Raw genomic sequence first — 57,671 nt, 5'->3', positions numbered from 1 at the left:
AACGCAACTACACCCCGTGCGATGTGATCAACGACTACACCGCCGGCAAGCGCATCCTGCGTGAGGCTCGTCCGGGTCTGGACCGTTTCAACCTGACCGAGGCCGTGGCATGAATCCGCTGATCCGTACGGGCAATTACATCGATGGCCAATGGTCCGGCGGCGGCCCGACTTACCCCGTGTTCAACCCGGCCAATGGCGCGCTGATCGCCGATGTGCAGCGCGCTGCCGCCGAAGAAACCGACCTGGCCATCGCCGCCGCCAACCGTGCGTTGCCGGCCTGGCGCAAGCTCACGGCCAAGGAGCGCAGCCAGCGCCTCAAGCGCTGGAGCGAGCTGATGCTGAGCAACCAGAAGGACCTGGCCCACTTGCTCAGCCTGGAGCAGGGCAAACCGTTGGCCGAAGCCATGGGCGAAGTGGTCTACGCGGCAAGCTTCCTGGAGTGGTTCGGCGAAGAGGCCAAGCGTGCCTACGGTGACGTGATCCCCAGCCACAAGGCCGACGCGCGCATCATCGTGGTCAAGGAAGCCATCGGCGTGGTCGCGGCGATCACGCCGTGGAACTTCCCCCTGGCCATGGTCACCCGCAAGGTCGGCCCGGCGCTGGCGGCGGGCTGCACCATGATCCTCAAACCTTCGGAAGAGACGCCGCTGTCGGCTTTTGCCCTGGCGGTACTCGCCGAGCAGGCGGGCATCCCCGCGGGCGTGTTCAACATCGTCTCCGGCGACGCCGTGGCCATCGGTGGCGCGCTGCAAGCCTCCAGCGTGGTACGCAAGCTGTCGTTCACCGGCTCCACCCGCACCGGCAAGCTGCTGATGCGCCAGGCGGCAGACACCCTGAAAAAAGTCTCGCTGGAATTGGGCGGCAACGCGCCGTTCATTGTGTTCGACGACGCTGACCTGGATGCCGCCGTCAAAGGCGCCATGGCCTCCAAGTTCCGCAACACCGGGCAGACCTGTGTGTGCGTCAACCGCTTCTTTATTCAGGACGGCGTGTACGACGCGTTCACCCGCAAACTGGCCGAAGCGGTCAGCGCGATGCGTGTCGGCAGCGCCCTGGACGGCGACACCGAGCAAGGCCCGCTGATCAATGCCGCCGCGTTGGCCAAGGTCGAAGCCCATGTCGGCGATGCCTTGGAGAAGGGCGCCACGCTGTTGTGCGGTGGCCGTCGCCATGCGCTGGGCGGTACGTTCTTCGAACCGACCATCCTCACCGAAGCCCACGGCGACATGCTGATCGCCCAGGAAGAAACCTTCGGTCCGGTGGCTGCATGCTTCCGTTTCAAGGATGAAGCCGAAGTGCTGGCCCGCGCCAACGACACGCCGTTCGGGTTGTCCGCTTACTTCTACAGCCGTGATATCGGCCGCGTGTGGCGCATGGCCGAAGGCCTGGAAGCCGGCATGGTCGGCATCAACGAAGGCATCATCTCCACCGAAGTCGCGCCGTTTGGCGGCATCAAGGAATCGGGCCTGGGCCGCGAAGGCTCCAAGTACGGCCTGGAGGATTACCTGGAGATCAAATACCTGTTGATGGGCGGTCTCTAAGCCACCCGCGCCCAAACGACACTAAACCCCTGTGGGAGCTGGCTTGCCTGCGATAGCGGTCAGCCACCACCTCCATAACTGATGTACCGCTATCGCGGGCAAGCCCGCTCCCACATTTGGAGTGGGGCTTGTCTGTTGTTACTCCGTCAAGAAAAACAATATGGAGAACACCCATGACTGCTCAACCCGTCAAAATCGACGACCTGCCCATCGGCCGTTTTCACCTGAAAATCGCCGGCCTCACGTTTGGCGCGCATTTCACCGACGGCTATATCCTCGGCCTGATCGGTATCGCCTTCACCTTGCTCAGCCCACAGATGCAACTGGACGCGTTCTGGCAAGGCTTGATCGGTGCTTCGGCGCTGATCGGTCTGTTTCTGGGCAGCCTGTTTTTCGGCTGGATCTCCGACAGTCTCGGTCGGCAGAAAATCTTCCTGGTCAGCTTCGTGCTGATCACCCTGGCGTCGGTGATGCAGTTCTTTGTCGAGACCGCCACTGGCCTGTTGCTGTGTCGCATCCTGATCGGCATCGGTCTGGGCGGGGACTTCAGTGTCGGCCACGCCATGCTCGCCGAGTTTTCGCCGAAGAAACACCGGGGCGTGCTGCTGGGTTCGTTCAGCGTGATCTGGACCTTCGGCTACGTGGCGGCCACCTTCGTCGGTACCGCGATGCTCAGCCTGGGTGATGATGCCTGGCGCTGGATGCTGGCCTCGTCGGCGATTCCCGCCGGCCTGATCCTGCTGGCCCGTATCGGCACCCCGGAATCGCCGCGCTGGCTGGTCAACCGGGGGCGCGTTGCCGAAGCCCGGGCCATCGTCAGGAAGCACCTGGGGGAACACGTGGTGCTGGATGAAGAGCCCGCCGCACAAGTGCGTTCCGGCTACGGCGTGCTGTTCAGCCGTGAGTACCGCACGCGCACCGCGTTCAACTGCCTGTTCTTCGTGTGCATCGTGATGCCGTATTTCGCGATCTACACGTTCCTGCCGTCGATCCTGCAGAAAATGGGCTTGTCCCAAGGCTTCGGCACCGAGTTGCTGCTCAACCTGCTGCTGATCGTCGGTGCTCTGCTGGGTATCTGGTGCACAGTGAAGTTCTCGCGCCGGGGCTTTCTGATCAACTCGTTCATCATCCTTGCGGCGGCGCTGTTTCTGTTGGCGGTGTTGCCGGGCAGCCTGGCGTGGCTGATGGTGTTGACGTTCGGTGTGTTCACGTTGGTGTTGTCGGCGGTGAGCAACCTGGTGGGCGTGTTCCCGGCAGAAAGCTTTCCCACCGAAGTGCGCGCCAGCGGTATCGGCCTGGCCACGGCGGTGAGCCGGCTGGGGTCGGCGATCAGTACCTTCCTGTTGCCGGTAAGCGTGGCCGGGATCGGCTTGAGTCCGACCATGGGCATCCTCGCGGCGATCCTGGTATTTGGTGCGATCATCTCGTTTGCCTGGGCGCCGGAAACCAAGGCACTGACCTTGAGCCAGGCGTGCAAGGCCGAGGTGCCGCCGTTGTCAGGGGTTGCTGACCTGGCCCAACCACTGCGTAAACAACCGAACCTTGGATAACCCCTGTTTGTCCGTCGCCACATCCAGCCAATAGCCATACGGGCCGATCACTTCCACGGGGGTGATCGGCAGCAGGCTGCCATTGGCCAGTTCGCGCTCGATCATCTGGCGGTCGATCACCGCCAGTCCGCCGCCTGCCAGGGCGGTGTGGATCACCTGGTCCAGGGTGCTGAATTCCAAACCCTGGTCCGCATCGATATCGTCCCGGCCCATGGCCGCCAGCCAGTTCTCCCACACCTTCAAACGCTTGCCGTCGTGCAGGATATGCAGCAGCGGGTAACGTCGCAGGTCGGGCGGTTGGCCGTCGTGGAACAGCTCCGGGCTGGCCACGGCGATGTGGCGCTCCATCACCAGCAGCTCGCTGCGGCAATGCGGGTCCGGCTCCAGGCCGAAGCGAATCCGGCAGTCGATTTCCGCCAGGCTGTCGTGGCCGGCCTGGTGGGTGACGCTGAGGTTGATATCCGGGTAGCGCTCACAAAACCTGCGCAAGTGTGCCGACAACCAGCGCGTGGCCCAGGTCGGCGGCGCGACGATGCGCAGGCGCTGGCGCAGGTTGGGCACGCGTACGGCTTGCAGGGCGCGCTCGATATGGTCAAAGGCGTCGCTCAGGTGCGGGGACAGGGCAAAGCCGGCCTCGGTGAGCGACAGGCCCTGGGGCGTGCGGATGAAGAGGGCGACCCCCAGGTAGTCTTCCAATTGCTTGATCTGGCGACTGACCGCACCCTGGGTCACATTGAGGCCCACGGCGGCCTGGCTGAAACTGCGGTGGCGCGCGACTTCTTCGAAGACGCGGAGCATGTTGAGGGCGGGCAGGTGGCGCATCGATCGAATCCCTACGGTATTTTGTAGTGAGCGGGACAAGCCCGCTCACCACAAGGAGCAATGGCCTAGAAATAGTAACCGATGTTCATGTACAGCTGATTCTCCCACTGGTTACTGCCCCCAGCCCCCAAGCTCTGGGTATAGCTGCTGCCGCCGATGTACGGGTCGTTCTTGCCGATCAGCCATTCCGTGGCGATCCACAGTTTGCTGAACGAAAACGAGGTCCCCAGGATCACCCGCTGCGAGGTCTTGAAGTCGTTGTCGGACTTGTCGAAGGCGCTGTAGTTGGCATACAGCTTCACGCCGCTGATCTGGTCCCAGAGGTATTTGCCGCCCACGTCGTAGCTCAGGTCCGCCACGTACAGGTTGCCACGGCTGGCGACGTTGTAAGTGCCGTCGTAACCGCCCAGGGTCACCACGCCGTCGGTGCCTTCGTTGCGCGGTGACATCTGCTGGCGCGCCGCCTGCAATTGCAGGCCCCACGGGCCGTTCTTGCCCAGGTAGTGGATCGCCACGGCGTTGCGTCGGCCATCGTTGCCGGTGTCTTTGTTTTCCAGGGTGGAGGTCAGGCCCGACACGCCCACTTCGGACTTCCAGTCGCCCAGGTCCAGGGCCTTGGCCACGCGCAGGACCACGGTATTGCGTTCCTGGTTGTCACTGCCGTCGGCCACGTAGCTGTCGGCGCCGGAGACCACGCTGGAGTAGGTCACGCCTTTGCTGGTGCCCTTGCCTTGCCACGCGGGGCGCAGGTAGTAACCGGCCTGCACGTTCCAGTCACCGCTTTGCTGGATGTATTTGGCACCGACCTGTTGCACGTCTTCCAGGCCGATGACGTTGCCCAGGGTTTCGTAGAAGGTGCTGCCGAAGTAGGGCTGCAGGCCGAACGGCACGGTGTTCAAACCCACTTGCACCTGCTGGTCGGGGTTGAACTTGTAGCCGACCCAGGCGAACTTGGCGAACTGGATATCGCCGTAGTTCTTGGTGTACTGGTACGGGTAGGAGCGACCGTAGAAGCGGTACTGCGCCTCGCCGATCCAGCTGTCGGAGTTGTACTTGGCACTGAGGAACACCGTGTCCAGGCCGAACTTCTGGATGTCGCGGTCCGGGTCGTAGTCCCAGCGTGCACGGATGGCGCCGCCGAGGTCGAGGTTGTCGGTGACCTGCACCGCCATGGCCGGTGCCGCGAGGGCGCCGAGCACGGGAATGAGGGTGAAGTAACGCATCGTTGGTCGCATGGTTTTACTCTCGTTTTTAGTTTTTTTGGGCAACAGCAGCCCGTTGCCGCAGCGAACGCTGCGACGCGGGGAAAAGGGTTGGACTCAGTGAGCGGCGGGGCGTACCAGCTTCAAGGGCGGTCCGGCGGCGGGCAGTTCGGATGCGCCCGGAGCGGCCGCCAACAGCGCCTGGGTATAGGCATTTTGTGGGCGCAGCAGCACCTGTTCGGCGGTGCCGTACTCCACCACTTCGCCCTGGCGCATCACCGCGATGTGGTCGCTGATCTGCGCCGCCACACGCAGGTCGTGGGTGATGAACAGGATGCTCAGGTTCAGTTGCCGTTGCAGGTCGGCGAGCAGTTCCAGCACCTGTTTCTGCACCGACACATCCAGCGCCGACACGCTCTCATCGGCGATCAGCACTTCCGGGCGCATCGCCAGGGCACGGGCGATACCGATGCGCTGGCGCTGGCCGCCGGAGAACTGCCGGGGCTTGCGCTGCAAGGCATCACGCTTGAGCCCGACCTGCTCCAGCAAGTCGCCGGCCTCGGCCCAGGCATCCTTGGCCGACAAACCGCGCAACTGCGCGGCACGGGCGATGATGTCGCCGACGCGATGGCGCGGGTTGAGCGAGCCGTACGGGTCCTGAAAGATCATCTGGATGCGCCGCCGGTTGGCCGCCAGTGCCGAGCCTTGCAGCGCCAGGAAATCGGTATCGCCGACCCACACATGGCCGCTGTCGCTGTCCACCAGGCGAATGGCGGCCTTGACCAGGGTGCTCTTGCCTGAGCCCGACTCGCCGACAATCGCCAGCGTCTTGCCCCGTGGCAGGTTCAGCGACACATTGCGCAGTGCCGCCACCGCGCTGCCGCCGACGTTGTAGGTCTTGGTCAGGCGCTCGATACGCAGGGCCATTTCGCCATCGGCGCTCGGCGCGTGCAGTTCTGGGTGCAGCGCCGGTACCGCGGCGATCAGCTTGCGCGTGTAGGCATGGGCGGGAGCATTCAATACTTGATCACGTTCACCGATTTCCACCAGGCGGCCGCCTTCCATCACCGCGATACGGTCGGCAATCTGCGCGACCACGCCAAAGTCGTGGGTGATGAACAGAATGCCGTGCTGGCCACGCCCGCGCAGCTCGCGCACCAGCTTCAAGACCTGGGCCTGGGTGGTCACGTCGAGGGCAGTGGTGGGTTCGTCGGCGATCAGCAGGTCCGGGTTCATCGCCAGCGCCATGGCAATCACCACCCGTTGGCATTGGCCGCCGGACAGCTGGTGCGGGAAGCTATTGGCGATGCGCGGCGGGTCCGGCAGTTGGGTGGATTCGAGCAGCGCCAGCATGCGCTCGCGCCGTTCGACGGCGGGCATCTGCGGGGCATGGATATCGAAGATTTCTTCCACCTGTTTGCCAATGCGGATCGCCGGGTTCAGCGCCGCCATGGGTTCCTGGAAAATCATCGCGATGCGGTTGCCACGCAGCGCGCGCAGGCGGGTGTCGTCCAGCGTGCAGATGTCGTCACCGAGAAAGTCGATGACCCCGCTGGCATGCCGCAGGCCCTTGGCGTAATCGCCCATGATCGCGGCCGACAGCACGGACTTGCCCGAGCCGGACTCGCCGATCACGCAGAGAATTTCGCCCTTGCGCACGTCCAGGCTGATGCCGTGCACGGCATGGCTGCGGTCGGCACCCTTGGGCAGTTCGATGGACAGGTTGTCCACGCGCAATACGGTTTGATGGTTGCTCATGCTCAGCTCCTTGCGCCTTGCTGCGCGTGTTCATCCAGCCCGTCGGCGAGCAGGCTCAGGCCAAGCATGAGGGTGGAGATGGCGATGCACGGGAAGATCACCAGGTGCGGAAAGGTAATGGCCATGGCGCGACCATCGTTGATCATGCCGCCCCAGTCCGGGGTCGGCGGTGGCAGGCCCAGGCCCAGAAAGCCCAGGGCGCCGATCATGATCGCGGTGTAGCCGATGCGCAGGCAGAAGTCGACGATCAGCGGGCCGCCGCAGTTGGGCAGGATCTCCACCAGCATGATGCGCAGCGAACCTTCGCCCTGGGTGATGGCGCTGAGCACGTAGTCGCGTGAGCGGATGTCGATGGTCAGGGCGCGCATGATGCGAAAGATCGCCGGCGCGCTGGTGAAGGTCACCGCAATCAGGATGTTCAGCGCGGAGGCGCCGAGGGCGATGATGATCACGATGTACAGCACCAGCACCGGGAACGACAGCACCGTGTCGGCCACGTAGGACAGCAGCGCATCGACCCAGCCATTGAAGTAACCGGCGCACAGGCCCATGGCGATGCCCACGGCGAACGCGGTGAGGGTGGCCAGAATCGACCAGAACAGCACGGTGCGCGTGCCCCAGATCAGCCGCGAAAGGATGTCGCGGCCAATCATGTCGGTGCCCAGCAGGAAGCTGGCGCCGTCGTCGCCGGCGGTCAGTGGCGTGAGCAACGGCGTGAAGCTTTCCAGCGGGTCATGGGGTGCCAGCCACGGCGCGTAGAGGGCGATCAGCACCCAGCCGCCCACCAGCAGCAGGCCGAGCAGGGCCAGCGGGTGTTTGAAGGATTTGAGCAGGTTCATTGGCGGCCTCCGCCGAGACTGCGCAGGGTGATGCGCGGGTTGAGCCAGGTGTAGGCCAGGTCCGAGAAGATCTTGCTGATGCCCACCACCACACCGCTGATCATCGCGCAGGCTTCGATCAGGTAGACGTCATGGTTCAGCGACGCGGTGTAGAGCATCGAACCGAAGCCCTTGTAGGCGAAAAACACCTCGACCACGATCACGTTCGAGAGCAGCCACGGGATGTACAGCATGATCACCGTGACCGGCGCGATCAGCACGTTGCGCAGCGCATGGCGCAGCACGATACGAGTGGTGGACGCGCCCTTGAGCCGCGCGGTGCGGATGTACGGCGCCTGCATCACTTCCACCATGGAGGCGCGGGTAATCCGCGCCAGATAGCCGATGCCGAACAGGCACAGCACCATCAGCGGCAGCACCAGTTCCACCGCGTTGAAGCCGTCGCTCATGCTGCTCACGCCCGGCAGCCAGTTGAGCCAGAACACAAAGATCGCCGCGACGAACACCGCGCTGGCGAAGTCCGGAATCGACGTGGTGACGATCGACAGGAACGACACCAGCCGATCGATCGGCGAACCCTGGCGAATGCCCGCGAGTACACCCAGGGTCAAGGCCACCGGCACCATCACCAGCAGGGCCAGCCCGGCCAGGGTCAGGGTTTGCCACAGGTTGGGCAGCAGCAGCTTGAGCACCGGCTCACGGAAGTACACCGAGGTGCCCCAATCGCCGATCACGAAGTCTTTGAGCCACACCAGGTAGCGCCACACGAACGGTTGGTTGTAGCCGTGCTCCAGCAGCCAGGCGGCACGCTGGTCGGCGGCGGAATAGGGGCCGAGGACGTTGATTGCCACGTCTTCGATATTGAGTTCCAGGGCCAGGAACACAATCAGCGACACCGACAACAGAGTCGCCAGCAGCATCAGCACTTTGCGCAAGAGAAAATGAGCCATCAGGTACACACTCCGACGGAGGATGGAAAGTCTGCCCGCACGGGCGGGCAGGGTTGACTCAAACGCTCAACCAGACATTGCCCATCGGGTAGAAGTCGGAAGGGTGCACCTGGAACCCCTGCACCTTTTTGCTCACGGCGGTGAACTTGTCGCCCCAGAACGGCTGCACGATCACGCAGGCGTCTTGCAGGATTTGCTCGACGTTCTGCATGGCCACGGCGCGCTGCTTGGGATCGATAATGCCCATGGCCTTGTCCAGGGCGGCATCGAAGGCCGGGTCGCGGTAGTGGCTTTCGTTCCAGGCGCCGCCGCCGCGATAGGCCAGCTCCAGGGACATCACCCCGAGCGGACGGTGGGCCCAGTAAGTGAGGCTGAACGCGGCTTTGTCCCAGATCGGCCAGTACTGTGCCGCCGGCACCACTTTGAGGTTGATGCGAATGCCGGCTTCCAGGCAGTTCTGTTGCAGGATCTGCGCGCAGTCCTGTTCATAGCGGCCCTGGGTGTTGCCGACGATCAGGTCGATGTCCAGGCCATTGGGGAACCCGGCCTCGGCCAGCAGTTTTTTCGCTGCGGCCACGTCGCGCTCGCGTTTGGGCAACGGGAAGTATTCGGGGTGGGACGGCGCCACGTGGTGGTCCTCGCCCAGGGTGCCCATGCCGCGATAGGCCACCTTGAGCATCTGCGCGTTATCGGCGCACAGCACCACGGCCTTGCGGATGCGCAGGTCGGTGAACGGCTTCTGGTCGCAAGCCATGCGCATGACCACGGTCTGCGCGGATTTGCAGCTGAGCAGTTGCGCGCCGGGCAGGCGCTTGGCCAAGTCCAGTTCGGCCACGGTGACGCGGTACAGCACATCCACTTGCCCGGCTTGCAGGGCGGCGAGATGGGTGGATACGTCGGTGCCCATATCGATGTAGCGCAGCTCATCCAGATTGGCCGGTTTGCCCCAGTAATCGGCACGCTTGACGAAGGTCGCCTGCTTGTTCACCGCAAACGACACCAACTTGAACGGCCCGGTGGCCAGCGGGTTCTTGACCCAGTCATCCCCGGCCTTGAAGCTGCGGTGCACGATGGCGCAGGTGAAGGCGTTGAGCATTTCCGGGATCGCCAGAATCGGTCGCTTGAGGTGCAGGCGGAACTGGTAGTCGCTGACTTTTTCGAAGGCCTTGATGTCCTGGAACGCAGTGCGGTTGACCGACTTGGAGTCGGCAGCGATCCAGCGTTCGATGTTGTGTTGCACGTCGTCGACATTGAAGCTGTCGCCGTTGCTCCACTTCACGTCCTGGCGCAGGTTGAAGGTCCAGGTGGTGAGGTCGTCGGAAGGGCTCCAGCTCTCGGCCAGGTAGGGGTGGGTGATGTTGTCGGCGTCGACCCAGGTCAGGTATTCCAGGGAATTGCGCAGCAGGTTCGAGGCTTCGATCCAGGTGATCAGCATCGGGTCCTGGATTTCCTGGATCGCGCAGGCGAAACGCAGGCTGCCGCCTTGGCGGGCGGGCGTGCCGTCGGCGGCATGGGCGTCGCTGCCGAGCAAGGCTGCACCCATGAAGCTGGAGGCGCTGGCCACGGTGATGCCCAGCAGGGTGGCAGTGCGCAGGAACTGGCGGCGGTTGATCTGGCCCTGTTGCACCTGGGTGCACAGGTCGTTGACGGCGGGGTGCGGCACGGCGCCATCCAGGGTCGCCAAAACGTCGGAATCGGACATGGGGCTGCTCTCATGTTGTTTTTATTAGAGATGGCCGCAGTTTTGTCATCCGCGCAAAGATCGACAAACGATAAATTCAGCGGTGAAACGTTCCTTAAATGCATGTTAGTCGGCGTGAAGGGGCCAAGGGGTCGAAACAGACGGGTCGGTAGATACAAAAAATCATGTTGGCTAGGAAATTTCCTACAGATCGTGGGATGCTTGGCACCTCGTCAGTGGCCTTCGAGTGCTCTTCATGAAACGCAAAATGCCCGGTCTCAACGCCCTCAAAGCCTTCGAAGTGGCCGGCAGCACCGGCAGTTTTACCCGGGCAGCGGAACTGTTGAACGTCACCCAGAGCGCGGTCAGCCGCCAGGTTCGCCAATTGGAAGAACAACTGGGCGAGAACCTGCTGGAGCGGCGCCATCACCACCTCGAGCTGACCAGCGCGGGCCGGGTACTGTTACGGGCCTTGCATCAGTCGTTCGACAAGATCGAGCTGACGGTGCGCAGCATTCAGCAGAAAACCCATACCAACCGCCTGCACGTCAACGCGCCCCCGACGTTCACCAGCCGCTGGTTGATGCCGCGCCTGGGGCGTCTGCGCGAGGCGCATCCGGAGTTGGAGTTGAGCATCACCACCTGCCTGCAGGACAGCCTTGCGCAGACCAGCACCCTCGATTGTGCGATCCGGTTTGGCAACGGTGAGTGGGATGGGTTGGACAGTTCGCTGTTGGTGCAGGAGCGGCATATCGCGGTGTGCGCGCCGTCGTTGTATGCCCGTGAGTGCACTGACGAGGGCGTCGACCTTAACCGCATGACATTGCTGCATGTGCTGGCCAGCGAGGACCAGCGCTATCTCACCTGGAAGCACTGGCTGGATGCGGCGCGGATCCAGGGGGTGGACACGCAGGGCGGGTACGAATTCGACCTGTTGGACCTGGCTATCCGGGCTGCCACCGATGGGCTGGGAATCACGATTGCCGACTGGCATATGGTGGCGGCGGAGTTGGCGTCAGGGCAGTTGACCCAGGTGCTCAATGTGCATGTGGATGGGCATCAGTCCTACTGGCTGGTGACCCGGCCGGAGCAGACGGATACACCGCAATTGCAGGTGTTCAGTCAGTGGTTGCAGGAGGAAATCTGGTTGGCGCAGCGGCAGTTGGAGCCTTCTACAGCGGTCAACTGACTCCCACAGGGGAGTGGCAGTGGTGGGAAAAACGCCGTCAGCAGGGCCATCGCGCCGGGCATTTTCTCACCAACAATAGAGATTCAATGTGGGAGCGGGCTTGCTCGCGAAGACGTCGGCACAGTCGATAGAGATGTCGACTGCCCCAGCGCTTTCGCAGCCTCGCCGGGGCTCGACAGCTCCCACAGGGGTCTTGCAGTGGTTGGAAAAACGCCGTCAGCAGGGCCATCGCGCCGGATACTTTCTCTCCAACCATAGAGCTCCAATGTGGGAGCGGGCTTGTCGGGTCGCCGCATCGCCGCGAAGACGTCGGCACAGCCAATCAAGATGTCGCCTGACCCCCCGTCTTCGTAGCCTCGCTGGGGCTCGACAACTCCCACAGGGGAGTGGCAGTGGTGGGAAAAACGCCGTCAGCAGGGCCGTCGTGTCGGGCATTTTCTCACCAACAATAGAGAACCCCTGTGGGAGCTGGCTTGCCTGCGATAGCTGCGGCACTGCTAACACAGATGCCACCTGACCCTCCGCTTTCGCAGCCTCGCCGGGGCTCGACAGCTCCCACAGGGTCTTGCAGTGGTTGGAAAAACGCCGTCAGCAGGGCCATCGCGTCGGGCACGTTCTTGCCAACAAAAGAACTCCAATGTGGGAGCTGGCTTGCCTGCGATAGCTGCTGCACTGCTAACACAGATGCCACCTGACCCACCGCCTTCGCAGCCTCGCCGGGGCTCGACAGCTCCCACAGGGGTCTTGCAGCGACTGGAAAAACGCTGCCAACAAGGCCGTCGCGCCGGGCACTTTCTCGCTTACAACTGAATTTTGATCTGGGCACACAAGCCGCCCTCCGGGCGGTTGCTCAAGGTCAGCGAGCCGCCAATCGCCACGGCCAGTTGTTGGGCGATGGCCAGGCCCAGGCCGGTGCCGCCGGTGCCACGGTTGCGTGAGCTTTCGACGCGGTAGAAAGGTTGCAGCACTTGCTTGAGTTCGTCCTCGGCAATGCCGGGACCACGGTCGAGGACTTTGATCGAGAGTTCGCCATGGGCCGTGGAGCCGACTTCCAGTTGGGCGGAGCCGGCGAATTTCAAGGCGTTGTCCACCAGGTTGACCAGCACTCGCCGCAGGGCGTGGGGGCGGGTGTCGAGGATGACGGCGCTTCTGCCGGTGAGACTGACCTGTTTTTGCATGTCCTGGTAGTCGAATACCAGGCTGTCGAGGAAGGCGTCCAGGTCGATGCGGTGGCTCGCTTCGGTGGCGCCGTGCACGCTGCGCGCATAGGCCACGCCTTCACGCACCAGGTGTTCCATTTCGCCGAGGTCGCTCCAGAGCTTTTCCCGGTCGGCGGACTCTTCCATGAATTCGGCACGCAGTTTCATGCGGGTGATCGGCGTTTGCAGGTCGTGGGAAATGGCCGCCAGAATCTGCATGCGTTCCTTGAGGTATTCGGCGATGCGCTTTTGCATTTCGTTGAACGCGGCGGCGGCGTGGGCCACTTCGGTCGGGCCTTTTTCGTCCAGTGGCGTGGGGTGCGCGTTGGGGTCGAGGGTTTCCACGGCCCGCGCCAGACGCGTGAGCGGTCGGATCGCCAGGCGTACGGCCATCCAGGTGCAGCCGAGCAACAGCGCCAGTTGCAGCACCAGCACCACCGGTAGCCAGTAGGCCACGGGCAGCGGGGCAGGGCGTACATCGATGGTGAGCGGACTGCCGTCGCCCAGGGTCAGGTGAGCCTGAAAGTGCTTCTGCAAGCCCGGAATGTTGCGGAAAGTCAGGGTGTAGTGTTCGCCCAGGGCCTCGGCAATGGAGGTGGCCGCCATGGGTACGTCATCGCTGCTCAACGGTTCGCCGGGCTCGCCGACGTCAAGCAGGTAGCGGTAGTTCTGCCGGTCGATGCGCGTCAGCCAGTCGGCGCGTTCGTTGGCGGGCAGGCGGTCGAGGATCGCCACCGAGGTCGCCACGTCGCTTTCCAGATTGCCGAGCATCACCGTGCGGGCGGTGACGTAGCGCTCGTAGAACTGCGCACTGAAAGACAAACCATGGGCGCAGACCAGGCTGATCAGAAAGATCAGCGACAGCTGCGAGGCCAGGGTGCGCGGCCAGCCAAATCTTGGTTTCAAACGTGAGGTCATTGCTCGGCCCCGAGGATTTCCACCGCCAGGGAGAACACATAGCCTTCGCTGCGTACGGTCTTGATGTAGGCCGGTTCGCGGGCGTCGTCCAGCAGCCGTTGGCGCAGGCGGCTCACCAGCAGATCGATGGAGCGGTCGAACAGATCGGCGTCGCGGCCCTGGGTGAGGTTGAGCAACTGGTCACGGTTGAGCACACGCTGGGGATGGTCGAGGAACACCCGCAACAAGCGGTATTCGGCACCGCTCAGGGCGACGAGGGTGTCGTCTTCGTCGAGCAGGTGGCGGGCGGTGGTGTCCAGGCGCCAGCGGCCAAAGCGAATCAGGCGACCGGTCTCGCTGACCACCAGGTTGGGTGGCAGCATGCGGGTGCGGCGCAGCACGGCGTTGATGCGCGCGAGCAGTTCGCGGGCGGCGAAGGGTTTGACCAGGTAATCGTCGGCACCCATTTCCAGGCCGATGATGCGGTCGGTTTCATCGTTGCGTGCAGTCAGCATCAGCACCGGCGTGGCCTTGTGTTTGCCGACCCGCAATTCGCGGCACAGCTGCAGGCCATCGTCGCCGGGCATCATGATGTCGAGCACGATCAGGTCCACCGGGGTGGTCTCGAGAAAGCTGCGCATCTGCCGGCCATCAGCCACCACGGTGGTGCGCATGCCGTTCTTTTTCAGGTAGTTGCCGACCAGTTCGCGGATCTCTCGGTCGTCATCGACGATCAGGATGTGATCGACATGATCCATGTTGCGTTCCTCAATAAGTAGTCATTGCTGCGCAGTCTAGCCACTGCCCGAGGCGTTGCCTTGTGCCCTTTGTATTGCAGTGTATCTGGCTGTGAGGAGATACACGACGAATCAAAAAAGCCGCTGAGAGGCCGGTTTGAGGCGATTCCAGTGGTGAAGTGCTGTTATTAAACGAGTTATGTACTAATGAATTTTTAATATTTCTAGTTATATGTGCGGCTGGGTAAAGTCACCCTCACTTTCTTTATCCCGCCGCCGGAAACTCGTTCATGAACCGTCCCCTCGGGCAGCCCACGCCGGTCCTCACGTTGCCCCAGGGTGAAAAGGACCCGCTGTCGATCCGCGCCAAGGCCCTGGTGTTTTCCGACCCGCGCTCGTTGCAACTGCTCGATTACCTCAAGCGCGTCGGCCCCAGCGAGGCGCCGGTGCTGATCAATGGCGAGACCGGTACCGGCAAGGAACTGGTGGCGCGCTACATCCACAGCGCCAGCGGGCGTACCGGCGCATTCGTGCCGGTGAACTGCGGCGCCATCAGTGAAAACCTGGCGGAGAGCGAATTCTTCGGCCATGAAGCCGGTTCGTTTTCCGGTGCTTCAGGACGGCGAATCGGCTGGTTCGAAGAGGCTGACGGCGGTACGTTGTTCCTCGATGAAATCGGCGACCTGCCGCTGCCTTTGCAGGTGAAGTTGCTGCGGGTGTTGCAGGAGCAGGAAGTGGTGCGCGTGGGCTCGCGCAAGCCGATCAAGATCAATATCCGCCTGGTGACCGCCACCAACATCGACCTGGAACAGGCGGTAGAGGCCGGCAATTTTCGCCTCGATCTGTTCTACCGCATCAACGTGGCGCAGGTGCAGGTCCTGCCCTTGCGCGAGCGGCCGTTGGACATTCTGCCGCTGGTGGAGCACTTCCGTCGGCTGTACAGCGCCAGGCTGAAAATCGCCGAGCCGATGCTCTCCGAATCCGCCACCCAGGCGCTGCTCGACTACCCGTGGCCGGGCAATATCCGCGAGCTGGAAAACGTGGTGCACCTGGCATTGCTGGTGGCGGGCGACAAACCGATCATGCCCAATCACCTGAAGTTTTCCGCCGGGCTGAGTGCGTTGCACGCCAGCGCCAACAGTGCAGCGCCGCGCATCCCTCAGGAAGTGATCCGCGAGCAATTGCTGCGTTTGTTCGAGGTGCCGGGCGACACGCTGCTGCATGATATTGAAGACTTGATCGTGCGCGAGGCGTTTGCGTTCTGTGGTTTCAACCAGCTGCGCACGGCAGACCTTTTGGGGATCACCCGCAATGCCATGCGCACGCTGTTGGTCAACCACGGGATGCTCAAGGGCCGCGCGAAGCCTTGACCAGCAGCGCCTCGAACACCCGCTGCGCCCGGGGTTCATCGCTGTGGGCCACGTTGAACCGCATCGAGTCGCGATGGGCGGGGTCGTAGCCGAACAGGGCGCCCGGTGCCAGGACCATGCTGCGTTTCAAGGCTTCCTGCGCCAGCAGTTCACCGTTGACCCCCGGCGGCAGGCGCGCCCAGATAAACATCCCACCCTCATAGGCCATCGGCAATTCGCAGCCGCAGCGCTTGAGCCATTGCTCGACGCGCCCGCCGGATTCCATCAGGCGTTGCACCATGCGTTTGCGGTGCTTGGCGTAGCTGCCTTCGCTGAGCATGCGGTAGACGATCTGCTCGAACAGCTCTGAGGTCACGCCGCCGCTCATCAGCTTCATGTTGGTCAGGTTGGCCGCCAGTTGCGGTGCGGCCACCACGTAGCTGACGCGGCTGTTGGCGCTGAGGATCTTGGAAAAGCCTGACAGATACGTGACCTGTTCCAGCCCGGCCAGAGCCGCCAGGCGTGGTGGCGGGTTGGGGTGCAGGTCGCCGTAGAGGTCATCCTCGACGATATGGCAGTGATACTGCTGGGTCAGTTGCAGCAGGCGAAAGGCCTGGCTGGGGCTGAAGGAATGGCCGGTGGGGTTGTGCAGCACGCTGGTGGTCAGGTACAGGCTGGGGCGATGCTCGGCCAGGCGCTGTTCGAGGGCGGCGAAGTCGAAGCCGTCGGGTCGGCGCTCGATGGTCACGACCTTGACCCCGTGCAGGGCCAGGTTGGCGTGGAAGTTGAAATAGCACGGCGCGTCCAGCAGTACCGTGTCGCCGGGGCGCGCCAGCAGGCGCATGAGCATGTCCAGGCCCTGCACCGTGTTGGGGGTGGTGATGATTTGTTCCACCGGCACTGACAGGCCTTCGCCATGCAGCTTCTGTTGCAGGGCCTGGCGCAGCGGTAACAGCCCGGCCGGCGTGCCCAGCCCGGCGATGCGCAGCGAGGGCGCGCGCACCACGCTGCGCATGGCCTGGCGGATGGCTTCGCCGTTGAGCCAGGCTTCCGGCAAGTGGCCGCCGCCGGGGCGCAGCTCGCCGCCGGCGGTGACCAGCGGGCGACGTAATACGCTGAGCAGGTCCTGGGGCAGCAGGTCGACCCAGGTCACCGACGCCGGGCGGGTCGAGTCCATCGCCACGAAGTAACCCCGGCCCTGGCTCGACGTGAGCAGGTTGCGCCCGCGCAAGCGGTCCAGCGCTTCGTTGAGGGTGAACTTGCTCACGCCCAGCACCTCGGTCAATTCCCGCACCGACGGCAACTTGCTGCCGGGCGCCCAGTCGCCGTTTTCGATGGCGTGGCTGAACGCCTCGACGATCTGTTGGACCTTGGGGGTGCCTTCCTGAAAGGCGATGGGGGATACAAACATAAACCGTCCTTGTCTTTGCCGGTGCTTTTACCGGTGAAGTTAGGCCGGATTAGGCATCACTTTACCTGCCTTGTGCAATGTCGCTCACCTAGACTGCGCGCCATCTGGCCATCACCTGGCCTTTTTCCTACACGCGAGCAATGGATTTCGCATTCTCATGAAGACTTATATGTGCGCCCCCTGCGGTTTTATGTATGTAGAAGAATTGGGCATTCCCGAAGACGGAATCCCGGCAGGCACCCCTTGGGAAGAGGTGCCTGATGACTGGACATGCCCGGACTGCGGCGTGACCAAGGCCGATTTCATGGCCATTGAACTCTAACGCTCCACTTATGAAAGGACTCGCTCCATGGACACCAAGCTGATCACCCCCGCCGTCCCTTTTTGTACCGGCGTCGCTCACCAGAAATACCTGAGTGCCGAAAAGGGCCTGCAAACCGCCGTCGAAGGTGGCTGCACCCATTGGTATATCGACGGCAGCCTGTTTGGCGAAATGGTCGATGACTGGACCGATGAGCGCATCGCCAGCTTGCAGGTGCAGATCGAGGCCACCGGGGTCAAGCCGGTGTATCACGGCAACTTCAAGGCGCCGCTGGGCAGTGATGTGGAAGCCTTCCGGGCCGCGGCGGTGGAGTATGTGAAGAAGGAAATCGACATCGCCAGTCGCCTGGGTGCGCCGTTGATCCTTCATGGAGGCTGCATCGTCGAACCGAAAATGGTGTTGATGGCCAAGAAAGTCGCGCTGGACCACTACCTCAAGTCGATCCAGGAACTGGCCCGTTACGCCGAGGCCAAGGGCACGGATATCTATCTGGAGAACTTGTCGAACTACGTCAACTATCGGCCATTCCACTACATCTTCACCCATGAAGCGGAATACGCCTTTATCTTCGAGCGCCTGCAAGACCATGCCAATGTGTACTTCTTCCTCGATGCCGGGCACGCCAACATCGAAAACGGCCTGCCGGCGGAAGTGGTGCGCAAGTACCACCACCTGATCAAGGGCATTTCCTTCAGCAACAATAACGGAGTGCAGGACCAGCACTTCGGCATCCATGACGGCAACTGCGATTACGCCGACGTGGTGCAGGCCATTGTCGAAACCAACTGGAAAGGCCTGGTGGCCTTTGAAACCCGCAACCAGAGCGCCAAGGCGGCCCTCGCCGAACTGGCCGTGATGTATCGCGAATCCCTGACGACCGAAATCGCTGTCGCCTGATGGGCCTGCGGGGCGGGCACTTGCGTGGCCCGTCCCATTGCCGTTGTTTTACCCAATCCAAGGTCCAGGACCATGACAAGTGCGTTGACGTTATCCTCGTTTCTCTACTTTCTGCTGTTTTGCGCCACCATGACTTTCAGCCCCGGTCCCATGACCCTGCTGTTGCTGAGCCTGGGCCTGAGGGACGGCCTGCGCAGTTCGATCCCGGCGCAGATCGGCGCCAGTGTGTCGTACCTTATTTCCATCCTGATCTTTGCGGTGGGTTTCTCGGAGTTGATCAAGGGCAACCTGGCGATCACCCAGGCGATCCAGTTTGTCGGCGTGGCCTACATTTTGTACCTGGCCTACAAGCAGTGGACCAGCAGCGGCGTATCGATCAACAAGGCCGGCAACGTGGAGGGCTCGCGCAGCCTGTTTGGCAAGGGGCTGCTGACCGGGTTTTCCAACCCCAAGACCATCATCATGTTCAGTGCGGTGTTCCCGCAGTTCGCCGGGGCTGGGGAGCACAGTTCGGCGGCGGACATCGCTATTCTCGGGCTGACCTTCCTGTTGCTGCAATTTGCCAGTGGTTGCCTGTATTGCTACTTCGGCCAGCGTATCAAGCACGTGCTGGAAAACCCTCGGCGGCGGGTGTTGTTGCAGCGCATCACGGCGGTGCTGTTGCTGGGGGTGGCGGTGATGCTGGCTCGTGGGTTCTCGCACTGAGTGGCCTGGGCCTGACTGCGTCAATTCGGTACAGAGAAGTTGGTTCTGAACGATCCGGTGGAGTAGGGTGTGGCAGCCCCTCCAACAAAAAACAAGGATCGGTTCATGCTCTTAACTTCTCCCGTACCCTGCTGGCCGCCACTCTGGCCTTGTCCTTTGCCGTACCGGCCTACAGCGCCGAACCCCACAAACAGATCCAGGCAGATGCCGAGCAGTACAAGGCTGAGGCCCTGAAACTGCTGGAGCGCCTGGTGAATATCGATTCGGGTTCCGGCTATGAACCGGGCCTGACCCAGGTGCGTGACATTGCCGTCGATGAGCTCAAGCAACTGGGGTTCAGCATCGAATTGGTGCCCGACGCGGCGGCCAACAACAGCCATGTGATCGCCACGCTCAAAGGCACCGGCAAGGCGAAAATCCTGCTGATGGCGCACATGGACACGGTGTTCAAGGAAGGCTCGGCTGCCGAGCGTCCGTTCCATATCAAGGACGGTCGTGCCTTCGGCCCGGGCGTGATGGATGACAAGGGCGGCATCGTCGCCGGTATCTACGCGCTGAAAGTCCTGAAAAACCAGGGCTTCAAGGATTACGCACACATCACCTTTCTGCTCGACGCCAGCGAAGAGACCGGTTCCGACACCGCATCGGAACTGATCCGCAACACTGCCAAAGGCCACGATGTGACATTGAACCTGGAGCCCGGTCGCCCCGCGGATGGCCTGGTGGTGTGGCGCAAAGGCAGCGCGACGGCGGTGGTCGAAGTCAAAGGCAAGGCTGCCCACGCCGGTGTCGCGCCCGAGTTGGGCCGCAACGCGGCGATGGAAGCTGCGCATCAGATATTGCAACTGGGCAAACTGGGCGATGAAGAGAAGAAAACCACCATCAACTTCACCGTGCTCAAGGCGGGCGACCGCACCAATGTCATCCCCGATCAGGCCACGGCCAAGGCCGACGTGCGCGCGGCGCTGCCGGAAGAGTTCGACCGCATCGAGAAAGACCTGGTGCGGGTTTCGGCCAACAAACTGATCCCGGAAACCGAAGTGACCACCAGCCTCAAACGCGGCCTGCCGCCAATGCCACAGACGCCGGAGTCGGACAAACTGGTGGCGATTGCCCAGGGCATTTATGGCGAGCTGGGCAAGAAACTGACCATCGAAGGCAGCGGCGGCGCGGCGGATGCAAGCCTGTCAGCCGGGGTGGGCACGCCGACGCTGGATGGGTTCGGGATTGTGGGCGGGAATATTCATACGCCGGAGGAATATGCGGAGGTGGAAAGTGTATCGCCGCGGATTTATCTGTTGAGTCGGATGATTATGGAATTGTCGAAGCGGTGAGTGGCTGAGCCTGCGTTTCTGCCTGGCCCGCTTCTGTAGTGAGCAGGCTTGCCCTGCGCCGGGCTGCGGAGCAGCCCCAAGATGGTCAGCGCTGATCCAACAGAGTAAACACGTTGCCAGGGTCGGGGCCGCTGCGCAGCCCGGCGCGAGCAAGCTCGCTCACCACAGGTTGTATGGCTTGGCTCGCCTTTGTAGTGAGCAGGCTTGCCCTGCGCCGGGCTGCGGAGCAGCCCCAAAATGAACGGCGCTGATCCAACGGAAGAAACGCGTTGGTCAGGGTGAGCAGTTCCTCACCGATGCCCTCAACCGGGATTGTGTATTCAGGCGAGGGACTTTGCAGCGGTTGTCAGGGGAGTAGAGCTTATCCGGCGGTTGCGTGGGAGGTTTCGACAGCTTTTACGTGGGTGCGCCCCAACACCAGACTGCACAGCGCCGGCAGGAACAACAGCGTCAGCACGGTGCCCACCAACACCCCGCCAATCAGCACATACGCCAGGGACGACCAGAACACCGACAGCGTCAGCGGGATAAACGCCAGTGCCGCCGCCAATGCAGTGAGGATCACGGGGCGCGCCCGGCGCACGGTGGCTTCGACGATAGCGTCGCGAATCCCCATGCCGTGCTCCTGGTTCTGGCGGATCTGGTCGGTGAAGATCAGCGTGTTGCGCATCAAAATCCCGCCGATGCCGATCAGGCCGAGAATCGCGTTGAAGCCGAACGGCTGGTTGAACAGCAGCAAGGTCGGCACCGCACCGATCAGGCCAAGGGGGGCCGTGGCGAACACCATGAACATCACGCCGAACGAGCGCACCTGGAACATGATCACCGTAAGGGTCAGCAGGATCATGATCGGGAACAGCGCCGCCAGCGCGACGTTGGCCTTGGCGCTTTCTTCCACGGGGCCGCCGATATCGATCTGGTAACCGGCCGGTAGCTTGGCGATCAGCGGTTGCAGGTCTTTGTAGGCGGCCATTTCCACGTCGGGCGGTTGCACGCCGTCGATGATGTCGGCGCGCACTTCCACGGTGGTCGCGCGGTTGCGGCGCTTGAGAATCGGCTCCTCCATCACCGCCTGGAAATGCCCGACCTGGGCCAGCGGCACTGACGTGCCGGCGCTGTTGGTCAGGGTCATGTTGTTGAGGTTGCCGAGGTTTTCCCGCTGGCTGCCCTGGGCGCGGGCGACCACCGACACGGTACGGTTGCCTTCGCGCACTTCGGTGATCGGGTTGCCGCTGAGCAGGGCGTTCAGCTGGGATTTGACCTCGTTGGGCGTGAAGCCCAGCAAGCGCAGACGGTCTTGATCCAGCACCAGGCGATAACCACTGGTGCGCTCGCCCCAGTCGAGGAAGGTGTCCTTGGTCAGCTTGTTGGCGGCAACCACTTTGCGCACCTCTTCGGAGATGCCGCGCAGTACGTCCACGTCAGGGCCGGACACGCGGAATACCACCGGGAACGGTACCGGCGGGCCGAACAGCAACTGCGTCACGCGGACCCGTGCCGACGGAAATTCACCCGCCGCGATGCGCTCGCGCATGCGCAGCTTCAAGGCGTCGCGGGCATGGGAATCCGGTGTCTGCACGATCAGCTTGGCGAAGGCCGGATCGGGCAGCTCCGGGTTCAGCGACAGGAAAAACCGTGGCGCACCGCCGCCCACATAGGTGTCGACCAGGGTCGTCTGGGGTTCTTGCAGCAGGGCCTTTTCCAGCTGCGCGGCGACCGCTTCAGTGCTTTTGAACGCACTGCCCGGCGGCATGTACACCTCCAGAATCAGCTCGGAACGGTCGGAATTGGGGAAGAATTGCTTCTTCACCACCCCCATGCCCAGCCCGCACAACACGAATGCAGCCACCACCAGTCCGGTCACCAGCCAGCGTCCGCGCACGCAGGCTTCGACCAGCGCGCGCAATTTCTGGTAGTAACGCCCGGCATAGATCGCCTCATGACCACCGGGCACCGGCTTGATCTGCGGCAGCAGTTTCACGCCCAGATACGGCGTGAACACCACCGCCACCAGCCAGGATGAAATCAGCGCGAAACCGACGATCCAGAAAATATTGCCCGCGTATTCCCCGGCGCCGGAGCGCGCAAAGCCTACGGGCAGAAAGCCGATGATGGTCACCAGCGTACCGGTGAGCATCGGCGCCGCCGTGGCGCTCCAGGCGAAGGTGGCGGCGTGGATGCGGTCGAATCCTTCTTCGAGTTTCACCACCATCATCTCGATGGCGATGATGGCGTCATCCACCAACAGGCCCAGGGAAATGATCAAGGCACCAAGGGTGATGCGGTCGAATTCACGCCCGGTCAGCAGCATGATCACGAACACCACCGACAAGGTCAGCGGCACGGCGGCGGCCACTACCAACCCCACGCGAAACCCCAGGGCCAGCAGGCTGATGACCATCACCACGGCCAGGGCGACGAAGAATTTCAGCATGAATTCGTTTACCGCCAGGCTGATATTCTTCGCCTGGTCGGAGACCTTGGCAAAGTTCACGCCGAGGGGCAGGTCCGCTTGGATTTTGGCTTCCTGGGCCTTGAGGCTCTTGTCCAGTTCAAGGCCGTTCCAGTGCTTTTCCATGATCACGCCGAGCATCAGCGCAGGGTCGCCCTGGTGGCGAATGCGGTAGCTGGGCGGGTCCTCATAACCCCGGCTGACGCTGGCCACATCGGCGATGCGCAGGACCCGGCCGTTGACTCCCAGCGGTACGTTTTCAATCAGCGCCAGGCTGTCGAAGGCGCCGTCGATACGGATGTAGGCGCGGGCACCGGCGGTCTCCACAAAACCCGACGGCGCCACGGCGTTCTGCGCGGCGAGGGCGGCAAAGATCTGGTCGGGCTTGATGCCCAGGGTCGCCAGGCGTTCATACGAGAACTCGACGAAGATGCGCTGTGCCTGCTCGCCGAGGATGTTGACCTTCTTCACCCCTGGCAGGTTGAGCAGACCCTGGCGCAGTTCTTCGGCCATTTGCACCTGTTGCCGGTGGGGCAGGTGTTCGGCTTCCAGGGCGTACAGCGCGAAGTACACATCCGAATACTCGTCGTTGAAGAACGGCCCGATCACGCCCTTGGGCAGTTTCGAGGCTTCATCGCTGAGCTTTTTGCGGGTCTGGTAGAACAGGTCCTGGATCTCGCTGGGGCGCGTGGATTCCTTGTAGGTCATGCGCATCGACACAAAGCCCGGCTGGGCGATGGTCTCCACGCGGTCGTAGTAGTCCAGTTCCTGCAGGCGCTTTTCCAGGCGGTCGGCCACTTGCTCCTGCATCTCCTGAGCGGTTGCCCCGGGCCAGGCGGCGGTGATGGTCATGACCTTGACGGTAAACGACGGGTCTTCGGCGCGCCCCAGTTTGCCGAACGAGAAGACCCCGGCGGCGAGGATCGCAATGATCAGAAACAGCGTGACGGCGCGGTGCTTGACCGCCAGTTCGGAGAGGTTGATGCCGCGCATGCTCAGTGATCCTGTTTGCGGTTGAGGGCCAAGGCCTGGGCGGGCAGCAGGCGCACCGCGTCACCGTTGTGCAGCAGGTGGGCGCCGAGGGCGACGATGGTCTGGCCGGGGCTGACGCCGCTGTCGAGCAAGGCGTCTTCCTGGCCGAGGCTGGCAACGTTCACCGGAGCGAATGTGACCTTGTTGTCCGCACCGATCAGCCACACACCGGTGCCTTGCCCCGCATCTTGCAACGCGCCGATAGGCACCCGGGTTTGTTGAGCCTGGCCGTTGCCTTGCAGGCGCACGGTGATGGTGGAACCGAGGGCAAAACGCTCGACGGCGCCGTGCAACACATAGCGGGCGCGGTAGGTGCGAGTGACGGGGTCGGCGCTGGCGGACAGTTCGCGCAGGGTGGCGGTCACCGCCTGGTCCGGGGCGCCGAACGGGAAGGCCAGAGCCTTTTGCGAGGCCTGGTCGCGCTGGTTTTCCGGCAGGTTGACGATGGCTTCGCGGGCGCCGTCGTGGGCCAGCCGCGCGACGATTTGCCCTTCGGCCACCACTTGGCCGCGGTCCACGCGCACGTCGGTGATGATGCCGTCGCCATCGGCCTTGAGCACCGAGTAGGTGCGACGGTTTTCGATCTGGCTGGCATCGGATTGCGCAGCGGCCAGTTCCGCTTCGGCCACCCGCAGATTGGTGGCCGACTGGTCGAAGATCTGCCGCGATACGGCGCCGGTGCTGGCCAGGCGTTGGTAGCGGTTTTCATCGTCACGGCGTTGGCGCAATTGTGCCTGGGCGGCATTGACGCGGTTCTTCGCCGAGCGCAAGGCCAGCTCGAAGTCGCCGATATCCAGCACCAGCAGAGTGTCGCCACGGGAAACGTGCTGGCCGGGGTCGACCTTGCGTTCGATGACCTTGCCGCCGACCCGGAACCCCAGGTCGCTTTCGGTGCGCGCTGCGACCACGCCGGTGTAGGCACTTTGCTGGTTGCCGGCGGCTTCGACGTTGGTGGCGAGGACCGGGCGCGGCTGGGGCACTTCAGCGGCGGTGTCGGCCTTGCTGTTACAGCCATTGAGGACGATCAACAGGGCCAGGGGCGTGAGAAGACGCAAGGGAAGAGGGTGCATGGCGGGCTCCGGGGATAACCATTGGGCAAAAAATTATGGACATAATTTTTTACGCATATTATGGTCGAAATATAAATTAATCCAGCCCCCGGATGTACCCGATGACAAACGCCCCGGTCCCCTCGCGAAGCCTGTTGTTTTTACTGGTGGCCCTGACGGCACTGGGTGAGGTCTCGACGCAATTGATCATTCCCGGCCTCGGTGCCATCGAGCAGGCACTGGCAGCGCCAGCCGGCTCGGCGCTGATGGCGCTGTCGGCATTTGTCGCGGCGTTTGGGCTCGGCCAGTTGTTGTTCGGCCCGCTGTCGGACCGCATCGGTCGGCGCCCGGTGCTCATCGGCGGCCTGGCGCTGTACGTGCTGGCCACTTTGTCGATGCTGCTGGTCAACGACATCACTCAATTCATTGCCGCCCGCGTATTGCAAGGCTTGGGCGCGTGCGCCGCACTGGTGCTGGCGCGCACGGTGGTACGCGATGTCTGGAAGGCCGAAGCGGGGCCCGCATTGGCACTCACCATGATCGGCATGCTCTACGCCATCGTGGTGGCGCCGATGGTGGGCGGGCTGCTGATCAAGCTGTTCGGCTGGCATGCGCCGATCCTTCTGGCGCTGGTCATCGGTAGCGTGGTGCTGTTGCTCGCGCTGCTGTTCTTTCGTGAAAGCAACCATTATCTCGACCCCCAGGCCGGTCACTGGCGCACGTTGGGCGGCCAGTACCTGGACCTGCTCAAGGGCCGCGCGTACCGCGCCTACGCCGTGACGCTGGCCTGTACCTACGGTGCGATGTTCGCGGTGATCGCCGGTTCGTCGGCGGTGTACATCAACCTGCTGGGCCTGAGCAGCCTGGAATACGGCATCAATTTTGGTGCCATGGTTTCGATGCTGATCGTCGGCTCCACCTACACCCGCCGTAATATCCTGCGTTTGGGGCCGCAGCGGATTGTGGCGATGGGCGTGACGCTGGTGATTATCGGCGGGGTCAGCGCGCTGGTGATCTACGCGCTGTTCGGTCTATCGGTGCCGGGCCTGGATATTCCGATTGCGCTGGTCACCCTCGGCGGTGGCCTGGTGTTGCCCGGCTCCGTCACCGGCGGGGTGATGCCCAATGCCCATCGTGCCGGGCTGGGGGCAGGTTTGATGGGCTTTTCGCAGATGTTCGGTGCCACCTGCAGCGGTCTGCTGCTGAGCCATTTGCGCGATGGCAGCGCCACACCGATGATCGTCATCCAGGCGTGTTTTGCGGTGACGGCTTTCGTATCCTTCCATCTTTTGCGCCAGCGTCAGGCTACCCTGGTGCCGGCGAACTGAGCGTGCATTGTCCTATCAGTGAGACTAATCGAGTCGTTTTTGCCGGCTAGTGCTCAAGTGCCCCGGGCCGTATGGTGTACTCACTTTGGAGGACCACCATGAAAAAACTCATCGGCATCTACACCAGCCCGCGCGCCCATTGGGTCGGCGACGGTTTCCCGGTGCGCACGCTGTTTTCCTACGACTCGATGGGCAAGTACATCAGCCCATTCTTGCTCCTGGACCACGCCGGCCCGGCTGAATTCAGCCCTACCACGCAACGTCGCGGTGTCGGCCAACACCCCCATCGGGGGTTTGAAACCGTGACCATCGTCTACGACGGCGAAGTTGAGCACCGTGACTCCACCGGCGCGGGCGGCAAGATCGGGCCCGGTGACGTGCAATGGATGACGGCGGCCAAGGGCATTCTTCACGAGGAGTACCACTCCGAAGCCTTTGCCCGCAGCGGCGGGGCGCTGGAGATGGTGCAACTGTGGGTCAACCTGCCCGCCAGGGACAAAATGGCCGACGCCGGTTACCAGACGATTGTCGACGGCGACATTCCGCTGTTGCCGCTGGCCGACGACGCCGGGCACTTGCGCCTGATTGCCGGTGAATTCGCGGGTAGCCGTGGGCCTGCGCGCACGTTCACGCCGATCGATGTGTGGGACCTGCGCCTCAACGCCGGCAAGTCCGTCACCCTGGACCTGCACGCCGGGCGCAACACCGCCCTGGTGATCCTGCGGGGCACGGTGTTGGTCAACGGCGAGGAAGTTGCCCGTCAAGGGCAATTGGCGCTGTTCGAACGGGAGGGCAGCCAGCTCACCCTGGAAGCCAACGACGATGCCAAGGTGCTGCTGCTCAGCGGTGAACCGATCGACGAGCCCATCGTCGGCCACGGCCCGTTCGTGATGAATACCGAGCAGGAGATTCATCAGGCGTTCGAGGACTTCCACTCCGGCAAATTCGGCCAGATGCAGGGGTGATCGCTGGCTTTTGTCAGGGCATGGATGGGGCTGTAACGCATCAAGCCCAGACGAAAACAGATCACTGTGGTGAGCGAGCTTGCCTCGCGCCGGGCTGCGAAGCGGCCCTGAAACCTGCCACCGCGTTCTTCCTGTAAAAACGCGGTGGTTTTTGTTGGGGCCGCTTCGCGCCCCAGCGCGAGGCAAGCTCGCTCACCACAACAAGCTCCCACATTTTGTTTGCGGCATGCCCATTTCATGCGATCTTCACGGCATTCGCCCTGGAGACGCCTGGATGCCCTCATTTATCGCCGATCACCCGATGTTTTGCGCCCTGGCGCTGATCCTGATCGACATCGCCGTATGGCGCCTGATTTCCGCCAATCTCGCCAACTGGAAGCTGGCGGCACGCCTGGTGATTTTTGGCGTGTTCAGTGCCGTGCTGTTCAACGATGGCATGAACCCCATGCAGATGGCCCCGTATGCCGAACACACCGCCTTGCACCTGGCTGCCACGGCCTTGCAGATCGGCTGGTGGCTGTTCGCTGCGCGCACCCTCACGGTGTTGCTCGGCACCTTGATGATGCAGCGGGTGGGCCACACCGGGCGCCTGTTGCAGGACCTGATGGGCGCGGTGATCTTCCTGATCGCGATCATCGCCGCCATGGCCTATGTGCTCGACCTGCCGGTCAAGGGCGTGCTCGCCACCTCCGGCGCGGTGGCGATCATCGTCGGCCTGGCGTTGCAAAGCACCTTGAGCGACGTGTTTTCAGGGATCGTGCTCAACACCACCAAGCCGTATCAGATCGATGACTGGATCTCCATCGACGGCACCGAAGGGCGCGTCACCGATATCGACTGGCGCGCCACGCGCCTGCAAACCTCCCAGGGCAGCATGGCGGTGATTCCCAACTCCATGGCGGCCAAGGCCAAGATCATCAACTTTTCGCGCCCGGCCGACATGTTCGGTCTGGCGGTCAGCCTGCAAGTCAGCCCCCATGCGCGCCCGCAAACGGTGATCGAGGCGCTGGAACGGGCGATGCAGGGGTGTCGCCCCTTACTGGCCAAACCCGCGCCGAGCGTGGCGTTCAAGACCTCGGCCAGTGGTGGCGTCGAATATGAAATCAGCGGGTTCGTGCCCGCCATGCCGCTCAAGCGCGAAGTCCGCAACCAACTCTACGACCTGGCTTTCCGGCACTTGCAGGCGGCGGGCGTGACCCTGTTGTCCACCGCCGAGGGCGCGCCGCCGGCGATCAAGTCGCGGGCGCGGGCGTTGCTCGACGGTTCGACGATTTTTTCCACCTTGCGCCAGGAGGAAAAGGAAACCTTCAGCCAGAACATGGTCCTGCACACCTACCGCAGCGGCGAGATGATCCTGCCGGCAGGGGAGGTCAGCGATCATCTGTTCATTATCGAGTCGGGCGTGGTCTCGGTGATGCTCAGCAAGGGCGGGCACAAGTTCGAGGCCGGGCGCATGGGGCCGGGAGAGGTGATCGGCGAGGCGGGCATTCTCACGGATCAGGCCGCATTGGCGGATTTTTCCGCCAAGACCTTCTGCACCCTGTACCGCATCGAGAAGGAATACTTGAAACCGTGCCTGGATGCGCGGCATGACATCAGCGAAGCGATGAGAAACATGCTGGATTTTCGCATCCACGCCGCGCAGGCCTTGACTCAGGAGACCCCGGCGATGCCGGTCAAGAAGGGCTTCCTGCAATGGTTGCGCAATCGGGGGCTGTAACGGCCAAAACTGACTAACCTGCGTTTTTTGCACGTTACCCCACGCAATAAATCGTTTGTCCAACGGCTGGCCGATGACAAAACTGCATGTCACTCGGATAACAACAACGTTGGGCGAACCACATGCAACTCGAGCGCAATTTTTTCAACGGTCATTTTGTCGAACCTGCCAGCGACGCCCTGATCGCCGTCTACAACCCGGCCACCGAAACCCTGGTGGGTCACGTCAGCGCCGCCACGGCCGATGAGGCGATTGCCGCCGTGGATGCCGCCGCCATCGCCCAGAAAACCTGGGGCAAGCTCACCAGCATTGAACGCGCCGAACACCTGCGGGCCTTTGCCGATGCCCTGGAGAACGGCGCCGACGCCATCGGCAGCGCCCTGGCCAGCGAGTCGGGCAAAAGCCTCAGCGACGCCAGCAACGAAGCCCGTTACGCCGCACAGATCACCCGTTACCACGCCGAATGGGCGCGTCGCATCGAAGGCGAGATCATCCCCAGCGATACCCCGGACGAAAACCTGTTCCTGCAGCGCGAGCCGATTGGCGTCGTGGCCTGCCTGATCCCGTTCAACTACCCGGTCTACACCTTGCTGCGCAAGATCGCCCCGGCGCTGATCGCCGGCAACACGGTGGTCGTGCGCCCGAGCAACAACACGCCGCTGTCGGCGTTCGAGATTGCCCGTGCGGTGGTCAAGGCCGGGATTCCAGCCGGTGTGATCAATATCCTGACCATGGATCACGGCACCGCCGCCAGTGTCTGCACACACAAGGCCGTCGGCCTGATTACCCTCACCGGTAGCGTGAATGCCGGGCGCATTGTGCTGGATTACTGCAAGGCCAACATCGCCAAGCCGTCCCTGGAACTGGGCGGCAAGACCCCGGCAATCATCGAAGCCGATGCCGACCTGGAAAAGGCCGCCAGTGCCATCGTCGCCTCCAAGACCACCCACTGTGGCCAGCTGTGCACGGCGGTGGAGCGCGTCTACGTGCACGAAGCCGTCTACGACCGCTTCCTGGCGTTGCTCAAAAGCAAGATCAGCGCGGTGAAGTTCGGCGACCGCGCCCAGGACGAAAGCCTGATGGGCCCGCTGGTCAATGCCAGCTCGCAGAAGAATATCCACGCCATGGTCGAGCGCGCCGTCGCCGCCGGTGCTGTACTGGAAACAGGCGGCGTGTTGCCCGAGGGGCCGGGGCATTTCTACCCGCCGACCTTGCTCAGCGGCTGCCGCCAGGACATGGAGATCATTCAGGAGGAAATCTTCGGCCCGGTGCTGCCGGTGCTCAAGTACCGCGACATCGACGACGCCCTGGCCATGGCCAACGACCACCAGTTCGGCCTGTCGTCGGTGCTCTACACCGAGAACTACCGCACGGCGATGAAAGTGGCCAACGCCATCGAAGCCGGCGAGTTGTACGTCAATCGCACCCCGGCGGACCCTTATCAGGGCTTCCACGCCGGCTGGAAACGCTCAGGGCTGGGCGGCGATGACGGTAAGCACGGGATGCTCGAGTTCACCCAGACCCGCCTGGTGGTCATGAAGTACTGATTCACGAACACCCGCTGCACCTTCAATAAAAACAATTATCGGGGCACCCGCACATCGGGTGCCTGAGGTCCACACGATGTCCAAGCCTGCACCCGTTGCCCAGGTTTCCGTTGCCGTGCCCGCGGCACCCGGCGACAAAGCCAGTCGCTACTTCCAATTGATGCTGCTGGTGCTTGCCGCCGGCGCGATCTACCCCATCCTCTACCTGCGTCAGGTCTACCAGACCACGATGCTTGAGGTGTTCCACATCAACCACAGCGAGCTGGGCTACCTGTACTCCATGCTCGGCACGATCTTTTTGCTCAGCTACTTGCCCAGCGGCTGGCTGGCTGACCGTTTGCCTCCGCGCTTTTTGATCTTCTTCTCGCTGGTGGCCACCGGCGGCCTGGGCCTGTGGTACTCCAGCGTACCGTCGATGACCGGCTTGATGATCATCTTCGGCTGCTGGGGCCTGACCACCGGCCTGACCTTCTGGGCCTCGGTGCTCAAGCGCGTGAAGATGATCGCTCACCAGAGTGAACAAGGCCGCTTCTTCGGCATTCTCGATGGCGGTCGCGGCCTGGTGGAAGCCCTGCTGGCCACCGTGGCCCTGGGCCTGTTCGCCTATGCCACCGAAACCCGCAGCGAATCGGCAGCCGAAGGCTTCAAGCACGTGGTCTATCTGTATTCCTTCGTGTGCATCGCCATCGGTTGCGTGCTGGTGCTGCTCAAGGATCCGAAATCCATGGCCGAGACGGCCGCCGTGGAGAAGGGCAAATTCAACCTGATCGCCGACCTGACCACCCTGGTGAAAATCCCCGAGCTGTGGCTGGTGACCGCCATCGTGTTCTGCGGCTACCACATGTTCTGGGCCACCTACAGCTTCTCCGACTACCTGCAAGGCAGCGGCATGACCGCCGTGATGGCCGGCACCATCACCACCATCAAACTGTGGATGCGCCCCATCGGCGGTATCGGCGGCGGCTGGCTGGGGGACAAGTTCTCGAACATCTCGGTGCTGATCGTCGCGCTGGCCCTGGTGACGTTGGCGATGGTCGGGCTGATCGTGTTCCCGGCGTTCAACAGCCTGGGGCTGCTGATCGGCACCGTGATCTTCATCGGCCTGATGACCTACGCGATTCGCGGCCTGTACTGGGCGATCCTCGACAGCTGCGACATCCCGCTGCGTATCACCGGCCTGGCGATCGGCATCGTCTCGGTGGTGGGGTACTTGCCCGACACCTTTATCCCGCTGATCAACGGCTACCTGACCGATGCCTACCCGGGCAAGGCCGGTTACAACCTGTATTTCGGCTACATCGCCTTTATCGGCGTGCTGGGCACCCTCGCGGCCCTGACCCTGCGCGCCCGAATCAACCGTAAAAAATTCAACCCGACAGGTGCCTGAGATGAAAATCGTCGCCCTTGAAACCCATATCGTCGCCGTCCCGCCACCCCACGTCGGCGGTATGTACTGGCTGTTCGTCAAGCTCAAGACCGACTGCGGTATCGAAGGCGTGGGCGAAATCTACGCCGCCACCTTCGGCCCCAAGGCCATGCTGCCGATTATCGAAGATGTGTTCGAACGCTACCTGCTCGACCAGGACCCGCACCATATCGAGCGTTTCTTCCGCCAGGCGTACTCCAGCGGTTTCACCCAGCGTCCGGACCTGACCATGATGGGCGTGGTCAGCGGCCTGGAAATGGCCTGCTGGGACATCATCGGCAAGGCCGCGAACAAGCCGGTCTACGAATTGCTCGGCGGCAAGGTCAACGAGCGCCTGCGTTCCTACACCTACCTGTATCCGGTCAACAGCCAGGGCGAGTACGACTACGACGACCCGGACCTGGCGGCCGAGTGCGCCATCGAGAACATGAACAAGGGCTTCACCGCCGTGAAGTTCGACCCGGCCGGCCCGTACACCGCGTACTCCGGTCACCAGATTTCCCTGGAAGTGCTGGAGCGCTGTGAAACCTTCTGCCGCAAGATCCGCGAAGCGGTGGGTGACAAGTGCGACCTGCTGTTCGGCACCCACGGGCAAATGGTGCCTTCGTCGGCGATCCGCCTGGCCAAGCGACTGGAAAAATACGACCCGCTGTGGTTCGAAGAGCCAGTGCCACCGGGTCAGGAAGACGCCATGGCCCAGGTCGCGGCCAAGACCAGCATCCCGATTGCCACCGGTGAGCGCCTGACCACCAAGTACGAGTTCTTCAAGCTGTTGCAGGCCGGCGGTGCGTCGATCCTGCAAATGAACGTGGCACGCTGCGGCGGGCTGCTGGAAGCCAAGAAGATCGCCAGCATGGCCGAGGCCTACTACGCGCAGATCGCGCCACATTTGTACAACGGCCCGATTGGCGCGGCGGCCAGCTTCCAGCTGGCGACCTGCACGCCGAACTTCCTGATCCAGGAAAGCATCGGTACCTGGGGCGGCTTCCATGCCGAGGTGCTGACCAAGCCGCTGCAATGGGAGGACGGTTACATCATCCCGTCCACCGAGCCGGGCCTGGGGGTCGAGCTGAACATGGACGTGGTGCGCAAGCACACGCCGTATAGCGGCACGCGCCTGCACCTGCAAATGGCGCCGACCCCGGCCGACGTAAAAGACACTTCGCCCGCCAAGGGCTAAAAAAAACGACTGATGCGGTAACCGTGAATGACATATGACTACATCATCGCCGGCGCTGGCGCCGCGGGCTGCGTCCTGGCCAACCGATTGTCCGCCTCGGGCGAGCACTCCGTGTTGTTGCTGGAAGCCGGCGGCAAGGACAGTTCCTGGTGGTTCAAGATCCCGGTCGGCTTCGCCAAGATGTATTACAACCCGACCTTCAACTGGATGTACTACAGCCAGCCGCAAAAGCAGCTGGCCGACCGCGCCATCTACGCCCCACGGGGCAAGGTGCAGGGCGGTTCGGGCTCGATCAACGCCATGATCTACGTACGCGGCCAGGCCCATGACTTCGATGACTGGGCCGCCAACGGCAACGACGGTTGGGGTTTCAAGGACGTGCTGCCGTACTTCCGCAAGCTGGAAAACCATCCCCTGGGCGACACCGAGTACCACGGCGGCAGCGGCCCCATCAGCATCACACCGATGAAGGGCCAGACCCACCCGATCTGCGACGTGTTCCTCAAGGGCTGCGAGCAGTTGGGCTATGCCCACAGCGACGACTTCAACGGCCCGAAGTTCGAGGGCGCCGGACTGTATGACGTCAACACCCGCAACGGCGAACGCTGCTCCAGCAGCTTCGCCCATCTGCATCCGGCGCTGGGCCGGCCGAACCTGACCGTGGAGCTGCATGCACTGGTCGACCGCGTGCTGTTCGACGAACACAAGCGCGCCACCGGCATCACCGTGACCCAGCATGGCGTTGCCCGGACCTTCACCGCGCGCAAGGAAGTGATCCTCTGCACGGGCGCGGTGGACACGCCGAAGATCCTGCAACTGTCCGGCGTGGGTGACCGGCAATTGCTGGCCGAGCACAACATTCCGCAGGTGCTGCACTTGCCGGCGGTGGGTGAAAACCTGCAAGACCACCTGTGCGCCAGTTATTACTACAAAGCCAATATCCCGACCCTGAACGATCAGCTCAGCTCGCTGTTCGGGCAGTTCAAGCTCGGCCTCAAATACCTGTTCACCCGCAAGGGCGCGCTGGCGATGAGCGTCAACCAGGCCGGTGGCTTCTTCCGTGGCAATGATGCACAGCAGAACCCCAACCTGCAGTTGTACTTCAACCCGCTGTCGTACCAGATCCCCAAAAACAACAAGGCCAGCCTCAAGCCCGAGCCGTATTCCGGCTTCCTGCTGTGCTTCAACCCGTGCCGGCCCACCAGCCGTGGCACCGTGCGCATTGCCTCGAAAAACCCGCGTGATGCGGCACTGATCGACCCCAACTACCTGAGCACCCAGAAGGACATCGACGAGGTGATCCAGGGCAGCCGGTTGATGCGCAAGATCATGCAGGCACCGGCGCTCAAAGGCATTACCGTGGCCGAAGTGTTGCCGGGCACGGCGGTGCAGACCGATGAAGAGATGCTGCAATACTTCCGTGAAAACAGCGGCTCGATCTACCACCTGTGCGGCTCCTGCGCCATGGGCTCGGACCCGCAGGTATCGGTGGTGGACAAGCGTCTGAAAGTTCACGGGCTGCAAGGGCTGCGCATCGTCGACGCGTCGATCTTCCCCAACGTGACCTCGGGCAACACCCACGCGGCGGTGCTGATGGTGGCGGAGAAGGGCGCCGACCTGATCCTGCAGGATGCCCACTGACCTTGTAGTGAGCGGGCTTGTTGTGGTGAGCGGGCTTGTCCCGCGCCGGGCTGCGCAGCAGCCCCAGCAAGAGCACCGCGTTTCCCAATACAACCCCGGCCAGCAGGTTTCAGGGCCGCTTCGCGCCCCGGCGCAGGACAAGCCTGCTCACCACAATGAGCATTTCAGGCTGGCATCTCTTCCCAGCCGAGCTTGTTGTGTTGTGGTGAGCGACGCAGGACAAGCCTGCTCACCACACTGAGTATTTCAGGCTGGCATCTCCTCTCAGCCGAGAACTTGTTGTGGTGAGCGGGCTTGTCGAATCGTCGCTCCGCCGCGCCGGGCTGCGCAGCAGCCCCAACAAGGCCACCGCCGTTACCAACCGCGCAAGCGTTCCCACACCTGCACGTCACCCTGTTCCAATAGCGCGTTATAGGCGCCGAACTGCGCCCCTGTGGCACACGCATGGTTGGGCAGGATTCGCAGACGTGTACCCAACGCAAACTGTGCCACCACCTCCACCTCACGGTCCTGGAACCTTGCCACACCGTGTTCCTGGTTGGCGCTGCTCAACAGCAACCCCTCGATAGGCACGCCGTGCTCATCGCAGACCTGCCCATAGCCAAAATCCTGTTTCTGGGATTGGGTACCGCGGTCGCGGCTCATCGCCATCCAGCCGGCATCGGTGATGATCCAGCCTTTTTCCGGCTGATGGCCGATCACCGTGGTCAGCACGCTCAGGGCCAGCTCGTCGGTGCGGCAGATGCCGATGTTGTGCATCACCAGATCAAAAAATGCATAGACCCCGGCGCGCAGTTCGGTCACGCCATCCAGGTTCACCGCCGACAGCGCGGTGGGGGTGGAACCGACACTCACTTGGGCGCAGGACATGCCCGCCGTGCGGATGCATTCCGCCGCTTCGACGCAACGCGCGCGCTCCTGTTCGGCGATGGCCTGCAGCGCATCAGGTGTGTCCAGGCCATAACTCTCTCCGGCATGGGTCAGCACGCCGACAAGGCTGTCGCCGAGCACGCGGGCGATCTCCAGCAAGGCCGGGTCCTGCGGCTTGACCCCGGAGCGATGGCCGTCGCAGTCGATCTCGATCATCACGGCGAAGGTCTCGCTGTGCTGCCGGCCGAATTCGACAATCGCCTGGGCGCCGGCAAGGCTGTCGGTAATCAGCGTCAAGGCGCAACCCTGGCGCCGCAAGGCCAGCGCCTGGGGCAGTTTGTGCGGGGCCATGGCCACCGCGTAGAGAATGTCGTGGATGCCCTGCGCGAAGAAGTATTCGGCCTCCTTGAGCGTCGACACGGTGATGCCTTGCGCACCCGCCGCCATTTGCGCGGTCACCACCTGGGCGCATTTATGGGTTTTGACGTGGGGGCGCAATTGCACGCCGAGGCTGTCGGCGCGTTGCTGCATGCGCTGGATATTGCGCTGCATTTTGGCGGTATCAATCAGTGCGGCAGGGGTGTCCATGGTTGAAGCTCCACGATGAGGGACAGGGCTGAAATTGACGGCCTGTCCAGGACTGGATATGTTGTCTTGCATGAAAAAGACCTCCGTTGAAGAAATCACCCTGATCAGCCAGCTCGAACAGATTGCCGAAGGTTTGAGCCAAACCTTCAGCCCGTTCTGCGAAGTGGTGCTGCATGATTTGCGCGACCCGCAGCACGCGATCCTGGCCATCCATAACAACCTCTCGGGCCGTGCGCCGGGTGACCCGGCCACCGAGCTGGGCCTGGCGCGCATCGCCGACCCCGAGTACCCGCAAGTCATCGCCAACTACCAGAACCAGTTCAGCGATGGCCGCCAGGTCAAAAGCACGTCCATCGGCATCAAGGACGCCAGCGGCCAGTACGTGGCGGCCTTGTGCATGAACGTCGACCTCTCGTTGTTCCGGGGCTTGCAGGGCATGCTCGAACAGTTCGGCTCGATCAGTGGCGACAGGCCCGGCGAGTCTCTCGACCCGTCCGGTGCCGACGCCATCCGCGCCCGCATCGACCAGTTCGCCGCGCGCCTGGCCACCACCCCGCGCGCGCTCAAGGCGGCGGATCGGCGGTTGCTCATGCAAGAGTTGAAAGACTCGGGTTGCATGGACGTGCGCCGGGCCATGGAGACCGTGGCGTCGCACCTGGGCGTGTCGCGCGCGGCGGTCTACACCTACGCCAAATAGCGCGCCACCGCTTCAATCTCTACCAGATAACCATGATGCAGCTCCGGCACCGGCACCACCGCCCGTGCCGGTCGATGTTCGCCCAGTGCTGCGGCGTATACCCGGTCGAATTCCGGCCAGTGGCGGACCCCGGCCACATACACCGTGACTTTCACCAGGTCCTGGGGCGTGCCGCCGGCGGCGTGCAGGATCGCCAGCAGATTATCCAGCGCGACCCGGGCCTGTTCGGCAAACGAGGCCGACAGGTTATGGCGCCCATCCGGGCTCACCGGCAATTGACCGGAGATATGCAGCGTGCCGTTGTGGCTGGCGGCTTGGGAGTAATGGCCGGCAGGTGGCGAGGCATTCGGGGTGTGATGCAAAGTCATAGCGTTCTCACATCAAGAGAGGGAAGGGGATCCGGTTGGGGTTGTTCGTCCGGCGTGGTACTGCCGATGACCGCCGTGGCCACGCCGCAGCCGAACACGTTGGTGGCGGTGCGGCCCATATCGAGAATCGGGTCCACCGCCAGTATCAGCAGCAAACCGGCCTCCGGCAGGCCCACCATCGGCAGGCCGGCCGCCAGTACCACCAGCGAGCCACGGGCCACGCCGGCGGTGCCTTTGCTGATCACCAGCAGGGTCAGCAGCACCATCACCTGATGGCCGAAACCCATGTCGATGCCATAGGCCTGGGCAATGAACATCACGATAAACGCCTGGTACATCATCGAGCCGTCCAGGTTGAACGAGTAACCCAGGGGCAGCACGAAACTGGTCACTCGCTTGGGCGCGCCAAAGCGGTCGAGGGCGGCGATGGTCTTGGGGTAGGCCGCCTCGCTGCTGGCCGTGGAGAACGCCAGCAACACCGGGCTGCGCAGCAGGTGCAGCAGATGTTTGAAGCGTGCGCCCAGCGCCAGGTAACCCGCGCCGCCAATCACCAGCCACAGCAGCGCCAGACCCAGGTAGAACTGCGCGATCAATTTGCCGAAGCTCACCAGCATGCCCAGCCCGTACAGGCTGATGGTGGCGGCAATGGCGGCAAACACCGCGATCGGTGCCACCAGCATCACGTATTCGGTGATACGGAACATCACCTGGGTCAGTTCTTCCAATACGTCCAGGATGACCGAGCTTCCACGACCTTTGACAAAGGCCAGCCCCGCGCCGAAGAACAGCGAGAACACCACAATCTGCAGCACTTCGTTATTGCCCATGGCCTCGACGATGCTGCGCGGGAACACGTGGGACAAGAACCCCGACAGGTTGAAGCTGGCGGTGTTCAAGCCAGTGGCGCCGCCGGTGGGGGTATTCAGGCCCAGCCCCACACCGGGCTGGAACAGATTGGCCAGCAGCAGTCCGATCAGCAACGACACCACCGAGGCCAGCAAAAACCAACTCATCGCTTTTAGCCCCACACGGCCAATGGCGCCGCTGTCAGCCATGCTGGCCACACCGCTGATCAGCGTGGCCAGCACCAACGGCGCGATCACCATTTTGATCAGGCGCAGGAATACATCCGTGACCAGGTTGAAGTAGCCGGCAATGGCCTTGGTACTGTCGGCGTCGAGTTGGGCGTGCAGCACGGCTCCGGTCAGCACACCCAGGCAGATCGCGATCACGATGGCCCTGGCCAGGTAACGATTTTTCATAAGCACCTCTTGTTGTTGAAGCCCGGGTCAGGCCTGGGCGTTTTTATCGGCGGCAGTTTTCAGCAGGCAAAGCGTCGCCGTCAGCGCCTCGGCGGGCGCTTTTCGACCGTGATTAAAGTGTGTGTGGCGCGCGGGTCAGCCCTGTAGCAGGCTCGCGTATTTCTCGATATCGACGTTTCCGCCGGTCACGATGATGCCCACGCGCTGGCCCTTGAACTGGCCGTTGGCGTTACGCAGCGCGGCCAGGCCCAGGCAGCCGGTGGGCTCCACCACCATCTTCATGCGCTGCATGAAGAAGCGCATGCCGTCCACCAGTTGTGCGTCGGACACCGTGAGTATGTCGTTCACCTGGTCACGAATGATCGGGAAGGTGTGGTTGCCCAGGTGCTGGGTCTGCGCGCCGTCGGCGATGGTTGCCGGGGTGTCGATATGCACGATGCTGCCGCTGCGAAACGAGCGCTGACCGTCGTTGCCGGCCTCGGGTTCGACGCCGAACAGTTGACAGTCCGGTGCCAGGGCACGGGTCGACAATGCCGTGCCCGAGAGCATGCCACCGCCGCCCAGGCCAACGAACAACGCGTCCAGCGGGCCGGTGAATTCCAGCAGCTCCTTGGCGGCGGTGCCTTGGCCGGCGAGGACGTCAGGGTGGTCGTAGGACGGAATCAGCGTCATGCCGTGCTCTTGCGCCAGGGTGCGGCCGATCTGCTCGCGGTCCTCCGTGATGCGGTCGTAGAACACCACGCTGGCGCCGTATTCCCGGGTGGCCGCGACCTTGGCCGCTGGCGCATCGGTAGGCATCACGATGGTCGCCGGCATTTGCAGCAAGCGCGCCGCCAGGGCAATGCCTTGGGCATGGTTGCCGGAAGAAAACGCTACCACCCCGGCCTTGCGCTGCTGTTCGTCAAAACGCGACAGGGCATTGAACGCACCGCGAAATTTGAACGAGCCGGTGCGTTGCAGGTTCTCGCACTTGATGAATACCTGGGCGCCGGTCTCGGCATCCAGGGTGCGAGAGGTGAAAACCGGGGTGCGATGGGCAAAGCCTTCCAGGCGTTGAGCGGCGGCGACGACGTCGTGATAAGTGGACAGTTGCATAAGACGGACCTCTGGAAATGTACCCGGGCAGGGGAGCCCTGCAGCCTTTGTTTGGATAAAATATCCATATAAAGACAAATTGTAAAGTTCCGTTTGTCACGGCCCATGGGCACGTCAGGCGACGCCGCTCGACGGTCAGTGGGTGGGGTGTTAGGTTTCCGAGCTTGTCTGACTGTTAGAGGGTTTTACGTTGATCCGGCTCACCGATTACATCGCCGACTTTTCCCAGTCGCCACTGGCACCCTGGGCAGACCTGACACCTTGGGCACTGGTCACCCAGGCGCCGGTGATCGTTCGTCAAATGCTCGCGCGGCTACCCGCTGACGAATACGTCATCCACGATGAAATTGCCGTTCACCGTACCGCTAAGGTGGAGCAGGGCGCTTTGCTCAAGCCGCCGTTGATCATTGGCGCCCACTGCTTTATCGCCAGCGGCACCTTGTTGCGGGGTGGCTGCTGGCTGGACGAGCGCTGCATTATCGGTCCCGGAGCGGAGTTGAAAACTTCATTCGTGTTCAGCGGCAGCAAGCTGGCGCATTTCAATTTCGTTGGCGATTCGGTGCTGGGCCATGGGATCAACCTGGAAGCCGGCAGCATCGTCGCCAACTACCGCAACGAGCGTTCGGACAAGGAAATATTGGTACGCGTCAACGGGCACTTGCAGCGTACCGGGTGCGACAAGTTTGGCGCGTTGCTCGGCGATCAGTGCCGGGTCGGCGCCAATGGCGTGTTGGCGCCTGGAGCAGTGATGGCGCCTGCCAGCGTGGTAGGGCGTGGCCAAGTGTTCGATGCGGAGATATCCGTTTAAACGCAATGTTCAAAAGATCGTGGTGTGTTGCGGCGATATTAAATAGAATTCAATCTCATTTGAGACTCAGTCGCGCCGCGCAGGTTGGTTGCCATGAATGATGCTGTTGCGCCTACGCAGGCCCCCGAACTCACCCTGACGAATCTGTATCGCGACCACCGCAGCTGGCTGGAAAGCTGGCTGCGGCGGCGCCTGGGCAACGCCTGGGATGCGGCAGACCTGAGCCAGGACACCTTTGTGCGGGTATTGGCCAGCGCGCAGCCGATTGCGCACTTGCAGGAACCTCGTGCGTATCTGGTCACGGTGGGCAAGCGCCTGCTGATCAACTTCCACCAGCGGCGCAGCTTGGAGCAGGCCTACCTGAAGGCCCTGGCGAACCTGCCCGATGCCTGCGTGCCATCTCCCGAACAGCGCTGGCTGGTCCTGGAAACCCTGCACGCCCTGGATGAATTGCTCGACGGTTTGCCGGCGCTGGTGCGTCGCGCGTTTCTGTGGAGCCAGCTGGAGGGGTTGGGGTACCGCGAGATTGCCGAGCGGCTTGGGGTGTCCGAACGTACGGTAAAACGCTATATGGCCCAGGCTTACGAACACTGCCTGCTGGTGGACCTGTGAACCGCGATGTCGCCCGCGCTGCCGCGCAATGGCTGGCACTGTTGGAGTCCGGTGCGGCCACCGAGCGTGATCACGCCAACTTGCAGCAGTGGCGCGACAGCCATCCCCAGCATGAACAGACTTGGCAGAATGCCCAGTCCCTGCGCCAGCGTTTCAACGATTTGCCCCAGGCCCTGGCGATGGCCAGCCTTGATCGCCCGCAACCGGGGCGGCGGGCGTTGCTCAAGCGCGCCCTGGGCATGGCTGCGCTGGTGCCGACCGCCTGGCTGATCAGCCGACAGCTGCCCATCGAAGCCTGGCGGGCCGACCTGCACACCGCAACCGGCGAGCGCAAACGCTTGCCATTGGCGGACGGCGGCAGCTTGCAACTCAATACTGCGACGGCAGTGGACGTGGACCTCGCGCAGCGGCGCATCAGCCTGGTGGAAGGTGAACTGGCGTTGAGCGTGCCGGAGGCGACGGCGATGAGCATTCAGACGCGCTATGGAGAGTTGCGCGTCGGCCAGGCCGAAGTGTGTGTGCGCCAGCTGGAGGCCGGGTGCCGGATGTCGGTGTTCAAGGGCTCGGTGCAAGTGCGTGATCTCAAGGGGCAGTTGTCGCTGCTGCAGAGTGGCCAGCAAGCGTTGCTCAAGGCCGACGGGGTTGGTGCAAGGATGCCGTTCGATGTGCTGCAACTCGACTGGCGCGAAGGCGTGCTGACCGCGCAAAACCAGGCGCTGGGCGATTTTCTGCGCGAGCTGGAACGCTATCGCCCGGGCGTATTGCGCTGGGACCCGAGCCTGGAAACGCTGCGGGTCACGGGCAGTTTCCGTCTGGAAAACACAGACCGAATCCTCGACCTGCTGGTCCAGACGCTGGACCTGGAACTGCACGCTCGCACGCGCTATTGGGTCACCCTCACACCGCGCCAATCGTTCGCCTGATCCTGGCCCTGCATTACTTGTCGAACCGTCGCACCGCCCGCGCCGGGCTGCATAGCAGCCCCACTAAAACCACCGCGTTGTTTCAGGAAGAATGCGGCGCCTGGTTTTGGGGCGGCTTCGCCACCCAGCGCAGGACAAGCCTGCTCACCACAGTGGCTGTGTGTTGCATCAGATGGATTTGCCGGTTTTTTGTAGTGAGCGGGCTTGTCGAATCGTCGCACCGCCCGCGCCGGGCTGCGCAGCAGCCCCAACAAGGCCGCTGCGGCAGGCCAGAATGCCAAGGTCAGATCACATGGGCGCGTTGCAGCTCAGTCAAGGACAGCGCCTTGAGGCTGGCCAGCAACGGATCACGCCGGTCACGCGGGTGCGGCAGGTCCACCGCCAGTTCCTGGCGAATGCTGCTCGGCCGGTTGTCCATTACCAGCACCCGATCACTCAGGTACAGCGCCTCGTCCACGTCGTGGGTGACCAGCAACAACGCGATGGCGTGGTGCGCAGCCAGTTGCAGTAGCAGGTCCTGCAGTTTCATGCGGGTGAAGGCATCCACCGCGCTGAACGGCTCATCCAGCAGCAACACCTGGGGCCTGGAATACAGGCCACGAGCGATGGCCACCCGTTGCGCCATGCCGCCGGACAACGCTTTGGGCAGTGCATGGGCGAACCCCGTGAGGCCGACTTCCTCGATCAATTGCGTGACCCAGGCCTTGTCATAGTGGTCGTCATCGATGAAGCCGATGTTCTGTTCCACCGTAAGCCAGGGCATCAGCCGGGGTTCCTGGAACACAAAGGCTACGTCTGCGCCTTTGCTGTTGAGTTCGCCCTGATAATCCGTTTCCAGGCCGGCGATGATCCGCAGCAGCGTGCTCTTGCCACAGCCGCTGGGACCCAGCAGGCTGACGGCCTCCCGAGGTTGCAAAGCCAGGCGCACTTCCTTGAGCACGGTGGTGCTGGCGAAGCTTTTGCGTTGAACGTGGATCGTCAACAAAGGCTGGTTGCTCATTGGTCTGCTCCTTGGCCGTTGAAGGTGTCACGCCAGGCCAGGCAGCGCTTTTCCAGCGCTGCGAGCAACCCATCGCTGATCTTGCCGAGCAACGCCAGCACGATAATGGCCGCCAGTACGATGTCCGGCCGTGAGGTTTCTCGCCCATCGCTGAGCAAATACCCCAGCCCCTTGGTGGCCGCGATCAGCTCGGCAGCCACCAGAAACATCCACGCCAGGCTCAAGCCGCTGCGCAAGCCGGTAAACAGGCCGGGCAGGGCGGCGGGCAACAGAATGCGCCGCACCAGGCGCCGCCGACGGAAACCATACATTTGCCCGACCTCCACCAACTTGCGGTCGATATCGCGTATCGCCGACACGCCGTTGAGGTACACCGGGAAGAAGGCGCCAATCGCGATCAGCACCACCTTCGAGGTTTCATCGATACCCAGCCACAGCAGCAACAACGGTACCCAGGCCAGGCTCGGGATCGAGCGCAGCCCGGCGAACGTCGGCTCCAGATAGGCCTCGGCTTCGCGGCTCAGGCCGACCCAGGCCGCGAAGACCAGGGCCAGGCTGGCGCCGATGACAAAGCCGAGCAGCACCCGCAACAGGCTGGCACTGATGTGCTTCCACAGCGCGCCTTCGGCGAGATCGGCGAGCGTCACGGCAATCTCGCTGGGGGCCGGCATCTGGTAGGACGGCAGCCAGCCCAGCCGTACCACCGCTTCGAGCACCAACAGAATCAACACCGGCAACACCAGGCCCTTGAGCCGTCGGGGCCAGGCGCTGCGGGTGATCAGCACCGGCGCCGTCACGGGCAGTACGTGGGTCTTGCTGTTCATCACGCGCTCCTCAATGGCCGAACGAGGTATCGATCAACTGGTCGATCACCTGATCTACATTCACGCCTTTGCGCACCAGCTCTTCAGACACCAGGATCGGTGCGGCCGCCTTGGACGCCACCACATCCTTGCTGCTGAGGAACGGCGTGCTCAAGTCGGTGCGCGAGAGTTGCAGCTTGGCCACTTCCAATGGCAGGCCGGACTCGTCAGCCAGCAGCTTGGCGAATTCATCCGGGTGCTTCACCGCCCAATCGCGGGCCTTTTCGTAGGCGCCAAGAACGTTGGTGATGGTCTGCGGGTGTTCCTTGGCGAACTTCTCGGTGACGCTGACCACGCCGTAGCTGTTGAAATCCTTGTTGCGGTAGAGCAGGCGCGAACCGGCCTGGATTTCACTGGCGGCCATGTGCGGATCCAGACCGGCCCAGGCGTCCACGTCGCCTTTTTCCAGCGCGGTGCGGCCGTCCGGGTGTTGCAGGTGCACCAGTTCCACGTCGTCTTTTTTCAGCCCGGCTTTTTGCAGGCTGCGCAGGGTGAACAGGTACGGATCGGTGCCCTTGGTGGCGGCGATTTTCTTGCCCTTGAGGTCGGTAACGCTCTTGAGTGGCGAGTCCTTGCGCACCACCAGCGCGGTCCATTCGGCGCGGCTGTAGACGTACACCGATTTGATCGGGCTGCCATTGGCGCGGCTCAACACCGCTGACAGGCTGGCCGACGAGGCGAAGTCCACGCCACCGCTATTGAGGTACTCCAGCGAGCGGTTGCTGCCCTGGCTCAGCACCCAGCCGACTTTGCTCTGCGGCAGTGCCTGCTCCAGCCAGCCGAAGTGCTTGAGCACCAGGCTCACCGGCGAGTAGTAGGCGTAATCCAGGTTGACTTGTGCGGGGTCGGTTTCTGCGGCAAATGCTTGTGGGTGAAGGCACAGGACGAGGGCGCACGCGCCGAGTAAACGTGTGGTGAAGGGGGTCATGGAACAGCTCCGGGCTACATAAGCGAACAAGGCGTTGAGAGAAGGTTTTCCTTATATTCAGAAAACTGAATCGGCATGCTCCATCATGCTTTATAGGAATATGCAGTCTCTGTGCCAGCTCGCCTGGAGGCGCATTTGCGGGGTTTTACGCGGTAGGTGCTGTAATGGAACAGGGCAGAGTGTTGATCCACTGTTGGCAGGCAAACAGTGCTTAAATAACTTATTCGAATAAATAAAGAGTTATATATTCCTTTTAATGTCTTCTGCGTTAGCGCATTTTGAGGGCCTGCGCATTCGTGCGGATTGACCCAACAGCCAAAAGGAAAGCCGACATGACCATCAAAGCGATCAACGTGCGCAACCAGTTCAAGGGCGTAATCAAGGAAATCCTGCTGGGGGAGGTGGTGTCCGAAATCGACGTGCAAACCGCGTCCGGGATCGTGACTTCGGTCATTACCACGCGCTCGGTGCGAGACTTGGAATTGAAAGTGGGCAGTGAAGTGATTGCCTTTGTGAAGTCCACCGAAGTGTCCATCGCCAAGTTGTAGGTATCTGAACAGGGAGCCGGCCAGCCGGTTTCCCGTTGTTCTTATCCAACGTCATTACCTTCTGCTTCATACTTACAAGCGCAATGCTTGATAACAAATTCACTGGGAACTTATTTGGTGTTTTGTGGATAGCATTATTCAGATAGTCCTTACATTGAGACCCTTTGCCATTTTGTATGTTCAGGCCATGGACTCATGTTGCAGGGAGGGCAAGGTTCTTTATCTATAGTTGGGACACTTATGCACCTACTCTCCTCGATAACCGGCTCGCAGCACATTCCCCTTGTTTCCCCCAGTGATCACGCGGGTGATGCCACTCATACGCGTACGCGCAGGCAGCTTCCCAATACTGCCGACGTGCCGTCCGCTGCTCCCCCTGTTTTTATACCGGACGACGCCGTGCCTGCGCATTTTATCAGCAGGGTCAGCCAGGCCAAGTCGGGGCTCGACTATGACTCGTTCATGAACGGCTACAACAATCCTTCTGCTGTCGTGTTGCCGGGTTATTTCAAGGACATGAGCAATATTCAGCTTATGCGGCTGAGCCTGGACCCGTCGATCAGTCCGGAGCAGATAGGGGCTCTGAAGTATCTGATTGAAAAGCGCCTGGTTAACGAAGCACTTAAATACGTCAATCTGTTCACGGAAATAATGACGGGTGATGGCGTAAAAGTAACGCCGATGCCCCAGGGCTTCTATCTGCGGGTCATCAACATGTTTTCCACAGGGGAATGTTCAGGGATCTCGCACTTAATGTCGCTGGCGGTAGCCGAGGGGAAAGAGCATATCTTTCTGGGTAACATCTATCAGGCGCTTGCGAATCCGGATGCGCCTGAGTCCCAGGCGTTTTTCCAGAAACTGGCTCAAGTACACGCGAGCGTTAAAGGTCCCCGTGACGCGCATGATCCGAAGACCATGAAGTTGGTGCCTCCTGCCGCCATCGCTTCGGAACTGATCGATTCGCCCACCACCAAGACACTCTTGATCAGCACTGGCAGGCACCGTGCGACAGCAGGTGTCATTGTCGACCCCCAAGGACAGCGTACCTACTATTTCTCTGACCCGAACTTTGGTTTTACAACGTTTTCTTCCAAAAAGCGCTTTAAAAAAGGACTGAACACAATATTCACACACCCCAAGCTGAAAGATTTTTTGAAAACGAAATATGAGAGTAATGGAGCGCCTGCATACAAAATAAGTGTATTTGATCGTGATCGCCTGCCTGCCTTTTCTGGTGCGTCAAACGATATAAAATACATGTACAACGCTCCCCTCAGTGGGCTGGATACTCTCAACATCATCAATGTTTCACGTGTGCCAACGGCGGAAAGTCTGACGGTACAAGGAGCAGGGCCATCCTCTGCCGAGATGACCGACTACAACAGGGTTTCCTATGAGTTGAAACACGTGCATGGCACCCAGGGGATGTCGCAGTTTCATAAAGCGATAGATGCGGTAGGCGCCGTAAGGCGTTTTATGCACCATCATCCTGGCAGCGCGCTTTTGCCTCGTATGATTGAACTGGAGCAGCAGTTGACCGGTGCAATCAATGAGGCGCGCGCACCGGTTGATTACCCCTATGCGTTTGAGCGAATGGAACAAAAGCGGGCTCATCTGGTTATCGATAAACTGGGGAAATACAAGCAATTTGGAAGCGCCGTTATTCAGGGCATCGAGTTTAATATGGCTCGCGATATCAGTATGGGGCCTGACAAGTCGCAGCGCGTGACCGATGCAATAACCGCAGCCTTGCTCAAGCTTCAGCAAGGTGATCCCGGCGTGCTGAGGTCACTGGGTTCAACCATCAGTGTCATCATTGCCAAACCCGGTAGTCGACCGGACACGCAGTTGTTTTTCCGGCAACCACCTCTCTTGATCGTGGGTGACGATTTCTTCACCCCTCCTGCGGCCAAAGGCGGCACTGTCGCGGATCAAGTGGGTCGTCAGGCTCAACGCAACGGCGACGCTCCTGCCACCGCAAAACAGGCGGCGCTGCTGACCGGAAAACTCGGCATGCTGGGCTATTACAACGGCGATTCCGGCGGGTTTCTGAAGTTGGTGGATGGCGCGCCCGTCAGTTCGCACTCCAATCCACGCCAAGTGGCAGAGGGCGCCTATACCGCGCGTCTCTATGGGGTGCGTTTGCACAGCAATACCCGCGACGCGGTCAAAAAACTGTTGTCGCCAGACACAGATAAGTCAGCGCCCGCCGCACCCCAAGGACGCAATACATTCTCCAGAGAGGGCGACGCCGAATTCAAACGCCTGCAAGCCCAGGACGCCAGCCAACCGCCAATCCGCGTTGGCGAGATAGACGTCAGCCGCGTCCAGCTCTACCAGATGGGGGTACAGGTTGGCGGCAAGCCGGTAGAAAGTGCAATGGCCCCTGATTCGCAGGGACATACCACGGGTAACGTGCAGATCGACTACAACCGATTTCTGGCATACCTGCAATCGGTTCCGCCTGAAGACGCTGCAAGCATGGCAAACATTGTCAGCGAACTGGCGGCCAATCGCAGTCCTGTCGCCCCCCCTTTGATGACTCGCAGCGATGGCGGGCTTGTTCCCGACACACTTCAAACGTTTGTCGCTGAAACATCACAGCGATCCTCGGCAGTACGTGACCTGTTGCGTAGCGGAAAACCAGTGCCTGCTGATTTTTTTTCTCCGTCAGCGACTGGCGCTCCCGGGGCAAAAACGAATGCCGCCGGGCTCGGATTCCAGGCTTTCAGCACTTATCAAGGGTTGCGCAGTTCTATCGAGAGCCTTCAGAAAGGCGATACAACGGGAGGTGTCATCGGCCTTGGGGCGGTGGCATCCGATTATGTCGGGATGGGGGTCGAAGCTGGCCTGAACAAGGTGGCGCAACATACCGCCAGCAAGGTGGGGCCTTCGGTACTGGGCTTCAAAGCGTCCAGCGTCGGCAAGATGATAGGAAAACTCGGGGGTGGGGCCGGCTTGGTCATCAGTGTTCCCTTTGACATCTACCAGGCCGTCAAGTCCTTTAAAGATGCAGGTGAAAGCACCGGTAAACAGGCTCAAGACCATTACGTCAACGGCGCATTTTCGATTGCCAATGCTACGACATCGATCGTCCTGGGGACCGCGTTTCTGGCGGGTGCCAGTGCCGCAGGGCCGGCGGGGCTGATTGTGGCGGGGGTCTTGATGACTGGGCAGATGATTTACACGGCCGTGCGTACCGTAGAGGACATCGATCAATACACACCGCTGACAGGAGGGCAGAAATTCGTCACGGGCGTTAAATCATTCCTGGGTTTTGAGCCAGGATTCGATGTGATGAAGCCCTACCTGGAAAAGAAATACAGCAGCGAACACGAGCAGCAGAACAGGGACCGCTATCAAAAATTTCTGGAGGGGCCGGGCAAAGAACAGTTTGAGCGGGTGGTGATCGGCGCAACAGATGTCGAGGCCAAGCAGGTGCCGGGTACCGTCCCGCTGACGCCGGCGCTCTGGTATTCGCCCATCACCTGGTTGCTGAACCAGATCAGTGTGCCGGGCCAAGTCACTACCGTTGATGCCAAGGGCGGGAATGACCATATTTCAGGTACGTTCAACTCATGGAACGGCAAGTCTGTCGTCGCCGTGGAAGGTGTACCCGGAGCGCACAAGGCCACGCTGTGGGATCTGGGCGATGGCGATGATTGGGTGACGGGTATCAAGTCCAAGCCCAATTACTTTTTGATGGGTGGCGGAAAAAAGGGCATTAACGGCGGGGATGCCGACGATACTGTGGTGTTTAACGCCGATGCCCGTCAGACGCTGGTGCAGGCCGAGCAAGTGGGTTCGACGACCGCCAAGGACGGCATCAGCCCAAGGCAAACATCACTCGATGGTCAAGGTGGGCGTAATACCCTGGCATTTTCCGGTGCATTGACAACGTCCTACAAGGAAGATGGGCAGGATAAAACCGCTCGATACGTAGGCCACGTGATTAACTTCAAGACGAATACGATCTCGATCAAAACCGAAGATTCGAATACGGAAGGAGTGAAGAAAATCGCGCATTTTCAATCGTTTTCCAGTGTGAGTACGGTCGAAGGCGGGGAAAGCGTTATCCAGGGCAATGATGAGAACAACCTGTTCACGCTCAACGGTGAAAAGGATGTGGTGTTCACCGGCAATGGCGCGAACGTTGTGCATGTGCAGGGCGGTGCGCACATCACGGGAGAAGGCGGGCACAACACCTACATCGTGAACAAGGGGTACAGGAAGGTGGTGATCGCCGACCCAGCCAGCAGTGTCATCAAACTCGACTACAGTGCGGCGCAAGTCTCCGGATGGCGTGTTTCGAGTACGGGTGATTTGTCGGTTGACGTGAGTGACGGCACGCCGGGGAACAGTCGAGCGCTGCTTTTTAAGGGGGCTTTCTCCAGTGATGCAAAGAACGATAAGGCCCGGCCTGTGTTCATCACCAACGACGGGGTGATGATGGTGATCAATGCACCGCGTCAAGACGGCTCCGCGGACCGAACACCGCAGGTGAGCAGCCTTAAAATCCAGACGGATACGGCTAAGCCTGAGTCGCTGCCAGCGGCGTGATAGCCCCCATCAGTTGGCTGGCCACCTCGCCAAGGTGCCAGCCAGCTGATGGCCACGAGTAGACCGGTCAGGCGATTTTCACGCCCGCACCTCCCGGTGGATGGGGCTGCGGGCGCTCAGGCGGGGCATCGGTCGGCAGGTTCTTCGGCGGCTTGTTCGGGTCCTCGTAGTGCTTGTGCAAGCCTCCGTCCAGCCGGTTGCTCGACGAGCCACCTTTTTGCGGCGTCTGGTCGAAGTGTTCCCATTCCGATTGCTGGAAGCGGAAGATACTGTCGTCGGTGGGGGCGTCACGACCACCGTAGTGATGGATTTCGTAGTGGGCGTACTCGACCTTGTCGGCCCAGTTGTCCTGCAACAGGCCGTCGTTCGCCAAGTCGCGGTACCAGTCGTTTTCCTTCTCGGTCGCCTTCTGCTTTTTGTTGTGGTCGACGAAGTAGCCGATGATCCCGCCGACCACCGCCAGCACCACACCCACCAGAAACAACGGCCCGGTCAACGCTGCCGCCGTGCCCGCACCAAACAGCGCCGCAGCGCCCAGCACACCGGCGGACGCGCCAAACGCGCCACCGGCCACTTGCAGGCCGCCTGCGGCTTGCGCCAGCGGGTCTTTACTGTCGACACCGGCCTTGATCGCCAGCGCCCCCAGCACGATATCGGCAAACCCACCGGCGATGTCCGTGGCCGGGCCCAATACCTTGATCACGGAACCGGCGATCTTCGCTGATTTCGAAGCGCCCAACTTGGCGGCACCGGCGGCAGCCAGGCCGTCATCCAGGTGAGTCGCCAGGCCGTCGGTGGCCTCGGTGACGGCCTTGTCGCCGTCGAACATCTTGGAAATGCCGTCGTACTGGCTGTCGGGCACCGCGTCCAGGGCGGCGGAAATCTTGGTCTTGACGTCCGGCGGCATCTCGTTGACGCGGAATTCGAAGTTCGGCTCCTGCAGACCGGTCTTGCCCCAGATCTCCGGCAGTGTCTTGTCCAGCCCGAGGAAGTCCACCAGGCCGCCTTTGCCCAGGGTCTCGCCGATCTTGTCGCCCAGGCGCACGAAGTGACTGGAGCCGCCGGCAAAACTGAGGAAGTCCTTGGCGATGGTCATGCGCTGGGCCGGGGTTTCACCCAGCTTGCCGCCTTTGCCCACCAGTTGGTAAATCGCCGAAAACAGGGTCACGCCGGCACCCAGGGAACCGAGGATGCCCTTGCTGTTGAGGGTATGGAACACCTCGCCGAGCATGCCGCGATCCGCTACGGGAATATACGGTTTGCTCAGGGCGGTCTTGAGGTCGGCCTCGGTGATCGCCCCGTTGTTTTTGTAAACTTCGCCCAACTCCTCCAGGGCCTTGGTGACCGCTGCGGATTTTTCCTTGCCCTGCAGGCCCTCGTTGAGGAATTTTTCCAGGGTTTCCTGGGAGCGGCGCGGCAGGTCGAGCAGGCTGCCCTTGAGCACGCCCTTGAGCAGGCCGAACAAGTCCTTGGTCGCCAGTTCCTTGTTCTCGTCGGAGATCTTGCTCGGGTCCGACAGGATGGCGTTGAGGTCGGTGGTCAGGCCGTCGGCCTGGATGTTCTGTGCCGCCTTGCTCGCCGCTTCCGGGTCGAACAGCGACAGCGAGGTGAGGGTGTCGCTCAGGTCCTTTTGCGCTTCGTAGGTCTTGCCCTGGCTTTGCAGGTCCTTGAGGTACAGCACGTAATCCGGGCTGGACGTCAGGTCGAGCAGCTTCTGCTTGATCTCGTCCTTGTTCGGCAGCTTGTTGAGCGCATCGTCCATCTTGGCCTTGTAGTCGGCCTGCACGGTCGGGTCGTTGAACAACTCACCGATCTGCTTCTGCACGGCCTTGCCATCGATGATGTCGTGCATGTCGGCGGAGGTCAGCTGGGTCTGCTTGTCGTCGAACTCGCGCCAGGTGGTGTTGAAGGGGCGTCGCGCCTCTTCGTAGCCGGTGATGCCGTGGCCGTTCTGGTACGCGGCTTGCGCTTCGAGGGCGCGCACCAGCTTGGCCCGTGGGTCATCCTTGGGAATCGAGCCGTTTTTCACGCCTTCGCGGTAGGTATCGATCAACTGGGTGGTGGCCAGTTCGCTGACGGTCAGGGTCGGTGACTTGTCGTCCTTTTCATCGGCGTGCACACCGGTGTCCATGTTCAGCACATCCAGGTCACCGGGCTTGGGCAGGTTGTACTTGGTGCGCGTGTCGTCCACGGAGCTGGCGGTGAAAGCATCCCATTTGGCCTTGACGTCGTCGTAGAGCTGCGGGCTCAGCTCCTTGGAGACGATGACCTTGCCTTCGCTGGTTTCATAGCGGATCAGGCCGTCGCCCAGCTCGTCGGGCGAACCAAAGGTGATGTCGGTGTTTTTCAGGAAATCATTCGGCCCGGCCAGCTTGTAGCCTTCGCCTTCGCTGGTGTGGATCTTGGCCCAGGTGTCATTGGCGGTGGCGACGCTCTTGAACAGCTCGGGGCTCACGTCCTTGGACACCACCACTTTGGTGCCGTCATGCAGCTCGTAGGTGAGGATGTTGTCTTTCTGGTCGTTGTTCCAGCTGAAGCCCTTGTAGTCGTTGAGGCCCGGTATTGGCGTGTTGGCATCGGCCAGCGCGGCGCCGTTGTTCAGCTCGCCTTCTATCACGGCCTTTTTGCCGGGGTCGGTGTACACCGTGTTGAGGCCGGCGAGGTAGTCGAACAGCTTGGGGTTGTCATCGCGCGCCACGATGACTTTCTGGCCATTGCTTTCGAAACGGATCAGCCCCGGGCCCACTTCGTCTTCGGCGCCGACGGCGGTGCCGCCATACGGGGGCCACACTTCGTTGTCGGTGGCACGCCGGTAACCCGCGGCTTCGCTGCTGGACAAGCCGCTGAAGCTTTCATAGGCGGCCTTGGCCTTGGCGAACGCCTCGGGATTGTCGCGCTCGCTGACGACAAATTTGTTGCCGTCCTGGGTCTCGTAGCGGATCACCCCGGGGCCGGTTTCATCGGGCGGGCCCAGCGCCTTGTAGTCGCCGAGCTTGCCTGGCGCGCTGGCATCGGCGCCCAGACGCTGGTAACCGGCGGATTCACTGGCGACCACGCCACCGAGGGCTTTGAAGTCGGCGCTGACCTGCTTGAACAGTTCCGGGCTGTCCTGCTCGCTGACGATGACTTTCTTGCCGTCCTGGGTTTCGTAGCGGATCAGCCCCGGGCCCACTTCATCCGGCGGGCCGATGGCCTTGTAATCGCTGAGGGCAGGGGGCGGGGTGGCGTCCTTGGCCGCCAGCTCGTAGCCGTCTTTCTTGCTGGAGGCGAGCCCGGAAGGCGTCTTGTCGTGGGACTCGACCTTCTTGTTATCGGCACTTTGCTTGAGGAGTACATGAAACTTGGCACCCGATGAACTCGGCGTGCGGGGGGCGTTGGGCTCGGACGAGCGGTCGAGTGGGCGTGTCGTCATGCCAGGAAACTCCTGCTGTTGCCGCTGGGACTGGTACCCGCGTGACAGTAACAGCAGGGGTTTTGCGCTCGTTGCGAAAAGTTGTGAAATGCCGTTTAACGGTGATGCAGCGCACGCTCCATGCGTTTCACACCTTCCTCGAGCATCGCCCGGGGGCAGCCGAAATTCAGGCGCACGAACTGTTGGCTGTCATCGCCGAACTCGATACCGGCGCTCAGGCCGACCTTGGCCTGGTCCAGGAAGAACTGCTGCGGGTCGTCCAGCCCCAGGGCGCTGCAATCCAGCCAGGCCAGGTAGGTGCCTTGTGGCGCGTGCATCACCACGCCCGGCAAGCGGGTTCGCACGGCGTCCAACAAGTAATCGCGATTGGCTTGCAGGTACTGCACCAGCGCATCCAGCCATTCGCCGCACTGGCTGTAGGCGGCGCGTGTGGCCTCAAGACCCAGCGGGCTGACGCTGTCGACCATGCCGCAGCGGGCGTTGTTGAAGCGCTCGCGGATCTCGGCGTTCTGCACCACGGCAAAGCAGGTTTTCAGGCCGGCCACGTTGTAGGCCTTGCTGGCCGACATCAGCGTGATGGTGCGCTGGGCGATTTCCGGGCTCAGGCTGGCGGTGGGGATATGACGGCGGCCGTCGAAGCACAGTTCGGCATGAATCTCGTCCGAGATGATCAGCGCGCCGCTTGCCAGGCAGGCATTGGCCACGGCCAGCAGTTCTTCGCGGGGGAAGACCTTGCCCATGGGGTTGTGCGGGTTGCTCAGCAGCAAGGCGCCGGCGCCGCTCAGTGCCTGGCGTAGGGCCGGTAGCGGGGTCAGGTATTCACCGTTGACGAGCTCGAAGGGTACTTCGATGCGCGGCAGGTTCCAGTGGCCGGGCGCGAGGCGAATCGGGCGGTAGTTGGGGGTTTGCAGCACCACCGGCTGGCCCGGCTGCACAAATGCATGCAGGGCCATGTTGAAACCGGGCTCGACACCCGGCAAAAACACCAGCTCTTCAGGTTGTACGCGCCAGGCGTACTTGGCCCACAGGTCGGCCACGACCGCGTCGCGCACGTCCGGGCCGGCCACGCTGTAACCGAGAATCTGCTGGTCCAGGCGCTGGTGCAGGGCGTGTAACACGGCAGGTGGAGCGGCGATGTCCATGTCGGCGATCCACATCGGCAAAACGTCTTGCGGGTAGCGGTTCCACTTGGTGCTGCCGGTGCCGAGGCGGGAGTGGATCGTGTCGAAATCAAAACTCATGGAGGGCTCGTGTCGGGACGTAGGCGCAAGAAATGGCGCTGATTCTAGCGCCATTAATTTTATAGGCCAGAGCTGATTGCCTCCGACAGCTGCCGATGTGCCTGTTCCACGGCGCGGTTGACCGCCTCTTCACCCCGCGCCATGGCGCCCAGGTACACGAAGTCCACCGTGCGAATGCCCACCGTAGACAGGATGGCGGTCACATACGGGGTCAGAAAGTCCTGGTCATTGGTTTTGCGGGCGCTGCCCGAACTGACCAGCACAAAGGTGCGCCGATCGTCGAGCAGGCCGACTTTCTGGAACTGCGCATTGAACGTGAAGCTGCGCTGGGCGCGCACCACGTGATCGATCCAGGCCTTGAGCGCCGCCGGCACGGTGAGGTTGTGCACCGGGGTGCAGAGGATCAGCAGGTCACAGGCCTCCAACTCCTCGATCAACTGGTCCGACAGCACCGTTGCGCTGCTGTTCAGGCCCCCGGGGGTAGTCAGCGCATTGGCATATTCCCGGGACAGCGGCGGCAGGGCCTGGCCGCCATAGTCGCGTTCAGTGACTTCGGCGTCCGGTACCTGGGTGCGCAGCAGGGCGCGCGCCAGCCTGAACGTCTGCGCCGCCTTGCCGTGGGGGCTGAAACTGAGCAGTAGGGCACGGGTCATGGGGTCAGGTCCTGGGAAAAGTGCATGCCCCGCGCCAGCAGGCCTTGGCGAAAATAGAAGCGTTGGGCCAGGGCCATATGCAGGCCGGTGTCCAGCACCAGGTAGCGATAGCCCAGGGCGCGGGTTTTCTCGCGTACGCAGTCGAGCAGTTGCTCACCCAGGCCACGTCGTTGCAGCGCGGCGTCGACCACCAGGTCATCCACGTAGACATAGCGCCCATACAAGGTGTTTTCCGTGAGCCGGTAGCCGGCCAGGCCGATCACCTTGCCGTGCTCGCGCGCGGCCAGCAGGTGGTAGCCGTTCTGCTGCTGGCGCTGGACCTGCGCAGCGAATGCCGCCGCATCGGTCAAGTGAGGACGCAGTTGTTGCATTACCGCGAAGCTGGCGATGCAGTCGGCGTCGCTGTCCATCAATACAAACTCGACCTGTTCATTCATTACCCTGGCTCTCCAGGTGCGCCTTGACCGCCGCCGGCACTTTGCGAAAGCTGATGGCCACGCGGTTCAGGGCGTTCATCAACGCGATGGCGAGGGTCAGGTCGGCCACTTCCTTTTCGCTGAACACGCCGGCGACTTTGGCGTAGTCGGCGTCCGGCACTTGGGTTTGCGCGACCTGGGTGACCACTTCGGCCCAGGCCAGGGCGGCACATTCGCGCGGGGTAAACAATGGGTGCGCTTCGTGCCAGGCGGCCAACAACGCAAGCTTTTCTGGGCGAGTGCCCAGTTTCAGCAGGTCGCGGGAATGGGCGTCCAGGCAGTAGGCGCAACCGTTGAGCTGGGAGACGCGCAGGTACACCAGGTCAATCAGTTCCTTTTCCAGGCCGCAACCGTGGATATAACTGTGCACGGAACCCAGGGCCTTATAGCCGGTGGGAGCCACCTGGGCGTAGTCGAGACGGTGTTTCATGGTGCAGTCCTTCTATTGATCAAGGGATGCACCATTTTCAGGGGCGCTCCTGTCGCCTGACAGGGGCATGATTGGACAAGTGGGTTGGGACATGAGCAGACTTCCGCCTGTCTACCTGCCGAGCCTGTCCGCGATGCCACCGTTGCCCAAATACCAGGAAATCTACCGCCGCTTTCGCCTCGCCATCGACCAGGGCCAACTGGGTCCGGGGGATCGGGTGCCGTCGGTACGCAGCCTCGCGCTGGAGCTCAAAGTCGCCCGCGGCACGGTAGAGGCCGCGTATCAGTTGTTGATCAGCGAGGGCTTCTTCGAAGCGCGGGGACAGGCAGGTACGGTGATTGCCGGTTCACTGCCTTCTGTTGCCGCGCCCCCTGTACCGGCACCGGTCGCGCCCGTCGCCCGATCCCTGCAAATGGGCCTGCCGGCTTTGGATGCGTTCCCGCGCAAACTTTGGGCGCGGCTGGTGACGCACCAGGTGCGTCGCACCGATGCCGACAGCCTGACCATGGGCGATGTGTGCGGCGCCCCGGCCCTGCGCGTGGCGATTGCCCGTTACCTCGCGCTGTATCGGGGTATCGAGTGCACGCCGCAGCAAGTCTTTGTGTGCGCCGGGTATGCGGGGTGCCTGATGCTGCTGTGCGATGCGCTCGCGCTGGCTGGCCAGCGGTGCTGGTTCGAAGACCCGGGCTACCTGCATGCGCGGCAGTTGTTGCTGCACAAGGGCGTGGAACTGGTGCCGGTGCCGGTGGACCGTGACGGCCTCGACGTCGAACAGGGCCGACAGCGGCACCGCGATGCGCGTCTGGCCATTGTCACCCCGGCACACCAGAGCCCACTGGGTGTGGCACTCAGCCCGGCGCGTCGCCAGGCCCTGCTGGACTGGGCGCGCGAGCAGGGCAGTTGGGTGGTCGAAGACGACTACGACAGTGAGTTTCGCTATCAGGGCCAGCCATTGGCGGCGCTTAAAAGCAGTGACACGGATGATCGGGTGATCTGTGCCGGCAGTTTCAGCAAGATGCTGTTTCCCGGATTGCGCCTGGGGTATCTGGTGGTGCCGCAGGCGTTGGTGGACACCTTCGAGCGCAGTGCCGGGGTATTGCAGCAGCGCAGCACACCGTTGTTGCAACTGACGGTGGCGGATTTTCTCGAACAAGGGCATTTCAACCGGCACCTCAAGGCCATGCGCACCTTGTATGCGCAACGGCGGGGCTGGTTGGTGGCGGCGTTGCGCGAGCATTGCGGAGCGTTTTTGCGGGTGGATGAGCAGGCTGGCGGGATCAATTTGTTGGCGCGGTTGTCGGTCGACGTGCCGGACGGCGTTGTCGCCGATGCGGCGAATCGTGAAGGGTTGGCGGTTCAGGCACTGTCACGCTGGGCGCTGGAACCGGGGCGGGGGCAGGGGGTGTTGATGGGGTTTACCAATGTGCTGAGTGTGGGGCAGGCGCGGGAGTTGGCGTTGGGGTTGCGCGGTGTTTTTGAGTGCATATCCGTTGCTGCGGCGACGGCCTGGTAGCCGACCGGTTTCTGGAAGCCGGTCCCAGCCCAAATGTGGGAGCGGGCTTGCTCGCGAAGGCGGCGTGTCAGCGATTACAGCGCTAACTGATCCACCGCT

At 62.2% G+C, this 57,671-nt stretch carries 46 protein-coding genes (1 of these 46 running past the window's edge); 23 read left to right on the top strand and 23 right to left on the bottom strand.

Annotation, left to right across the window (positions count from 1 at the left end):
- The 3 genes from ACW9IB_RS17760 to ACW9IB_RS17750 all read left to right on the top strand — a co-directional run.
- Positions 1-113: the 3' portion of an aldo/keto reductase gene (locus tag ACW9IB_RS17760; RefSeq protein WP_457414708.1), read on the top strand. It extends 922 nt beyond the left edge of the window; the window shows 113 of its 1,035 coding nt (coding positions 923-1,035); its start codon lies beyond the left edge, outside the window; its stop codon occupies positions 111-113.
- On the top strand, positions 110-1,543 hold the full coding sequence (locus ACW9IB_RS17755) for an NAD-dependent succinate-semialdehyde dehydrogenase (RefSeq protein WP_457414707.1): 1,434 nt from the start codon (positions 110-112) through the stop codon (positions 1,541-1,543). Before ACW9IB_RS17760 ends, ACW9IB_RS17755 begins: the two co-directional genes overlap by 4 nt.
- A 173-nt stretch (positions 1,544-1,716) precedes the next feature.
- Positions 1,717-3,093 (top strand): MFS transporter, encoded by a 1,377-nt coding sequence (locus tag ACW9IB_RS17750; RefSeq protein WP_457369124.1) that lies wholly within the window; start codon positions 1,717-1,719, stop codon positions 3,091-3,093.
- Here the strand turns inward: ACW9IB_RS17750 and ACW9IB_RS17745 are convergent.
- From ACW9IB_RS17745 to ACW9IB_RS17720, 6 genes are all read right to left on the bottom strand, one after another.
- Positions 3,040-3,915 (bottom strand): LysR substrate-binding domain-containing protein, encoded by an 876-nt coding sequence (locus tag ACW9IB_RS17745; protein ID WP_457414706.1) that lies wholly within the window; start codon positions 3,913-3,915, stop codon positions 3,040-3,042. The two genes, ACW9IB_RS17750 and ACW9IB_RS17745, sit on opposite strands and share 54 nt — an antisense overlap.
- A gap of 65 nt (positions 3,916-3,980) precedes the next feature.
- Positions 3,981-5,150, bottom strand: a complete 1,170-nt coding sequence (locus tag ACW9IB_RS17740; RefSeq protein WP_457414705.1) for a hypothetical protein — start codon at positions 5,148-5,150, stop codon at positions 3,981-3,983.
- Between the two features lie 84 nt (positions 5,151-5,234).
- Complete coding sequence (locus ACW9IB_RS17735) at positions 5,235-6,875, bottom strand: dipeptide ABC transporter ATP-binding protein (RefSeq protein ID WP_457414704.1); 1,641 nt, start codon at positions 6,873-6,875, stop codon at positions 5,235-5,237.
- A 2-nt stretch (positions 6,876-6,877) separates the two neighbouring features.
- Entirely contained in the window at positions 6,878-7,714 is an 837-nt protein-coding gene (locus ACW9IB_RS17730; protein ID WP_457414702.1) for an ABC transporter permease, read from the bottom strand.
- A complete protein-coding gene (locus ACW9IB_RS17725) occupies positions 7,711-8,664 on the bottom strand; it encodes an ABC transporter permease (protein WP_457414701.1) in 954 nt (317 codons plus the stop codon). The genes ACW9IB_RS17730 and ACW9IB_RS17725 overlap by 4 nt, the downstream gene beginning before the upstream one ends.
- Before the next feature lie 58 nt (positions 8,665-8,722).
- Positions 8,723-10,366, bottom strand: a complete 1,644-nt coding sequence (locus ACW9IB_RS17720) for an ABC transporter substrate-binding protein (protein ID WP_457414700.1) — start codon at positions 10,364-10,366, stop codon at positions 8,723-8,725.
- A 235-nt stretch (positions 10,367-10,601) separates the two neighbouring features.
- On the opposite strand from ACW9IB_RS17720, the gene ACW9IB_RS17715 reads away from it, so the two are divergent.
- Positions 10,602-11,534: a LysR substrate-binding domain-containing protein gene (locus ACW9IB_RS17715; RefSeq protein ID WP_457369131.1), complete on the top strand. Its 933-nt coding sequence runs from the start codon at positions 10,602-10,604 to the stop codon at positions 11,532-11,534.
- A gap of 800 nt (positions 11,535-12,334) precedes the next feature.
- Here the strand turns inward: ACW9IB_RS17715 and ACW9IB_RS17710 are convergent.
- On the bottom strand, positions 12,335-13,651 hold the full coding sequence (locus ACW9IB_RS17710) for an ATP-binding protein (protein WP_457414698.1): 1,317 nt from the start codon (positions 13,649-13,651) through the stop codon (positions 12,335-12,337).
- Complete coding sequence (locus ACW9IB_RS17705) at positions 13,648-14,388, bottom strand: response regulator (protein ID WP_457414696.1); 741 nt, start codon at positions 14,386-14,388, stop codon at positions 13,648-13,650. The genes ACW9IB_RS17710 and ACW9IB_RS17705 overlap by 4 nt, the downstream gene beginning before the upstream one ends.
- Positions 14,389-14,657: 269 nt before the next feature.
- On the opposite strand from ACW9IB_RS17705, the gene ACW9IB_RS17700 reads away from it, so the two are divergent.
- On the top strand, positions 14,658-15,737 hold the full coding sequence (locus ACW9IB_RS17700; RefSeq protein ID WP_457367532.1) for a sigma-54 interaction domain-containing protein: 1,080 nt from the start codon (positions 14,658-14,660) through the stop codon (positions 15,735-15,737).
- On the opposite strand, the gene ACW9IB_RS17695 is transcribed toward ACW9IB_RS17700, so the two are convergent.
- Positions 15,715-17,127, bottom strand: a complete 1,413-nt coding sequence (locus ACW9IB_RS17695; protein ID WP_457414693.1) for an aminotransferase-like domain-containing protein — start codon at positions 17,125-17,127, stop codon at positions 15,715-15,717. The genes ACW9IB_RS17700 and ACW9IB_RS17695 overlap by 23 nt on opposite strands.
- A gap of 157 nt (positions 17,128-17,284) precedes the next feature.
- Between ACW9IB_RS17695 and ACW9IB_RS17690 the strand changes: the two genes are divergently transcribed.
- The 4 genes from ACW9IB_RS17690 (at position 17,285) to ACW9IB_RS17675 (ending at position 20,385) form a co-directional block, all read left to right on the top strand.
- On the top strand, positions 17,285-17,449 hold the full coding sequence (locus ACW9IB_RS17690) for a rubredoxin (protein WP_457367534.1): 165 nt from the start codon (positions 17,285-17,287) through the stop codon (positions 17,447-17,449).
- Between the two features lie 27 nt (positions 17,450-17,476).
- A complete protein-coding gene (locus ACW9IB_RS17685) occupies positions 17,477-18,346 on the top strand; it encodes a sugar phosphate isomerase/epimerase family protein (protein ID WP_457367535.1) in 870 nt (289 codons plus the stop codon).
- A gap of 72 nt (positions 18,347-18,418) precedes the next feature.
- Positions 18,419-19,051 (top strand): LysE family translocator, encoded by a 633-nt coding sequence (locus ACW9IB_RS17680; RefSeq protein WP_457414690.1) that lies wholly within the window; start codon positions 18,419-18,421, stop codon positions 19,049-19,051.
- A gap of 143 nt (positions 19,052-19,194) precedes the next feature.
- Positions 19,195-20,385, top strand: a complete 1,191-nt coding sequence (locus ACW9IB_RS17675; RefSeq protein ID WP_457414712.1) for a M20/M25/M40 family metallo-hydrolase — start codon at positions 19,195-19,197, stop codon at positions 20,383-20,385.
- Between the two features lie 361 nt (positions 20,386-20,746).
- On the opposite strand, the gene ACW9IB_RS17670 is transcribed toward ACW9IB_RS17675, so the two are convergent.
- Positions 20,747-23,830, bottom strand: a complete 3,084-nt coding sequence (locus ACW9IB_RS17670; RefSeq protein ID WP_457414689.1) for an efflux RND transporter permease subunit — start codon at positions 23,828-23,830, stop codon at positions 20,747-20,749.
- Between the two features lie 2 nt (positions 23,831-23,832).
- The gene (locus ACW9IB_RS17665; RefSeq protein ID WP_457367539.1) at positions 23,833-24,939 is read right to left on the bottom strand and encodes an efflux RND transporter periplasmic adaptor subunit; all 1,107 of its coding nucleotides are present in this window, start codon (positions 24,937-24,939) and stop codon (positions 23,833-23,835) included.
- Between the two features lie 101 nt (positions 24,940-25,040).
- Between ACW9IB_RS17665 and ACW9IB_RS17660 the strand changes: the two genes are divergently transcribed.
- From ACW9IB_RS17660 to ACW9IB_RS17630, 7 genes are all read left to right on the top strand, one after another.
- Positions 25,041-26,246, top strand: a complete 1,206-nt coding sequence (locus tag ACW9IB_RS17660) for a multidrug effflux MFS transporter (RefSeq protein ID WP_457414686.1) — start codon at positions 25,041-25,043, stop codon at positions 26,244-26,246.
- Between the two features lie 98 nt (positions 26,247-26,344).
- The gene (locus tag ACW9IB_RS17655; RefSeq protein ID WP_457414685.1) at positions 26,345-27,211 is read left to right on the top strand and encodes a pirin family protein; all 867 of its coding nucleotides are present in this window, start codon (positions 26,345-26,347) and stop codon (positions 27,209-27,211) included.
- Between the two features lie 274 nt (positions 27,212-27,485).
- On the top strand, positions 27,486-28,931 hold the full coding sequence (locus ACW9IB_RS17650) for a mechanosensitive ion channel domain-containing protein (protein ID WP_457414682.1): 1,446 nt from the start codon (positions 27,486-27,488) through the stop codon (positions 28,929-28,931).
- A 122-nt stretch (positions 28,932-29,053) separates the two neighbouring features.
- Positions 29,054-30,478, top strand: a complete 1,425-nt coding sequence (gene aldA / locus ACW9IB_RS17645) for an aldehyde dehydrogenase (protein WP_457367543.1) — start codon at positions 29,054-29,056, stop codon at positions 30,476-30,478.
- Positions 30,479-30,554: 76 nt separating this feature from the next.
- Entirely contained in the window at positions 30,555-31,865 is a 1,311-nt protein-coding gene (locus ACW9IB_RS17640; RefSeq protein WP_457414681.1) for an MFS transporter, read from the top strand.
- Position 31,866: 1 nt separating this feature from the next.
- Positions 31,867-33,084, top strand: a complete 1,218-nt coding sequence (locus ACW9IB_RS17635; RefSeq protein WP_457414680.1) for a mandelate racemase/muconate lactonizing enzyme family protein — start codon at positions 31,867-31,869, stop codon at positions 33,082-33,084.
- A gap of 27 nt (positions 33,085-33,111) precedes the next feature.
- On the top strand, positions 33,112-34,725 hold the full coding sequence (locus tag ACW9IB_RS17630; RefSeq protein ID WP_457367546.1) for a GMC family oxidoreductase: 1,614 nt from the start codon (positions 33,112-33,114) through the stop codon (positions 34,723-34,725).
- A 354-nt stretch (positions 34,726-35,079) separates the two neighbouring features.
- Here the strand turns inward: ACW9IB_RS17630 and ACW9IB_RS17625 are convergent, their stop codons facing one another.
- Positions 35,080-36,183, bottom strand: coding sequence for a DSD1 family PLP-dependent enzyme (locus ACW9IB_RS17625; RefSeq protein WP_457414679.1), 1,104 nt, complete (start codon positions 36,181-36,183; stop codon positions 35,080-35,082).
- A 70-nt stretch (positions 36,184-36,253) separates the two neighbouring features.
- Here ACW9IB_RS17625 and ACW9IB_RS17620 point away from each other — a divergent pair, with 70 nt between their 5' ends.
- Complete coding sequence (locus tag ACW9IB_RS17620; protein ID WP_457367548.1) at positions 36,254-36,880, top strand: helix-turn-helix transcriptional regulator; 627 nt, start codon at positions 36,254-36,256, stop codon at positions 36,878-36,880.
- Here the strand turns inward: ACW9IB_RS17620 and ACW9IB_RS17615 are convergent.
- From ACW9IB_RS17615 to ACW9IB_RS17605, 3 genes are all read right to left on the bottom strand, one after another.
- Entirely contained in the window at positions 36,868-37,248 is a 381-nt protein-coding gene (locus ACW9IB_RS17615; RefSeq protein WP_457414678.1) for a RidA family protein, read from the bottom strand. The genes ACW9IB_RS17620 and ACW9IB_RS17615 overlap by 13 nt on opposite strands.
- On the bottom strand, positions 37,245-38,510 hold the full coding sequence (locus tag ACW9IB_RS17610) for a dicarboxylate/amino acid:cation symporter (RefSeq protein ID WP_457414677.1): 1,266 nt from the start codon (positions 38,508-38,510) through the stop codon (positions 37,245-37,247). The genes ACW9IB_RS17615 and ACW9IB_RS17610 overlap by 4 nt, the downstream gene beginning before the upstream one ends.
- 135 nt (positions 38,511-38,645) lie before the next feature.
- Complete coding sequence (locus ACW9IB_RS17605) at positions 38,646-39,605, bottom strand: threo-3-hydroxy-L-aspartate ammonia-lyase (RefSeq protein WP_457367551.1); 960 nt, start codon at positions 39,603-39,605, stop codon at positions 38,646-38,648.
- 190 nt (positions 39,606-39,795) lie between these two features.
- On the opposite strand from ACW9IB_RS17605, the gene ACW9IB_RS17600 reads away from it, so the two are divergent.
- The 3 genes from ACW9IB_RS17600 to ACW9IB_RS17590 all read left to right on the top strand — a co-directional run bounded on the left by ACW9IB_RS17600 (position 39,796) and on the right by ACW9IB_RS17590 (position 41,948).
- Positions 39,796-40,413, top strand: coding sequence for an LpxA family transferase (locus ACW9IB_RS17600; protein WP_457414676.1), 618 nt, complete (start codon positions 39,796-39,798; stop codon positions 40,411-40,413).
- Positions 40,414-40,506: 93 nt separating this feature from the next.
- Positions 40,507-41,025 (top strand): sigma-70 family RNA polymerase sigma factor, encoded by a 519-nt coding sequence (locus ACW9IB_RS17595; RefSeq protein WP_457414675.1) that lies wholly within the window; start codon positions 40,507-40,509, stop codon positions 41,023-41,025.
- Complete coding sequence (locus ACW9IB_RS17590) at positions 41,022-41,948, top strand: FecR domain-containing protein (protein WP_457414673.1); 927 nt, start codon at positions 41,022-41,024, stop codon at positions 41,946-41,948. Before ACW9IB_RS17595 ends, ACW9IB_RS17590 begins: the two co-directional genes overlap by 4 nt.
- A gap of 283 nt (positions 41,949-42,231) precedes the next feature.
- Here the strand turns inward: ACW9IB_RS17590 and ACW9IB_RS17585 are convergent, their stop codons facing one another.
- Genes ACW9IB_RS17585 through ACW9IB_RS17575 form a run of 3 tightly spaced genes read right to left on the bottom strand, consistent with a single transcriptional unit; the run spans position 42,232 to position 44,739 of the window.
- The gene (locus ACW9IB_RS17585; protein WP_457414671.1) at positions 42,232-42,948 is read right to left on the bottom strand and encodes an ABC transporter ATP-binding protein; all 717 of its coding nucleotides are present in this window, start codon (positions 42,946-42,948) and stop codon (positions 42,232-42,234) included.
- Positions 42,945-43,772: an ABC transporter permease gene (locus ACW9IB_RS17580; RefSeq protein WP_457414668.1), complete on the bottom strand. Its 828-nt coding sequence runs from the start codon at positions 43,770-43,772 to the stop codon at positions 42,945-42,947. Before ACW9IB_RS17580 ends, ACW9IB_RS17585 begins: the two co-directional genes overlap by 4 nt.
- A gap of 10 nt (positions 43,773-43,782) precedes the next feature.
- Positions 43,783-44,739, bottom strand: a complete 957-nt coding sequence (locus ACW9IB_RS17575) for an aliphatic sulfonate ABC transporter substrate-binding protein (RefSeq protein ID WP_457414667.1) — start codon at positions 44,737-44,739, stop codon at positions 43,783-43,785.
- A 332-nt stretch (positions 44,740-45,071) separates the two neighbouring features.
- Between ACW9IB_RS17575 and ACW9IB_RS17570 the strand changes: the two genes are divergently transcribed.
- Positions 45,072-45,287: a TOBE domain-containing protein gene (locus tag ACW9IB_RS17570; protein ID WP_003173733.1), complete on the top strand. Its 216-nt coding sequence runs from the start codon at positions 45,072-45,074 to the stop codon at positions 45,285-45,287.
- Between the two features lie 240 nt (positions 45,288-45,527).
- Positions 45,528-49,847: a hypothetical protein gene (locus ACW9IB_RS17565; RefSeq protein WP_457414665.1), complete on the top strand. Its 4,320-nt coding sequence runs from the start codon at positions 45,528-45,530 to the stop codon at positions 49,845-49,847.
- A gap of 67 nt (positions 49,848-49,914) precedes the next feature.
- On the opposite strand, the gene ACW9IB_RS17560 is transcribed toward ACW9IB_RS17565, so the two are convergent.
- From ACW9IB_RS17560 to ACW9IB_RS17540, 5 genes are all read right to left on the bottom strand, one after another.
- The gene (locus ACW9IB_RS17560) at positions 49,915-53,259 is read right to left on the bottom strand and encodes a hypothetical protein (RefSeq protein WP_457414664.1); all 3,345 of its coding nucleotides are present in this window, start codon (positions 53,257-53,259) and stop codon (positions 49,915-49,917) included.
- A gap of 95 nt (positions 53,260-53,354) precedes the next feature.
- Complete coding sequence (locus ACW9IB_RS17555; RefSeq protein WP_457414662.1) at positions 53,355-54,500, bottom strand: MalY/PatB family protein; 1,146 nt, start codon at positions 54,498-54,500, stop codon at positions 53,355-53,357.
- A gap of 59 nt (positions 54,501-54,559) precedes the next feature.
- Complete coding sequence (locus ACW9IB_RS17550) at positions 54,560-55,153, bottom strand: FMN-dependent NADH-azoreductase (protein WP_457367561.1); 594 nt, start codon at positions 55,151-55,153, stop codon at positions 54,560-54,562.
- Entirely contained in the window at positions 55,150-55,590 is a 441-nt protein-coding gene (locus tag ACW9IB_RS17545; protein ID WP_457414660.1) for an N-acetyltransferase family protein, read from the bottom strand. The genes ACW9IB_RS17550 and ACW9IB_RS17545 overlap by 4 nt, the downstream gene beginning before the upstream one ends.
- Positions 55,583-56,059 carry a carboxymuconolactone decarboxylase family protein gene (locus ACW9IB_RS17540; protein WP_457367563.1) on the bottom strand — a complete coding sequence of 159 codons (477 nt, stop codon included), beginning with the start codon at positions 56,057-56,059 and terminating at the stop codon, positions 55,583-55,585. Before ACW9IB_RS17540 ends, ACW9IB_RS17545 begins: the two co-directional genes overlap by 8 nt.
- A gap of 133 nt (positions 56,060-56,192) precedes the next feature.
- On the opposite strand from ACW9IB_RS17540, the gene pdxR reads away from it, so the two are divergent.
- Positions 56,193-57,572, top strand: a complete 1,380-nt coding sequence (gene pdxR / locus ACW9IB_RS17535) for a MocR-like pyridoxine biosynthesis transcription factor PdxR (protein ID WP_457414710.1) — start codon at positions 56,193-56,195, stop codon at positions 57,570-57,572.
- The last annotated feature ends 99 nt before the right edge of the window (positions 57,573-57,671 follow it).

The organism is Pseudomonas sp. SDO524_S393 (assembly GCF_054071875.1).
This window is presented reverse-complemented; position numbering and strand designations above follow the sequence as displayed.

Coding starts and splice junctions, on each gene's coding strand:
- ACW9IB_RS17755 (WP_457414707.1), top strand. CDS start 110: ATGAATCCGCTGATCCGTACGGGCAATTACATCGATGGCCAATGGTCC.
- ACW9IB_RS17750 (WP_457369124.1), top strand. CDS start 1,717: ATGACTGCTCAACCCGTCAAAATCGACGACCTGCCCATCGGCCGTTTT.
- ACW9IB_RS17745 (WP_457414706.1), bottom strand. CDS start 3,915: ATGCGCCACCTGCCCGCCCTCAACATGCTCCGCGTCTTCGAAGAAGTC.
- ACW9IB_RS17740 (WP_457414705.1), bottom strand. CDS start 5,150: ATGCGACCAACGATGCGTTACTTCACCCTCATTCCCGTGCTCGGCGCC.
- ACW9IB_RS17735 (WP_457414704.1), bottom strand. CDS start 6,875: ATGAGCAACCATCAAACCGTATTGCGCGTGGACAACCTGTCCATCGAA.
- ACW9IB_RS17730 (WP_457414702.1), bottom strand. CDS start 7,714: ATGAACCTGCTCAAATCCTTCAAACACCCGCTGGCCCTGCTCGGCCTG.
- ACW9IB_RS17725 (WP_457414701.1), bottom strand. CDS start 8,664: ATGGCTCATTTTCTCTTGCGCAAAGTGCTGATGCTGCTGGCGACTCTG.
- ACW9IB_RS17720 (WP_457414700.1), bottom strand. CDS start 10,366: ATGTCCGATTCCGACGTTTTGGCGACCCTGGATGGCGCCGTGCCGCAC.
- ACW9IB_RS17715 (WP_457369131.1), top strand. CDS start 10,602: ATGAAACGCAAAATGCCCGGTCTCAACGCCCTCAAAGCCTTCGAAGTG.
- ACW9IB_RS17710 (WP_457414698.1), bottom strand. CDS start 13,651: ATGACCTCACGTTTGAAACCAAGATTTGGCTGGCCGCGCACCCTGGCC.
- ACW9IB_RS17705 (WP_457414696.1), bottom strand. CDS start 14,388: ATGGATCATGTCGATCACATCCTGATCGTCGATGACGACCGAGAGATC.
- ACW9IB_RS17700 (WP_457367532.1), top strand. CDS start 14,658: ATGAACCGTCCCCTCGGGCAGCCCACGCCGGTCCTCACGTTGCCCCAG.
- ACW9IB_RS17695 (WP_457414693.1), bottom strand. CDS start 17,127: ATGTTTGTATCCCCCATCGCCTTTCAGGAAGGCACCCCCAAGGTCCAA.
- ACW9IB_RS17690 (WP_457367534.1), top strand. CDS start 17,285: ATGAAGACTTATATGTGCGCCCCCTGCGGTTTTATGTATGTAGAAGAA.
- ACW9IB_RS17685 (WP_457367535.1), top strand. CDS start 17,477: ATGGACACCAAGCTGATCACCCCCGCCGTCCCTTTTTGTACCGGCGTC.
- ACW9IB_RS17680 (WP_457414690.1), top strand. CDS start 18,419: ATGACAAGTGCGTTGACGTTATCCTCGTTTCTCTACTTTCTGCTGTTT.
- ACW9IB_RS17670 (WP_457414689.1), bottom strand. CDS start 23,830: ATGCGCGGCATCAACCTCTCCGAACTGGCGGTCAAGCACCGCGCCGTC.
- ACW9IB_RS17665 (WP_457367539.1), bottom strand. CDS start 24,939: ATGCACCCTCTTCCCTTGCGTCTTCTCACGCCCCTGGCCCTGTTGATC.
- ACW9IB_RS17660 (WP_457414686.1), top strand. CDS start 25,041: ATGACAAACGCCCCGGTCCCCTCGCGAAGCCTGTTGTTTTTACTGGTG.
- ACW9IB_RS17655 (WP_457414685.1), top strand. CDS start 26,345: ATGAAAAAACTCATCGGCATCTACACCAGCCCGCGCGCCCATTGGGTC.
- ACW9IB_RS17650 (WP_457414682.1), top strand. CDS start 27,486: ATGCCCTCATTTATCGCCGATCACCCGATGTTTTGCGCCCTGGCGCTG.
- aldA (WP_457367543.1), top strand. CDS start 29,054: ATGCAACTCGAGCGCAATTTTTTCAACGGTCATTTTGTCGAACCTGCC.
- ACW9IB_RS17640 (WP_457414681.1), top strand. CDS start 30,555: ATGTCCAAGCCTGCACCCGTTGCCCAGGTTTCCGTTGCCGTGCCCGCG.
- ACW9IB_RS17635 (WP_457414680.1), top strand. CDS start 31,867: ATGAAAATCGTCGCCCTTGAAACCCATATCGTCGCCGTCCCGCCACCC.
- ACW9IB_RS17630 (WP_457367546.1), top strand. CDS start 33,112: ATGACATATGACTACATCATCGCCGGCGCTGGCGCCGCGGGCTGCGTC.
- ACW9IB_RS17625 (WP_457414679.1), bottom strand. CDS start 36,183: ATGGACACCCCTGCCGCACTGATTGATACCGCCAAAATGCAGCGCAAT.
- ACW9IB_RS17620 (WP_457367548.1), top strand. CDS start 36,254: ATGAAAAAGACCTCCGTTGAAGAAATCACCCTGATCAGCCAGCTCGAA.
- ACW9IB_RS17615 (WP_457414678.1), bottom strand. CDS start 37,248: ATGACTTTGCATCACACCCCGAATGCCTCGCCACCTGCCGGCCATTAC.
- ACW9IB_RS17610 (WP_457414677.1), bottom strand. CDS start 38,510: ATGAAAAATCGTTACCTGGCCAGGGCCATCGTGATCGCGATCTGCCTG.
- ACW9IB_RS17605 (WP_457367551.1), bottom strand. CDS start 39,605: ATGCAACTGTCCACTTATCACGACGTCGTCGCCGCCGCTCAACGCCTG.
- ACW9IB_RS17595 (WP_457414675.1), top strand. CDS start 40,507: ATGAATGATGCTGTTGCGCCTACGCAGGCCCCCGAACTCACCCTGACG.
- ACW9IB_RS17585 (WP_457414671.1), bottom strand. CDS start 42,948: ATGAGCAACCAGCCTTTGTTGACGATCCACGTTCAACGCAAAAGCTTC.
- ACW9IB_RS17580 (WP_457414668.1), bottom strand. CDS start 43,772: ATGAACAGCAAGACCCACGTACTGCCCGTGACGGCGCCGGTGCTGATC.
- ACW9IB_RS17575 (WP_457414667.1), bottom strand. CDS start 44,739: ATGACCCCCTTCACCACACGTTTACTCGGCGCGTGCGCCCTCGTCCTG.
- ACW9IB_RS17570 (WP_003173733.1), top strand. CDS start 45,072: ATGACCATCAAAGCGATCAACGTGCGCAACCAGTTCAAGGGCGTAATC.
- ACW9IB_RS17565 (WP_457414665.1), top strand. CDS start 45,528: ATGCACCTACTCTCCTCGATAACCGGCTCGCAGCACATTCCCCTTGTT.
- ACW9IB_RS17560 (WP_457414664.1), bottom strand. CDS start 53,259: ATGACGACACGCCCACTCGACCGCTCGTCCGAGCCCAACGCCCCCCGC.
- ACW9IB_RS17555 (WP_457414662.1), bottom strand. CDS start 54,500: ATGAGTTTTGATTTCGACACGATCCACTCCCGCCTCGGCACCGGCAGC.
- ACW9IB_RS17550 (WP_457367561.1), bottom strand. CDS start 55,153: ATGACCCGTGCCCTACTGCTCAGTTTCAGCCCCCACGGCAAGGCGGCG.
- ACW9IB_RS17545 (WP_457414660.1), bottom strand. CDS start 55,590: ATGAATGAACAGGTCGAGTTTGTATTGATGGACAGCGACGCCGACTGC.
- ACW9IB_RS17540 (WP_457367563.1), bottom strand. CDS start 56,059: ATGAAACACCGTCTCGACTACGCCCAGGTGGCTCCCACCGGCTATAAG.
- pdxR (WP_457414710.1), top strand. CDS start 56,193: ATGCCACCGTTGCCCAAATACCAGGAAATCTACCGCCGCTTTCGCCTC.